General features: G+C 68.5%; 49 protein-coding genes and 1 pseudogene (2 of these 50 running past the window's edge). 26 read left to right on the plus strand and 24 right to left on the minus strand.

The annotated features are described in order from the left end of the window. On the plus strand, positions 1 to 3,990 hold the 3' portion of the coding sequence (locus IPK85_12980) for a diguanylate cyclase (protein ID MBK8248302.1). It extends 747 nt beyond the left edge of the window; the window shows 3,990 of its 4,737 coding nt (coding positions 748-4,737); the start codon falls outside the window, past its left edge; the stop codon is at positions 3,988 to 3,990. A gap of 71 nt (positions 3,991 to 4,061) precedes the next feature. Here IPK85_12980 and acnA read toward each other — a convergent pair whose 3' ends face one another. Next, positions 4,062 to 6,776: an aconitate hydratase AcnA gene (gene acnA / locus IPK85_12985; protein MBK8248303.1), complete on the minus strand. Its 2,715-nt coding sequence runs from the start codon at positions 6,774 to 6,776 to the stop codon at positions 4,062 to 4,064. Between the two features lie 33 nt (positions 6,777 to 6,809). Between acnA and IPK85_12990 the strand changes: the two are divergent. Continuing rightward, positions 6,810 to 7,631, plus strand: a pseudogene (locus tag IPK85_12990) (M20/M25/M40 family metallo-hydrolase). Between the two features lie 1,395 nt (positions 7,632 to 9,026). Here the strand turns inward: IPK85_12990 and IPK85_12995 are convergent. Together IPK85_12995 and IPK85_13000 are read right to left on the minus strand one after the other, a co-directional pair. After that, the gene (locus IPK85_12995; protein MBK8248304.1) at positions 9,027 to 9,431 is read right to left on the minus strand and encodes a hypothetical protein; all 405 of its coding nucleotides are present in this window, start codon (positions 9,429 to 9,431) and stop codon (positions 9,027 to 9,029) included. A 164-nt stretch (positions 9,432 to 9,595) separates the two neighbouring features. Next, positions 9,596 to 10,342: a helix-turn-helix transcriptional regulator gene (locus tag IPK85_13000; protein ID MBK8248305.1), complete on the minus strand. Its 747-nt coding sequence runs from the start codon at positions 10,340 to 10,342 to the stop codon at positions 9,596 to 9,598. Between the two features lie 159 nt (positions 10,343 to 10,501). Between IPK85_13000 and IPK85_13005 the strand changes: the two genes are divergently transcribed. From IPK85_13005 to IPK85_13030, 6 genes are all read left to right on the plus strand, one after another. Beyond that, entirely contained in the window at positions 10,502 to 11,689 is a 1,188-nt protein-coding gene (locus IPK85_13005; GenBank protein MBK8248306.1) for an aminotransferase class V-fold PLP-dependent enzyme, read from the plus strand. Positions 11,690 to 11,698: 9 nt separating this feature from the next. After that, positions 11,699 to 11,935: a hypothetical protein gene (locus IPK85_13010; protein MBK8248307.1), complete on the plus strand. Its 237-nt coding sequence runs from the start codon at positions 11,699 to 11,701 to the stop codon at positions 11,933 to 11,935. Then, positions 11,932 to 12,858 carry a pseudouridine-5'-phosphate glycosidase gene (locus tag IPK85_13015; GenBank protein ID MBK8248308.1) on the plus strand — a complete coding sequence of 309 codons (927 nt, stop codon included), beginning with the start codon at positions 11,932 to 11,934 and terminating at the stop codon, positions 12,856 to 12,858. Before IPK85_13010 ends, IPK85_13015 begins: the two co-directional genes overlap by 4 nt. A 97-nt stretch (positions 12,859 to 12,955) precedes the next feature. Next, positions 12,956 to 14,065, plus strand: coding sequence for a tetratricopeptide repeat protein (locus IPK85_13020; GenBank protein ID MBK8248309.1), 1,110 nt, complete (start codon positions 12,956 to 12,958; stop codon positions 14,063 to 14,065). A gap of 18 nt (positions 14,066 to 14,083) precedes the next feature. After that, positions 14,084 to 15,058 (plus strand): tetratricopeptide repeat protein, encoded by a 975-nt coding sequence (locus IPK85_13025; GenBank protein ID MBK8248310.1) that lies wholly within the window; start codon positions 14,084 to 14,086, stop codon positions 15,056 to 15,058. Positions 15,059 to 15,088: 30 nt separating this feature from the next. Then, positions 15,089 to 17,689: an insulinase family protein gene (locus IPK85_13030; GenBank protein ID MBK8248311.1), complete on the plus strand. Its 2,601-nt coding sequence runs from the start codon at positions 15,089 to 15,091 to the stop codon at positions 17,687 to 17,689. On the opposite strand, the gene IPK85_13035 is transcribed toward IPK85_13030, so the two are convergent. Beyond that, on the minus strand, positions 17,686 to 18,390 hold the full coding sequence (locus tag IPK85_13035; protein ID MBK8248312.1) for a DUF2461 domain-containing protein: 705 nt from the start codon (positions 18,388 to 18,390) through the stop codon (positions 17,686 to 17,688). The genes IPK85_13030 and IPK85_13035 overlap by 4 nt on opposite strands. Positions 18,391 to 18,455: 65 nt before the next feature. After that, positions 18,456 to 19,976, minus strand: coding sequence for a hypothetical protein (locus tag IPK85_13040; GenBank protein ID MBK8248313.1), 1,521 nt, complete (start codon positions 19,974 to 19,976; stop codon positions 18,456 to 18,458). A 107-nt stretch (positions 19,977 to 20,083) separates the two neighbouring features. Here IPK85_13040 and IPK85_13045 point away from each other — a divergent pair, with 107 nt between their 5' ends. Further along, positions 20,084 to 20,578 (plus strand): CDP-alcohol phosphatidyltransferase family protein, encoded by a 495-nt coding sequence (locus IPK85_13045; protein MBK8248314.1) that lies wholly within the window; start codon positions 20,084 to 20,086, stop codon positions 20,576 to 20,578. Beyond that, complete coding sequence (locus IPK85_13050; protein MBK8248315.1) at positions 20,575 to 21,057, plus strand: hypothetical protein; 483 nt, start codon at positions 20,575 to 20,577, stop codon at positions 21,055 to 21,057. Before IPK85_13045 ends, IPK85_13050 begins: the two co-directional genes overlap by 4 nt. 38 nt (positions 21,058 to 21,095) lie before the next feature. Here IPK85_13050 and IPK85_13055 read toward each other — a convergent pair whose 3' ends face one another. Continuing rightward, entirely contained in the window at positions 21,096 to 21,377 is a 282-nt protein-coding gene (locus IPK85_13055) for a hypothetical protein (protein MBK8248316.1), read from the minus strand. Between the two features lie 119 nt (positions 21,378 to 21,496). After that, the gene (locus tag IPK85_13060) at positions 21,497 to 22,510 is read right to left on the minus strand and encodes an alpha/beta hydrolase (protein MBK8248317.1); all 1,014 of its coding nucleotides are present in this window, start codon (positions 22,508 to 22,510) and stop codon (positions 21,497 to 21,499) included. Here IPK85_13060 and IPK85_13065 point away from each other — a divergent pair. Beyond that, positions 22,504 to 23,307: a DsbA family protein gene (locus IPK85_13065; GenBank protein MBK8248318.1), complete on the plus strand. Its 804-nt coding sequence runs from the start codon at positions 22,504 to 22,506 to the stop codon at positions 23,305 to 23,307. The two genes, IPK85_13060 and IPK85_13065, sit on opposite strands and share 7 nt — an antisense overlap. Positions 23,308 to 23,318: 11 nt before the next feature. Further along, positions 23,319 to 23,702 (plus strand): hypothetical protein, encoded by a 384-nt coding sequence (locus IPK85_13070; protein ID MBK8248319.1) that lies wholly within the window; start codon positions 23,319 to 23,321, stop codon positions 23,700 to 23,702. Between the two features lie 41 nt (positions 23,703 to 23,743). Here IPK85_13070 and acs read toward each other — a convergent pair whose 3' ends face one another. Next, complete coding sequence (gene acs / locus IPK85_13075; GenBank protein MBK8248320.1) at positions 23,744 to 25,705, minus strand: acetate--CoA ligase; 1,962 nt, start codon at positions 25,703 to 25,705, stop codon at positions 23,744 to 23,746. A gap of 219 nt (positions 25,706 to 25,924) precedes the next feature. On the opposite strand from acs, the gene IPK85_13080 reads away from it, so the two are divergent. From IPK85_13080 to IPK85_13090, 3 genes are all read left to right on the plus strand, one after another. Then, positions 25,925 to 26,257, plus strand: a complete 333-nt coding sequence (locus IPK85_13080; protein MBK8248321.1) for an STAS domain-containing protein — start codon at positions 25,925 to 25,927, stop codon at positions 26,255 to 26,257. 156 nt (positions 26,258 to 26,413) lie between these two features. Then, entirely contained in the window at positions 26,414 to 26,686 is a 273-nt protein-coding gene (locus IPK85_13085) for a hypothetical protein (GenBank protein MBK8248322.1), read from the plus strand. Positions 26,687 to 26,744: 58 nt separating this feature from the next. Next, positions 26,745 to 27,287, plus strand: a complete 543-nt coding sequence (locus tag IPK85_13090) for an inorganic diphosphatase (GenBank protein MBK8248323.1) — start codon at positions 26,745 to 26,747, stop codon at positions 27,285 to 27,287. Positions 27,288 to 27,369: 82 nt separating this feature from the next. Here the strand turns inward: IPK85_13090 and IPK85_13095 are convergent, their stop codons facing one another. The 8 genes from IPK85_13095 to IPK85_13130 form a co-directional block, all read right to left on the minus strand. Then, entirely contained in the window at positions 27,370 to 28,041 is a 672-nt protein-coding gene (locus IPK85_13095; GenBank protein MBK8248324.1) for an aquaporin, read from the minus strand. Between the two features lie 103 nt (positions 28,042 to 28,144). Next, positions 28,145 to 29,380, minus strand: coding sequence for a beta-ketoacyl-ACP synthase II (gene fabF / locus IPK85_13100; GenBank protein ID MBK8248325.1), 1,236 nt, complete (start codon positions 29,378 to 29,380; stop codon positions 28,145 to 28,147). Continuing rightward, positions 29,377 to 29,889, minus strand: coding sequence for an SRPBCC family protein (locus IPK85_13105; GenBank protein MBK8248326.1), 513 nt, complete (start codon positions 29,887 to 29,889; stop codon positions 29,377 to 29,379). Before IPK85_13105 ends, fabF begins: the two co-directional genes overlap by 4 nt. Positions 29,890 to 29,923: 34 nt before the next feature. Then, positions 29,924 to 30,643: a methyltransferase domain-containing protein gene (locus IPK85_13110; GenBank protein ID MBK8248327.1), complete on the minus strand. Its 720-nt coding sequence runs from the start codon at positions 30,641 to 30,643 to the stop codon at positions 29,924 to 29,926. Next, entirely contained in the window at positions 30,640 to 31,143 is a 504-nt protein-coding gene (locus IPK85_13115) for a flavin reductase family protein (GenBank protein MBK8248328.1), read from the minus strand. Before IPK85_13115 ends, IPK85_13110 begins: the two co-directional genes overlap by 4 nt. After that, complete coding sequence (locus IPK85_13120; GenBank protein MBK8248329.1) at positions 31,140 to 32,405, minus strand: NAD(P)/FAD-dependent oxidoreductase; 1,266 nt, start codon at positions 32,403 to 32,405, stop codon at positions 31,140 to 31,142. Before IPK85_13120 ends, IPK85_13115 begins: the two co-directional genes overlap by 4 nt. Further along, on the minus strand, positions 32,402 to 32,812 hold the full coding sequence (locus IPK85_13125) for a hypothetical protein (GenBank protein MBK8248330.1): 411 nt from the start codon (positions 32,810 to 32,812) through the stop codon (positions 32,402 to 32,404). Before IPK85_13125 ends, IPK85_13120 begins: the two co-directional genes overlap by 4 nt. Continuing rightward, a complete protein-coding gene (locus IPK85_13130) occupies positions 32,809 to 33,603 on the minus strand; it encodes a DUF92 domain-containing protein (protein MBK8248331.1) in 795 nt (264 codons plus the stop codon). Before IPK85_13130 ends, IPK85_13125 begins: the two co-directional genes overlap by 4 nt. Positions 33,604 to 33,705: 102 nt before the next feature. Between IPK85_13130 and IPK85_13135 the strand changes: the two genes are divergently transcribed. The 4 genes from IPK85_13135 to IPK85_13150 are packed head-to-tail and all read left to right on the plus strand — an operon-like array spanning position 33,706 to position 37,171. Further along, a complete protein-coding gene (locus tag IPK85_13135; protein MBK8248332.1) occupies positions 33,706 to 34,329 on the plus strand; it encodes a hypothetical protein in 624 nt (207 codons plus the stop codon). A 13-nt stretch (positions 34,330 to 34,342) separates the two neighbouring features. Further along, complete coding sequence (locus tag IPK85_13140; GenBank protein MBK8248333.1) at positions 34,343 to 35,527, plus strand: aminopeptidase P family protein; 1,185 nt, start codon at positions 34,343 to 34,345, stop codon at positions 35,525 to 35,527. A 44-nt stretch (positions 35,528 to 35,571) separates the two neighbouring features. After that, positions 35,572 to 36,912: an amino acid permease gene (locus IPK85_13145; protein MBK8248334.1), complete on the plus strand. Its 1,341-nt coding sequence runs from the start codon at positions 35,572 to 35,574 to the stop codon at positions 36,910 to 36,912. Between the two features lie 31 nt (positions 36,913 to 36,943). Next, a complete protein-coding gene (locus tag IPK85_13150) occupies positions 36,944 to 37,171 on the plus strand; it encodes a zinc ribbon domain-containing protein (protein MBK8248335.1) in 228 nt (75 codons plus the stop codon). On the opposite strand, the gene IPK85_13155 is transcribed toward IPK85_13150, so the two are convergent. From IPK85_13155 to IPK85_13170, 4 genes are all read right to left on the minus strand, one after another. Then, positions 37,168 to 37,791, minus strand: coding sequence for a hypothetical protein (locus tag IPK85_13155; protein MBK8248336.1), 624 nt, complete (start codon positions 37,789 to 37,791; stop codon positions 37,168 to 37,170). The genes IPK85_13150 and IPK85_13155 overlap by 4 nt on opposite strands. Positions 37,792 to 37,871: 80 nt before the next feature. After that, positions 37,872 to 38,141, minus strand: a complete 270-nt coding sequence (locus IPK85_13160; GenBank protein MBK8248337.1) for a hypothetical protein — start codon at positions 38,139 to 38,141, stop codon at positions 37,872 to 37,874. Positions 38,142 to 38,149: 8 nt separating this feature from the next. Then, entirely contained in the window at positions 38,150 to 39,049 is a 900-nt protein-coding gene (locus IPK85_13165) for a protoheme IX farnesyltransferase (GenBank protein ID MBK8248338.1), read from the minus strand. Then, positions 39,046 to 39,327 (minus strand): hypothetical protein, encoded by a 282-nt coding sequence (locus tag IPK85_13170; protein MBK8248339.1) that lies wholly within the window; start codon positions 39,325 to 39,327, stop codon positions 39,046 to 39,048. Before IPK85_13170 ends, IPK85_13165 begins: the two co-directional genes overlap by 4 nt. Positions 39,328 to 39,418: 91 nt before the next feature. Here IPK85_13170 and IPK85_13175 point away from each other — a divergent pair, with 91 nt between their 5' ends. The 6 genes from IPK85_13175 to IPK85_13200 all read left to right on the plus strand — a co-directional run bounded on the left by IPK85_13175 (position 39,419) and on the right by IPK85_13200 (position 47,749). Then, entirely contained in the window at positions 39,419 to 40,765 is a 1,347-nt protein-coding gene (locus IPK85_13175) for an amino acid permease (GenBank protein ID MBK8248340.1), read from the plus strand. A gap of 189 nt (positions 40,766 to 40,954) precedes the next feature. Next, positions 40,955 to 44,146 carry a TonB-dependent receptor gene (locus IPK85_13180; protein MBK8248341.1) on the plus strand — a complete coding sequence of 1,064 codons (3,192 nt, stop codon included), beginning with the start codon at positions 40,955 to 40,957 and terminating at the stop codon, positions 44,144 to 44,146. Between the two features lie 6 nt (positions 44,147 to 44,152). Next, positions 44,153 to 46,096 (plus strand): alkaline phosphatase family protein, encoded by a 1,944-nt coding sequence (locus IPK85_13185; GenBank protein MBK8248342.1) that lies wholly within the window; start codon positions 44,153 to 44,155, stop codon positions 46,094 to 46,096. 52 nt (positions 46,097 to 46,148) lie between these two features. Continuing rightward, positions 46,149 to 46,631, plus strand: a complete 483-nt coding sequence (locus tag IPK85_13190) for a hypothetical protein (protein MBK8248343.1) — start codon at positions 46,149 to 46,151, stop codon at positions 46,629 to 46,631. A 3-nt stretch (positions 46,632 to 46,634) separates the two neighbouring features. Continuing rightward, positions 46,635 to 46,892: a hypothetical protein gene (locus IPK85_13195; GenBank protein MBK8248344.1), complete on the plus strand. Its 258-nt coding sequence runs from the start codon at positions 46,635 to 46,637 to the stop codon at positions 46,890 to 46,892. A 29-nt stretch (positions 46,893 to 46,921) separates the two neighbouring features. Next, on the plus strand, positions 46,922 to 47,749 hold the full coding sequence (locus IPK85_13200; GenBank protein ID MBK8248345.1) for a creatininase family protein: 828 nt from the start codon (positions 46,922 to 46,924) through the stop codon (positions 47,747 to 47,749). A 143-nt stretch (positions 47,750 to 47,892) separates the two neighbouring features. Here the strand turns inward: IPK85_13200 and IPK85_13205 are convergent, their stop codons facing one another. The 4 genes from IPK85_13205 to IPK85_13220 are packed head-to-tail and all read right to left on the minus strand — an operon-like array spanning position 47,893 to position 52,485. Next, positions 47,893 to 48,774 (minus strand): MCE family protein, encoded by an 882-nt coding sequence (locus IPK85_13205; GenBank protein ID MBK8248346.1) that lies wholly within the window; start codon positions 48,772 to 48,774, stop codon positions 47,893 to 47,895. Next, positions 48,771 to 49,622 (minus strand): ABC transporter permease, encoded by an 852-nt coding sequence (locus tag IPK85_13210; protein MBK8248347.1) that lies wholly within the window; start codon positions 49,620 to 49,622, stop codon positions 48,771 to 48,773. Before IPK85_13210 ends, IPK85_13205 begins: the two co-directional genes overlap by 4 nt. Continuing rightward, positions 49,619 to 50,713 carry an LptF/LptG family permease gene (locus tag IPK85_13215; protein ID MBK8248348.1) on the minus strand — a complete coding sequence of 365 codons (1,095 nt, stop codon included), beginning with the start codon at positions 50,711 to 50,713 and terminating at the stop codon, positions 49,619 to 49,621. Before IPK85_13215 ends, IPK85_13210 begins: the two co-directional genes overlap by 4 nt. Further along, on the minus strand, positions 50,713 to 52,485 hold the full coding sequence (locus IPK85_13220; protein MBK8248349.1) for an LptF/LptG family permease: 1,773 nt from the start codon (positions 52,483 to 52,485) through the stop codon (positions 50,713 to 50,715). The genes IPK85_13215 and IPK85_13220 overlap by 1 nt, the downstream gene beginning before the upstream one ends. Positions 52,486 to 52,657: 172 nt before the next feature. Here IPK85_13220 and sprA point away from each other — a divergent pair, with 172 nt between their 5' ends. Next, positions 52,658 to 57,671: the 5' portion of a cell surface protein SprA gene (gene sprA, locus IPK85_13225; protein ID MBK8248350.1), read on the plus strand. It continues 986 nt past the right edge of the window; only the first 5,014 of its 6,000 coding nucleotides appear in the window; the start codon lies at positions 52,658 to 52,660; the stop codon falls past the right edge of the window.

Below are 57,671 nucleotides of genomic sequence, written 5' to 3' on the forward strand. Positions count from 1 at the left end.
AATGCCGTGGCCGAGGCGCTCAAGCTCGCGGGGATCGTGGCCCGGCAGCGGCGCAACCTCGAGGCGGCGGAAGTGCACTTCCGGGACGCGATGCGAATCGCGGAGTCGCGGCAGAACGTGCTCCTGCTGGCGGAACTGCATCGGGAGAGCGCCCTGCTGTACCGCGCGGCGGGGCGCAACCGAGAGTTGTTGCGGTCACTCAATGCGGCGCATCGACTGTTCTCCCAGCTCAAGGCGGGGCACGACCTGGCGGACATCGAGCGGACGACCCGCGACCTCGAGAGCGAGTTCATTGACGTGGCGCGGCGCTGGGGAGAGTCCACAGAGTCCAAGGACCGGTACACCCAGGGCCACTGCGAACGCGTGGCGGACGTGGCCTGTGCCCTCGCGAAGAAGGTGGGCTTCGACGAGCGTACCCTGTTCTGGTTCCGCATCGGGACCCTGCTCCATGACGTCGGGAAACTCGTGATCCCCGAGGAAGTCCTGAACAAACCCGGACGCCTCACGGCGGATGAGTGGGAGACCGTCAAGCAGCACCCGGTGGCCGGCGTTGAGCTGTTGTCCGACATCGAGTTCCCGTGGGATGTCACTCCCATCGTGCGCTCGCACCACGAGTATTGGGACGGCTCGGGGTACCCGGACGGATTGGTCGGCGAGGAGATTCCGATGGAGGCGCGGATCGTCTGCCTCGCCGACGTCTACGACGCGCTCACGACGGAGCGGAGCTACAAGAAGGCGCTTTCGCACGAGCAAGCCGTCACCTTGATGCGGAGGGACATTGGTCGGCAGTTCGACCCAGATTTGTTCCGTGCCTTTGAGGAGGTGATGGGTGGTCGCGGCGAGGTGGGCGAGGAGCCTGCCCTTGCGGAGACGGCGTTGGTGCCGCCGGCCAACCCGCAACGAGACGAACTGACGGGGCTCCTGATGCGGCGCGCCTTTGTGGAGGCGGCCACGACCCGGCTGGGCGGCGGGGAGACGGCGTTCGCGTTGGCGGTGATTGACGTCGACTCCTTCAAGTCGGTGAACGATACCTTCGGCCATTTGCAGGGCGACGCCGTCCTGCGCGCGGTCGCCAGCATTCTCGCGGAAGGCATTCGTGAGTTTGATGTCGCCGGGCGCTACGCCGGCGACGAGTTCGTGTTGCTGCTCCGGGCCGATGTGCGCGAGGCGATCCAGGTCTGCGAGCGCTTGCGTGAGACGGTGGCCCGGGCCCGCATCCCGCTCCTCGGGAGCGAGGAGGGCGAGGTTGGCGTCTCGCTCTCGATCGGGATCAGCGCCTTCCCCACGCACGGTACGTCGTTCGAGGAGTTGTTCGCCTCGGCGGATCGGGCGCTGTATGACTCGAAGCGTCGCGGGCGGAACATGGTCTCCAGCGCGGGCGGACACGAAGCGCGTGGGGGCAAGCCGCGGCTCGATGTCGACCGCTTTGTCGGCCGGACGGAGGAAGTGGCGCGCTTGGTGCAACACTTCGAGTCCGCAGTGCGCGGCGAGCCCCGCGTCGTCTCACTGGTCGGGGAAGCAGGTGTCGGCAAGACCACGCTGGTGCGCCGCATTGGCAGTGACGTGCGGCTGCGCACGGGTTTGATGGTCTTTGGGCGGTCCCAGGAACCGGATGTCCGCCCACCGTATGGCCCCTGGGTCGACGTGATCAGCGGGCTCCACGGGCTCGGCGTGTTGCCCGCGCGGCGCTGGCCCGAATTGGAGCGCCTGATCCCCAAGTTGCGGTCCGGTGGAGCGGCAGACGTGGGGCAGCAGGCGCCCGGATCCAAGTATGCGCTGCTCGATGAGATCGTCGATGCGGTGCGGAGCGTGGCGGCCGAACGACCCCTCGTGATCGTGCTGGACGACATGCAGTGGGGCGACACGGCGTCGTGGGATGCGGTGGAGCATCTGGCCGGCCAGTTGGGTCGAGAGCGCATCCTTGTGTGCCTGACGATTCGGCGGGAAGATGCCGATCGCATCGACCACAGTCGGCAGCGCCTGAGTCGCAGTGAGCACTATCATGAGCTCCACGTGGGCCGACTCCTGCCGTCGGAGGTGCGCGCGTGGATCATGGGGGCGCTCCGCCAGTCCGCCCTCGAGGATGAGCTGCCGGACGCCCTGTATCGGTACACGGAAGGCAATCCGCTCTTTGTCAAGCAAGTGCTGCAGTCACTGTTTGACGACGGCCTGCTCTGGCACAACGGGACGGGGTGGGAGTGGAAGGAGATAGACGTCATTGCCCTGCCGACCGCGGTGGATGACCTCATGGGCCGACGGCTCGCCCGGCTGTCACCGGCGTCGGGCCGGTTATTGTCGGTGGCTGCCGTCTTCGGGCGCGCCTTCGACTTCGATGAGGTGCAGCAGGCGGCCGACACCACCGAGGACGCCCTCCTCGATGCGTTGGACGAGGCGATCGCGGTCGGTGTGGTTGAGGCGGTCGGGCCATCCGATCCCAACCAGTACCATTTCGTGCACGGCCTGCTCGCGGACGCCCTCAAGCGCGAGTTGAATCCCCGGCGCCTGCAAGTGATCCAGCGCCGGGTGGCGGAGACCCTGGAGGAACGTCGCCCGTTGGCCGCGGCCGAAATCTCCAGCCTGTTCGACCAGGCGGGGGATGCCGGTCGGGCGTACCAACATGCCCTCCGGGCCGAAGAACGCGCGTTGGCCGTGTACGCGCTGGATGATGCGGCTCGCGCGCTGCGCATCGCCGTGCGCCGCGCCGCGGCGGGGCCCGAGACCTTCGAAGCCAAACGGCGACTGTTGCGCGTAGTCCAGCTGGCCGGGCACTACGGCGAAGCCGAACGCCTGGCCAACGAACTCGTGCAAGAGGCCGACGGCGCGGAGGGCGCTGAGCTGCGGCTCGCCGCGCGCCGCGCGGTGATCGAGGCGCGGGCACTCATGGGCGCCCCGGCCGCCACCACCCTTGCCGCGTACGAGGACCTGCTGGCCGAGGCGTCGGCGGCTGAGGCGCCGCGGGAACGCGTCCTGCTCCTCACACTCATTTCCGACCTCCACGCCCGCCATGCCGCCTGGGGCGATGCCCAACGACTGGCCCGGGAAGCTCGAGACGGCGCCGCGATCCTGGCGGACCGTGAACTCATGGCGGATGCGACCATCCGCCTCGGCACGGCCCTGCTTGATACCTCGCCGCAGGCGGCCCAGCAGCACTTTGTCGAAGCCGCCGACCTCTACGCCGCCATCGGCAATCGCTTCGGTCACGCCCGCTGCCTCGTCAACACGGGCATCGCCCATCAGCGCCTCGGCCAGGCGGTAGAGGCCGAACTGTCGTATCGCGAGGGTCTCGCCCTCGCAGAGGGAGCCAACAGCGTGGACCTGATGGGGCTCGCGGCGCTGAACCTGGGCGTGCTCCTGACCCGCTGCGGGCGGTACGACCCGGCCGAAGAGCAATTCCAGCGTGCCATGCGCAGCTTTGCCAAGGTGAAGAACGAGCCTCGTCGCGCCTACGCCCTCTACAACCTGGCGCACCTGGCGTACGAGCAGGGCGACGCGGCCAAGGCCCAGGGTCTGGCACAGGCGTCATCCGACCTGGCCACCGAGCTGGGCATCACGCCCTTGCGGATGGGGGCCCTCGCACGCGTCGGGCTGGCCGCACTCGCGTTAGGCGCGCGAGAGGAAGTGGCCCGCGTCGCCGGGATCCTCGATGCGGAACTTTCCGCGGGCGGCTGGTTCACTGGACGGGAGTGTGTCGAGGCCTTTCAGGCGCGGCGGGCTCTGCACGACGGGGACCACCGCGGCGCCCAGCGCGCGTTCGTCCGAGCGGCCGAAGCGGTGGGGAACGACCCGTACGACCTGGCGTGGTTGGTCGCGGAGTGCTCGGCGCTCTTCCGGACTACGGCGGCGACCCCTGAGTTGCGTCGCCTGGGCCAGCGGGCACGTCAGGATGCGGAGCGGTTCGGGTTTGGCCCGCTGGCCAAGCGGCTGACGCTGATCGCGCTGGACGACGTGGCGGACCAGCGGGAGTTCTCCCCGTTGCGGGCCGCGCGGTAACCCGCGGCCGGTCGTGGTAAGCGACGAAGGGCGACCCTGGAGGGTCGCCCTTCGTCGCTCGGAACCGGCGCCTAACGACTCGCCAGCTGGCGGAGCACGTACGGCAGGATCCCACCGTGGCGATAGTACTGCAGCTCCTCCGGCGTGTCGATGCGGCACAGCGCCGAGAACTTCTTCTCGCTTCCATCAGCGGCGCGCGCGATCACGGTAAGCCGTGACCGCGGTGCCATGGTGTCACTCATTCCCTCGACGGTGTACCGCTCGAAGCCGCTGAGCCCGAGCGACTGCCGCGTCTGGCCGTCCGTGAACTCCAGGGGGAGTACCCCCATCCCGACCAGGTTCGAGCGATGAATGCGCTCGAAGGACTCGGCGATCACCGTCCGCACGCCCAGGAGCATCGTGCCCTTGGCCGCCCAGTCGCGCGACGACCCGGTGCCATACTCCTTGCCGGCGATGATCACGAGCGGCGTTCCACACGCGCGATAGTCCTCGCTGGCGGCGAAAAACGACGTTGGCTCTGCGTCGGGAGCCGTGCGGGTCCACCATCCTTCCATTCCCGGCGTCAGCTCGTTCTTCAGCCGGATGTTGGCAAAGGTGCCCCGCATCATGACCTCGTGATTCCCGCGACGGGCGCCGTAGGAATTGAAGTCCTTCTTCGCCACGCCTAACGACAGAAGCCACTGGCCCGCCGGCGACTTCTCGGCGATCGAACCGGCCGGCGAGATGTGGTCGGTGGTGATCGAGTCGGCGAACATGCCGAGCACCCGCGCGTTGGCAATGGGCTGCACCCCCGGCGGGGTCATCGTCATCCCCTCGAAGTACGGCGGATGCTTCACGTAGGTGGACTGGCCATCCCAGGCGTAGCGATCCCCGGTGGGGATGGCGATCGCCTTCCACTGGTCGTCGCCACCGAAGGCGTCCCCATACTCTTTCTGGAATTGCTCGCGCTTGACCGACCCGAGCACCACGTCCTCGACCTCCTGTGGCGTTGGCCAGATCTCGCGCAGGAACACCGGGCCCTGCGGTCCCTCACCGATCGGTTCCTTGTCGAAGTCGATGTCCATCCGCCCAGCGAGGGCATAGGCGACGACCAGCGGCGGCGAGGCGAGGTAGTTGAAGCGGGTCTGCGGGTTGACGCGTCCCTCAAAGTTGCGGTTGCCGGACAACACCGCGGCCACCGTCAGCTTGCCGTCGTCGATCGCCTTGCTCACCGGCTCGGGCAGCGGGCCCGAGTTTCCGATGCAGGTCGTGCAGCCGTAGCCGACGATCTGGAAGCCGAGGGCGTCGAGCGCCGGTTGCACACCGGCCTTGTTGAAGTACTCGCGAACCACCTTGGAGCCCGGGGCCAGGGAGGTCTTCACCCATGGCTTGCTGGTGAGGCCCTTCGCCACGGCCTTCTGGGCGAGCAGTCCGGCGGCGAGCATCACGCTCGGGTTGGACGTGTTCGTGCAGCTGGTGATGGCCGCGATCACGACGTGGCCATCGGTCAACGAGAACGACTTGCCACGCCACTCGGTCGGGATCGGGGTGCTCTGCGGAGCCGCGACCCCCTTGGCGGCGGCGGCCGCCGCTTGCTGTTCCTGATGCTGCTTGAGCGAGGCGCCGTAGTTGGCCTTCACGTCGGTCAGGGCGATGCGGTCCTGCGGGCGCTTGGGGCCGGCGAGCGACGGCACGACCGTGGAGAGGTCGAGTTCCAGTGTGTCGGTGAAGACGGGGTCCGGGGTGCCATCCTCGCGGAAGAGCCCCTGCGCCTTGCAGTAGGCCTCGACGAGGGCCACGTGTTCCTCCGAGCGACCCGACAGCAGCAGGTACTTGAGCGTTTCGGCGTCGACGGGGAAGAACCCCATCGTGGCCCCGTACTCAGGGGCCATGTTGGCGATCGTTGCGCGATCCGCCAGGGACAGCGACGACAGGCCGGAGCCATAATACTCCACGAACTTGCCCACGACCTTCTTCTTGCGCAGCAGCTCCGTGCACGTGAGGACCAGGTCGGTCGCGGTCGCGCCTAACGGGAGCTTCCCCGTCAGCTTGAAGCCGATCACCTCAGGAATGAGCATCGACACCGGCTGCCCGAGCATCGCCGCCTCGGCCTCGATACCGCCAACGCCCCAGCCGAGCACCCCGAGCCCGTTGATCATCGTGGTGTGCGAGTCCGTGCCGACCAGGGAGTCGCAGTACGCCACCGTCTCGTTTCCGTCCTGCCGCGTGAACACCACGCGGCCGAGGTACTCGAGGTTCACCTGGTGGCAGATGCCGGTGCCCGGGGGCACGACCCGGAAGTTGTTGAAGGCGGTCTGGCCCCAGCGCAGGAACTGGTAGCGCTCCAGGTTGCGCTCGTACTCCAGGTCCACGTTGAGCATGAAGGCCGCGTCGGTGCCGTATTCGTCCACCTGGACGGAGTGGTCGATCACCAGGTCCACCGGCTGGAGTGGGTTGATCTGCCCCGGTCGCCCGCCGAGCGTGGCGATGGCGTCACGCATCGCCGCGAGGTCGACGACACATGGCACCCCGGTGAAATCCTGCAGCAGGACGCGGGCGGTCCGGAAGGCGATCTCCTTGTCGACCGGCTTCTTGACGTCCCACGCGGCCAGGGTCTCGATGTCCCCCTTCTTGACGAAGGCGCCGTCTTCCCCGCGCAGCAGGTTCTCCAGCAGGACCTTGAGCGAGAACGGGAGGCGATCGACGTTGCCGCCGGACGCGGCGCGGAGGGCGTCCAGCCGGAAGATCGTGTAAGGCGCGCCACCGACGGTCAGGACCTGCCGGCTGCCGAAGGAATTCGGGTGCATGCGAACGGGGGAGTGTGGTGAGGTGCGGCGTCGATGGGTGAATCTAAGCCGCCTGCGGACTACAGTATCGGCCCCGCGGCGGGTGGCCCGACCGCGGACGGCTCACGGGCTAGATTCCGCCGCATGACCTCGCCCCTCGACCTCGCCGTCCGTCTCATGTCCCGCGACTCGACCTCCGGCCAGGAGGGTGCGGCGCTACGCGAAATGGAGGCCATCCTGGGGGAGCTGGGGTGGCAGGTCACCCGGATACCGGTGGCGGGTGCCGACCGGTACAGCATCTTCGCGTGCGCCACCGACGACGTGGACGTGACCCTCTCCACCCACCTGGACACGGTCCCGCCCTACCTGCCGCCACGGGTGGACGGCGAGATCCTCTGGGGGCGCGGGGCGTGTGATGCCAAGGGGATCGCCGCGTCGATGGTGGCCGCCGCGGGCCGCCTGCGGGACGCCGGGGTGCGCGTGGGATTGCTGTTCGTGGTTGGGGAGGAGACGACACACGACGGGGCGCACGCCGCCAACGCGTGGATCGCGGCGCACCTGCCCGCGCGACCGCGGGTGTTGATCAACGGCGAGCCGACCGAGTCCACGCTGGGTCTGGGGACAAAGGGCGCCCAGCGGGTGATCGTGCGCACCAGCGGCAAGGCCGCGCACTCCGCCTACCCCACCATGGGGCACTCCGCCACGCGTGACCTCGTCCTGCTGTTGGCCGAACTCGAGGGCATCGCCTGGCCGAGCGACGCGCTGCTGGGCGACACCACGGTGAACATCGGGTCCCTCGCCGGCGGCGTGGCCGACAATGTCTTCGCGCCGTCGGCGGAAGCACGGCTCATGTTCCGGCTCGTGACGCCGGCCTCCGTGGTCCAGGAACGGGTGGAGCGATGGGCCGCGGGGCGTGCAACCCTCGAGTGGGGGGTAATGGTGCCGCCGGTGCGGCTCGGTGTGGTGGACGGATTCCCGACTTCGGTCGCCGCCTTCGCCACCGACATCCCGGCCCTGACGAACTGGGGCACGCCGTACCTGTTCGGACCGGGGTCGATCCACGTGGCCCACACGGACGACGAGCATGTAGCGGTGGCCGAGCTGGACGCCGCCGCCAGCTGCCGCTTCACGGGCGCTTGCCCGAACAGCACCAGGGGCGGGCCGGGGGGGGGGGGCCCCGCCGGGGGCCCCGAGGGGGGGGGGGGGGGGGGGGGGGGGGGGGGGGGGGGGGGGGGGGGGGGGGGGGGGGGGGGGGGGGGGGGGCGGGGGGCGGGGGGGCGGGGGGGGGGGGGTGGGGGCGGGGGGGGGGGGGGGGGGGGGGGGGGGGGGGGGGCGGGGGGGGGGGGGGGGGGGGGGGCGGGCGCGGGGGGTCGCGGGGGGGCGGGGGGGGGGGGGAAGAGGGCCCGGGGGGACCCCCCGGGGGAGGCCGGCGGCCCGGGGGGGGCCGGCGGGGGGGGGCGGGCCCGCCGGGGGGCGCGGGCCGGCCCCCCCGCCGGCCCGCGGGGCCGGGCGGGGGGGGGCGGCCGCGCGCCGGGCGCCGGGGCGCCGGGCGGCGGGGGGGGGGGGGGGGGGGGGGGGGGGGGGGGGGGGGCCCGGGGCCCCCGCCCGGGCGGGCGGCCCGCCCGCCGGGCGGGCGGGGGGGGGGGGGGGGGGGGGGAGGGGGGGGGGGGGCCCGGGGGGGGGGGAGCCGCGCGGCGGGGGGGGCGGGGGGCCCGGGGGGGGGGGGGGGGGGGGGGGGGGGGGGGGGGCCGGGGGGGGCCGGGGGGGCCGCCCCGGGGGCGGCGGCCGCCGGCCGGGGCCGGGGCGGGGGCCGGGGCGGCGCGGGGGGGGGGGGGGGGGGGGGGGGGGGGGGGCGGGGGGGGGGGGCACCGCCCGGGGGGGGGGGGGGGGGGGGGGGGGGGGGGGGGGGGGGGGCGCCCCCCCCCCCCCCGGGCCCCCCCCCGGGGCGGCGGGCTCCGGCCCCCGGGGGGGGGGGGGGGGGGGGGGGGGGGGGGGGGGGGGGGGGGGGGGGGGGGGGAGGGGGTTGTTTTTTGTTTTTTGTGTTACCAGCCCCCCCGGGCGGGCCGGCACCGCCCCCGCCCGCGGGCGGGGGGGGGGGGGGGGGTGGGGCAAAAAAAAAAAAAAAAAAAAAAAAAAAAAAAAAAAAAAAAAAAAAAAAAGGAAGGGGGGGGGGGGGGGGGGGGGGGGGTGGGGTGGGGGGTTTTTGGCGGGGGGGGGGGGGGGGGGGGGGGGGGGGGGGGGGGGGGGGGGGGGGGGGGGGAGCGCGGTGCCTCAGCCACCCGCCGCTTTTTGCGCGAAGGTCACCATGTGCCCGCCCGGCTCCCGGACGCCGACCTCATGCATCCCGTAGAAGGTCGTCCGGCGCGGCATCGCGATCGGCCAATCGCCTAACGCGGCTTCGACCGCCGCCAGGTCGCTCACCTCAATGAACAGCGCCGCGCTACGACCGGGCAGCCCGCCCTCGCGCGCGCTGGCCGGCAGGTCGTCGCCCACGGACGCCTCGCTCTGCAGCATCACCTCGACCCCCTCCTTCACCAGCATCGCAAAGCCGAGGGCATCGCCATGGGGCACCTCGGCCACCTTGGTGAAGCCGAGCCGACCCTCCCAGAAGGCGAGGGAGGGTTCGACCGACGGGACAACGAGGACGGTGGTGATTCGAACGACTGTGAACGACATGGATCGACAGGTGGGGATGACGGAGGAGGGTGCGGCCGCCGGGTGGGCCCAGGCGAGCCTATCGCATGGTGCAATATCGGTCGTCGCTGCGTGCGGCGATTGAAGAAATGGAAACCGCCGCAACGGCCGATGCACCGGATTTGGCGCGGAAGATGCCTGCGCCGCTAGACCTCGCCGCGGGGAACGGCGCTTCCTCTGTCGAGGGCACTCGGCACCGCCCCGGTCAAGGCGCGCATTTCGCGCACCAGGTGCGATTGGTCCGCGAAGCCGACGTCGGCCGCGAGCCGCGCCCAATCCCCACGCCGTGAAGTGAGCGACCGGCGCACGCGCTCGAGGCGAGCGACGCGAGCGACGAACTTCGGCCCCGTTCCGACGGCGTGGCTGAATGCCCGCGCGAGGTACTGGCGCGACACACCGGACGAACGACACAACGCGCCCACGGGATGGTCCTGTTCGCCGGTCATGAGCTCGTGGAGGACACGTTGCACGAGTGGGGCAGGTCCGCGGTGCGCCGCCAAAGCGAGCGCAACGGCAGAAACCAGGTCGCGCAGGGGCGCGCTGCCGCCGTACGCCACGCGAGCCCAGGCAGGCGCGACCTGTTCCAGCGGGACGCGGGCGTTTCGAAGTTCTCGCGCATCGACGTCCAGTAGTGGCGCGAGCCAGCCCGGGCGAAACCGCAGGCCGACCAGGTGCCCAGGGCGAGACGGCACCCGCCGCGGTTCGGTCATCACGCCGACCACGGAGGCGGTCAACACGCGGCCGTCAGGGGCGAGGTCCAGCAGGATGTCGGCACAATTGTCCGGAATCACCAGGTGCCCTGACTCGTTCGCGCTTCCGCGATGTTCCCAGATGCACTCCAGTGCGTCGGCGGCCAGTCCGACGGCCGGTCGCTCTCGATATGAGGTCATCATGATGGGCAATCTCCCACGTCGTCGGTCGCGGTGTCCGTGGAGGCGGCGGGTCGCAGCCGAATGATGTAGCTTCCCCGACACGAAAGGCACCCGGCCCCAGGCCCGTGCGCCGCCACCAGATCTGATTCGTCGCCCGCCCTGGCGTGGGCCGTGAGCATCATGACCGATACTCTGCTTTCCTTCCGGGGTGAGTTTCCTATCCTGGAACGCACGACCTATCTCGCGTCCAACACGCTTGGGGCGATGCCCGGCACGGTGCCCGACCGGCTGGCCGAGTACGTCGATTCATGGGCCGAACGGGGAGTGCGCGCCTGGCGAGACGCCTGGTGGGAGCTGCCAGAGCGTGTGGGCAACGAGATCGCACCGCTCCTCGGCGCCGGGCCGGGGGAAATCGTCATGCAGCCTAACGTGACGATTGCCCAGGCCACCGTCTTGTCGGCGTTCCAGTACACGGCGCCGCGGAATCGGATCGTCATGACCGAGCTGGACTTTCCCTCCGTGCGCTACGTGTATGACACGCTGGCGACGCGGCTCGGCGCGGAGATCGTGGTGGTCCCGAGCGAGGATGGGATCAGCATCGACGAGGAGCGGATCATCGCGGCGATCGATGAGCGGACGGCCCTCGTCTGCCTGTCGCACGTCCTGTTTCGCTCGGCGTACATCGTGGACCTCGGCCGGATCGTCGCCCACGCCCATCGCATGGGCGCGCGCGTCTCGGCGGATGCGTTTCACTCCGTCGGGGTCATCCCCGTGGACGTGAAGGCCAGCGGGGTGGATTTCATGACTGGCGGCGTCCTCAAGTGGTTGTGTGGGGGCCCGGGCGGCTGCTTCCTGTACGTCTCCGAGGCCGTTCGCACGCAGCTGGAGCCCTCGCTCACGGGATGGAACGCGCATGCGCACCCGTTCGAGTTTGCGCCCGAGATGGAGTGGGCCGACCACATTTATAGATGGCAGAGCGGGACGCCGGTGATCCCCGCGCTGTATGCGGCGATCGAGGGGCCGCGGATCGTGCGGCGGGCGGGCATCGAAGCCATCCGCGCGAAGAGCATGCGGCAGACGGCGCGACTGGAGGCCTTGGCCAACGAGCGGGGATACCCGCTGACCGCGCCGCGGGATCCAGCCCGTCGTGGTGGGACGATCGCCTTTGCCGTCCCGCATGCCTATGAGGTGTCACAGTACCTGCTGGCGCGCGACATCATCATCGACTACCGACCGCAAGCCGGGATCCGGGTGGCCCCGCATTTCTATAATCGCGATGATGAGCTGGACGCCGTCGTGACAGCGATCGACGAATGTCTGGCCACCGGCGCCTGGCAGCAGTACGCGCCCGCCGACGCCATCACTTGACCAGAGCCGATGCCGCGGACCCCATCCAAGCTGCGCAAGCAGTACGTGAACTCCGAGTTTCCCGAAGTCGTCCTGCGTTTTGAGGACGGCCATGAGATCGGCATCCCCAAGGGGACGCGGAAGGGATTTGATGCCTGGGAGGGCGAGCGGGTGAAGATCCTGGCGATCTGGGACCATACCTCGGGGGAACGCGAGAAGGTGGACACCTGGCGCGCGGAGCAATTCGAGGACGAATCCGCGTCGTGACGCGCCGGCCCCCCGCCGGCCCGATCCGTCTGACGGACGAGGTCGCTGACGCCCTGCGCGCGGGGCAACCTGTCGTGGCCCTGGAGACGTCCGTCTTGGCCCAAGGACTGCCTGTGCCGGCCAACCGCGACGCCTCCACGCGCATGTGCGCTGCCGTCCGCGCGGGTGGGGCGACCCCGGCCCTCTCGGCAATTGTGGACGGTCAGCCGACGATGGGGCTGACCGACGCGGAACTCGAGCGATTCCTCGCGCGCGATGGGATTCGCAAGGTCACAGCCCGCGACATTGCCGTCTGCGTGGTGCGCGGCGAATGCGGGGCAACCACCGTCGCCGCCACGCTCGCGCTCCTGCCACAGTCGGGGATCTCCGTCTTCGCCACCGGGGGAATCGGCGGGGTGCATCGCGAACCCCAGTATGACGAGTCCGCGGACCTCGTGGAGCTGGCGCGTACGAGCGCCATCGTCACCTGTGCCGGCGCGAAGAGCATTCTGGACCTTCCCGCCACCCTTGAGCGACTCGAGTCGCTCTCCGTGCCCGTGATCGGGTATCAAACGGACGAGTTCCCGGCGTTTTTCTGCCGGTCGAGTGGGTTGCGCGTCAGCGCGCGAGCAGATGATCCGCGCGAGATCGCGCGCGTCTTCCGGGCCCACCGCTCGTTAGGGCGGCGCGAGGCCCTGCTGGTCGTCCAGCCGGTGCCCGAGCACGCCGCGCTCCCGGTTGCCCTGGTGGACGATGCCGTGCAGGGCGCCCTCGCGGCCGCCCGCGCCGATGGCGTCCGCGGTCCCTCGACCACGCCGTACCTGCTGGCGGCCGTTGAGCGCGCCACCGGGGGACGAACCCTCGCGGCGAACCTCGCCCTGCTCGAGGCCAACGCGCGACTGGCCGCCGAGATTGCCGTTGCGCTCTCCCTGCCTGACGAGTGAACGCCGTGTGGAAAACACTCGTCAGGCAGCCCATTGATCCGGTGTGCGTGCGGGGTATACTCTACGCGCAGTTGACTGGACGGAGATGCGGCGGGCCATGACCACTCCATTCCTGAGCTCCGAGGAATACGACGAACGCGCCCACGTGTTGTACAACGAGGGCCGGTACGAGGACGCGCTCGCGGTGCTCCGCGAGGGTCTGTCCACCTATCCTGCTGCGATCGGTTTGCATGTGGGGCTCGGGTACGCCCGCCTCGCGCGCGAGGAGATCGCGTGGGCCCGTCTCGCCTTTGAGCATGCTGTGGCCCTCGATGATGAACATGAGGATGCCCTGGCCGGCCTTGGCGAAGTCTGCCTCAAGCTGGGCCGCGTCGAGGAGGCGCGGCGCCTGTTCCGCCGCACGCTGGAGTTGGGCTATGATGACGACCTGGAGCTGATGCTGCAGATCGGACGCGCCCTCTTTCGCGACGGATTGGCCGAGGATGCGCGGCCGTACTTCGATGCCGCCGTGCGCGCGGCGCCGGACAGTGCAGAAGCCCTGTCCCTCGTCGGGTATGCCCAGCACCGGCAGGGTGATGAAGACGGGGGGATCAAGACCCTGCGTCGGGCCCTCGTCCTGGATCCCGAGTTCACTGAGGCGCGGATATACCTCGCCAACGTCATGTACGATCGCGGCGATCGCGAGGCCGCGCTTTACCACCTGTCCAAGACGACCCCCGAAGATCACTGGGACGAGCTCGGGATCTACCGGTTCGTCGAGCTGAAGAAAACGATCCACCAGGTCCCCGACGATGACCCGCTGCTGGTGGCGTGGGATGCGCGCCTGGTCGAGCTGACCGGCGAAGCCGACGATATCGACGACCTGCTCGCCGAGGTGGAAGCCACCTTCCATGCCAGCGAAGAGCAGGTCGCGCGCCACCAGCTGGAACTCTTCGGGGCGATGCTGGTAGAGCTGCAGGAGCGCCAGGGGCCGCAGGTGCATCACGTGATGACGCGCGATGGCCGCAGCTTCTCGGGGACCTGGGAGGACATCGTGCGCCAGATGAAGGATGGCACACGCGTGGGGGGCGTCCGTACCGTCAATGACTTCATGGCCAACGAGGCCCGACTCGGCTTCTCGCTGACCGGGGTCGTGATTCCGACCGCAGATGCCGAAAGCTTCATCCGGGGAAGTGCCGACGCAGGGCTGCTGCGAATCATTGGCTAAGCCACAGCGGGCGGGCGCGTGACCGGGAGTTCGCGCCTCTCGCTGGACATGCTTCGGGCCGCCATCGCGCGGTTTGATCGTGCCACCGACCCCCCCGACGTGGCAACCGCCCTCGCGGAGGCGTGGGAAGGCGCTGAGTCGGCCCTGCAACACCTCGCGGGCACCGGCACCCTGCGTGGCCAGGATCTGCTCCGCGAGCTGCGCGGCCGCAACCTCCTGACGTTACGCGAGGCACACGCCGTCGTGGACCTCGGCGGACTGGCGGAACGCGTGGGGGCCGGGCACCAGCCCACACGCGAGGAGCGCGACGCCGCCCGTGAGATGTGTGCCACCATCGTGGCGGTGCTGGAGCGCCGCGGGCCGCCCGCGCAGGCCGCAACGGCACATCCAGCGGCCGAACCCCTGCCGCCGCTGCCTCTCCCCCAGCCGGACGGGCCTCCGCGGCGCAACCTGATCGGGCGCGCCATGATCGCCGGGGTCTTGCTGGTGCTCGTTGGAGGCGGCGGGTGGGTCGTCTGGGACCTGCAGCGCGAACCGACCGAGTTGCGGCGCGGCCGCGCCGCGTACGCCGCAGGAGACCGGCTTGGCGCACGGAACGCGTTTTCGGCGGCGAGTGGCCGATTCCCGAAACTCGCGGAGCCATTGATCTACCTCGGGCGTATTTCACGCGAGGAAGGCGACTTGGCTTCGGCGCGGGAATACCTGCGCCGGGCAATCGTGCTGGAGCCGACCAATTCCCTCGGGCACCGCGAACTCGGCAGTGTCCTCCTCGCCTCCGGGCGTCCCGACCTGGCGCGGTCGTTCTACGAGCGGGCGATCCGGCTCGATCCGCAGGACAAGACCGCGCTCGGATACATGGGATGTGCCCTCATGCGCCTGGGCCAGGTGCCTGTGGCGCAGCGCTTCCTCTCCCGTGCGGGAGCCGGGCCGTGGTCAGCGTGCGCCACCCTGCTGCCGCCCGTGTCGCCACCGCCGGCTCCTCCCGGCAGTTAGGCGTCGCCGTCACCTCCCCATCGCCCGTCCATGTTTCCGCCTGACGAGGTCGTCCGTCACGTCCTGCCGAACGGCCTGACCCTGTTGGTGCGCCACGACCGCACGGCGCCCGTGGTCGCGATCGTCACCTACGTCAAGGCAGGGTACTTCGATGAGCCCGACGAGGTCTCCGGGATTGCCCACGTGCTGGAGCACATGTTCTTCAAGGGAACGCCGACACGCGGGGTGGGGGAGATCGCTCGCCAGACCAAAGCGTGTGGTGGATACCTGAATGCCTCGACGATCTACGACCACACGCGGTACTACGCGGTGGTGCCGAGCGGCAGCTTTGCCGAGGCCCTGGAGATCCAAGCGGACGCTTGGGCGAACGCCACGTTGGACGGCGATGAACTCGCGCGCGAGCTCGAGGTCATCATCGAGGAGGCGCGCCGCAAGGCAGACACGCCCGAGGCGGTGACCACCGAGACGTTGTTCGAACTGATGTACGACGCCCACCGCATGCGGCGGTGGCGCATCGGGCACCCGGAGGTGCTACGCGCGCTGCGACATGAGCACCTGCGGTCGTTCTACCGGCAGTACTACCAGCCCTCGAACACGGTGCTGTGCGTGGTGGGCGACGTCCCGGTGGCCACGGTGATCCGTGAGGTTGAGCGGCGGTACGGCGCGGTCGCCGACGTTCCCGTGGTCCGCGATCGGGGGCCTGGGGACGCGGTGCGGGCTGAGCAACGATTCCGCGCGCTGCGCGGCGATATCACCCAGGCGCACGGAGCCTTTGGGTGGCGGGCCCCAGCTGTGCACGAACCCGCGAGTGTGCACCTGGACATCGCCGCGACGGTGCTCGCCAGCGGTCGGTCCGCGCACCTGTACCGGGCGGTTCGGGAGCGGCGGTTGGCGTCGAGTGTGAGCGCTTGGAACTACACCCCCGGGGATCTCGGTGTATTCGTGGTCCAGTGGTCGGGCCCAGTTGGCACAACCGACGACGCAGCGCGGGCTGCCTGGGCGACGGTGCACCAGCTGCCGGACCGTCTGCGCCCGCGCGAACTCGAGCGCGCACGCCGGCTGCACGCGTCGCGCACATTGCGGCGACTGGAGTCGATGGACGGCCAGGCCAACTACCTGGTCGACTGGGAAGCGTTAGGCAGTTGGACCCTTGGGGCCGCGTACGAGGCCGCCCTGGTGGAGGCAACGGTGGCCGATGTCGGCACGGCGGTGGCGGCGCACCTCGCCGCCGGGTCGGCGTCCTGGCTCCGCTACGACCCCGTGTCCGCCCCGACGGCACCGGCGACGGCTGCCGCAGCCTTTGGATCGTTAAGCAGTGCAGCATTCGACCTGCCGGACCCCGCACCCGTGACGGATCCGGCGCCGCAGCCGCGGGTCGTCGTGAGGGAGGGGTCGGTGGTGGCGGACGTTCACCTGTTTCGGACACCAGGTGGAGTCCCGATCCTGGTCCGGCGTGTGCCCGGCGCCCCGATGGTCCACATGGGGCTGCACGCACGTGGTGGGGCTTCGGCGGATCCCGAGGGAGGGGAGGGGATGGCGCTCCTCATGGCCCGCACGGCGCTCAAGGGAACCAACCGCCGCGATGCCCAGGCGGTCGCCTCCGACGGCGAAATGGCAGGGGGGAGCATCAATGCGTCGATCACGGCGGACGGACTGGGGTGGGGAATCTCCGTTCCGGCCGCCCAGTGGGCGGACGCGCTGGATCTGCTTGCCGATGTGGTCACGCAGCCCCGATTTGACGGAGACGCCCTCGAGACCGAGCGGGCCATCGCGGTGCAGCAGCTGGCCCAGGCGCGGGACGACATGTACCGCCATCCCACGCGTCTTGCCCTCGCGGCGGCGTTCGCCGGGCACCCGTATGGTCGGAGCGCCATGGGAAGCGAGGCCGGTCTGACGGCCGCGACGGTCGCACAGGTCCGGGAGATGCATCGCGTGCTGGTGCTGGAGGGAGACGTCGTGCTCGGCGTCATCGGGGATGTGGATCCAATTGACGTGGCCTCGCGCGCATCCGGGTGGTTGTCCTCCCTGGCGTGGTCCGCGCGTCCCCCGATTGAGGCGCCGACCTGGTACGGGGTGGGCCAACAGGTCGTGGAGCCGCGGGACAAGTCGCAGACCGCCATCATGCTCGCCTTTCCCGGTCCATCACGACGCGACGCGACGCGCTTCACCGCGCAGGTCCTCTCAGCGGTCACGAGCGGATTGGGGGGGAGGTTCTTCGACGCGTTGCGCGAAAAGCGCTCCCTGGCCTACACGGTGCATGCCGGCCCGGCGCTGCGCGCGCGAGCAGGATTGTTCACCGCCTACATCGCCACCAGCCCGTCACGGGAAGACGAGGCGCGACAGGGGCTGCTCGCAGAATTCGCGCGTCTCCGGCAGGAGCCCGTGGCCGAGGACGAACTGGCGCGCGCGCGCCGCTATACCGTGGGAACCCATGCCATCAGCCGACAGAGCCCGTCGGCCGTGCTGGACGACATGCTGGACGCCTGGGTGCATGGGACGGGCCTCGAGGAGATGGCCGACGTGCCCGCCCAGCTGGCCCGCGTCACTTCCGCCGACATCCTTGAGCTGGCGCGCGCCTGCTTCGACCCGGACCGACGGGTGGAAGGCATTGTGCGCGGTCGGCAGGCCTAACGACGCACCCGCTCGCGGAAGCCGAGCGCACCGTTCAGCCACCGTACCAGCGGGCGAACTAATACGAAATCCTTCGCCACCTGGTCCACGAGCCGCGGTCCGGTGACCTGCGCATCGGTGAGGGGAGCCGAGACGGTATAGGAGGCAAACCGCAACCAGTTCGCCGCCGGGTGGTCCACCGTCCAGGGGCGTGGCACTCGCTTGAGGACGTGCTCCTCGCTCAGTGGGCCGAACCGTCGCCGAAAGGCGGGCGCGCCGAGGGCGCGCTCGAGGCCGCGATGGTCCGTGGCGATCCGTTCGCGGATCGCGTTGAGCGACGGGCGCGGCGGCATCCAGAGCCCACCGGCCACCATCGACGCGCCGGGTTCCAGGTGGAAATAGAATCCCGCGCCGGCACCATGGGTCTCCGATCCGACGCCGGGGGCGCCGTCGAGGTGCGCGAACCAGCAGGCCACGTGGGTCTTGTACGGCGACTTGTCCTTGGAGAACCGCACATCCCGGTACAGCCGGAAGATCGCCTTCTTCGGTGATCCGCCGATTTCCGGGACCGTGGTGGCGAGCCGGACGTCAAGCTCCTCGACCAGCTCACGCAACGGCGCAAGGAGGAGTGAGTCAAACGTTGTCTTGCGCTCAACGAACCACTCGCGGCGGTTGTTGCGCTTCAGCTGGCGCAGGAAGGTCAAGGCAGCGGGGGTGAACATCGGCGGGGAATGGTGGGTGACCGGCACCGGGCCACGTCCGGCTGGGCGTGGCAAGGGGCCGAAGGCTATCGCAGGACCACGGCCCCTTCGCGCAGCGCGCGGTGGATCGCCGCCAGGGCGAGGACGGCAGGACGCAGCTTACCGTCCGAGCGGCGAAGGCCGGAGAGCACGTCGTAGTCGCCGGCGCCATCCACAATCACCGCCTGGACCCGGGGCTGGGCGCTGGCCCACGCCAGGGTACCGGTGAGGGCGTGCTGCTGCGCGCGTTCGCCGTATACGTACGGCCAGGTGCGCACCGACGTGACCCAATGCGGGCGTGTGTTGGTCGACATCCACCGCGCGGCCACGCGCCACTGGGCCTGCAGTTCCCCGCCGCCGCGAAACCCGGGAGCAAACGAGAAGGCGAGCAGGTCAATATCGGGCGAGGCCGCGGCCCAGTGGTACAGGGCGGAGTCTGTCGCGGACCAGGTGGAGGCGGCGACGGCCACCTGGGTCCGGGGGCGCAGGGTGTGTGCCAGGCGCCCTGCACGGGTGAGGTAGTCCGTCCACCAGCGCAGCGGGACGGCGCCGATGACCCCTGTGCCCTGTCCCATCGGGTCCACGGCGGGGACCACCACGTCGGGGCGCACGCGGCGCACGATCTGCTCGAGGGCGCGCAATCGGGACTCGCCCAAGGCCACCGGGTCGCGTTGGCGCTGCTCTCGCTCGCTGCGATCCCAGCCTAACGAAACCACCAGGAGCACCGAGTCCGCCCGCACGTCGGCGAGTACACCGGCCAGGGAGTCCAGGGCGGCGCCGGACGCGCCGGCGGGGGTCACGGTGACCGCCAGCACCTCAACCGCCATCGAGTCCACGAGGGACAGGTCATGCCGGATCGCGAGGCCGGCAGGTGCGCGATCCAACGAGGGAAAGAGTCGCAGTCCGAGGGCCAGATCGCCCCGCGGGCGGTCGCGCATCGGCGTGTCGGCCAGGCGGCGGAACGAGGCGTTGGCCCGTACTGCCGTGGGATACTCCAGGGCACAGAGGAGCACGACGCCGAGGGTGCCAGCGGCCAGCAGCGCGCGAAAGGGCCGGGCCCCTGGCCAACGGGCGGGACCGGCCGGCGTCAGTACCGGCAGGATGAGCGCGAGAGGAGTTGCGAGCGCGTCCGGACCCCAGGCGAGCCCGGCCACGCTGGTCAGCACGGTTGCCGCGCCGAGGACCTCCGGGCGAAGGTCAGGCCATATCGTCGCCGCGTAGCGAGCCAGCCCGCCAACGGCCAGGACGACGTTGAACAACAGGAATGGGATGCTGACGAAGGAGCTGACGCGCCGCTCACGCAGCACCGCGACGCCTTGTGCCACAAACAGGAGCAGGGTCACCGGCCAGATCCAGGTCAGGAGCCCCACGGTTCGCCCAAGGGCGATCCACTGCCCGACGACAGCGATGATCGCCCCGGGGACGAACAGGAGGCCGCAGAGCCCGCTCAGCTCGCGGATCGCTCGCCCGCCTGGTGCCGTCGCGATGCGGGCAGCGAGCAGCAGGTTCCAGGCGAGGACGACCCCTGCCACGCCGTAGATCCATCCGAGACGCGCATCAAGCCACATGGAGCGCAATCTCGATGGAATAGTCCCCGGGACACCAGTGCCATCGCCCGCCCGCGACGTGGTAGCTTGCCCCCGTGACCGACTCGGTGTGGACGTCCGTACCCAACCTGCTCTCGTTGTCTCGCCTCGTCTTGGCGGCAGCGTTCGTGGCGCGCGCGGACCCGTCTTTTCGGGTGGCCGTGATCCTCGTGGCTGCCCTCACCGATTGGTTGGACGGGTTCCTCGCTCGCCGGTCGAAACGCATGACACGGTGGGGGGCGCTGCTGGACCCGATCACCGACCGCATCTTTGTGTTCGCCGCGGTCTGTGTGTACCTCGCGGAGCGGCAGCTGACCGGTGCCCAGTACCTGGTCCTCATCTTCCGTGACCTCATGACGGCGATCGGGTTCGTCGTTGCGCGCAACGTGTCGTGGCTTCGCCCGATCACCTTTCGCGCGCGCCTGGCCGGCAAGCTGGTGACGGCGCTGCAACTCGTGGTGCTCGTCGCGGTACTGGTCCGGCCCGCGTTGGTCCCCGTGCTGATTCCCCTCATCGCCGTGCTCGCCGTCATCGCCGTGGTGGACTACACGTTGCTCCTGTGGCGCGAACGCGCGCGGACATGACCAGCGCCCTCGCGCGAGGGGTCGTGCTCGCCTGCCTGGTGGCACCGGTCCTGCAGGCACAGGCGCCACGGGCCCAGCGCCCATGGCGCCTGCTGGCTCGCGTGGATGCCGTGGCGGCGACGCATGGGGCCCTGCAGGCGGGCGTTGGGGTGAGCCTTCCGTCGGGCACGTACCTCCGCACCGAACTCACGGCAGCCGCCGGTGGAACGTGGTGGGACGACGGCGTTCGCCTCGGGGGACGGGTTGACGCGGTCGCACGATTCGTCATTGACCCGTTCGCCGAGTCACTGCGGGCGGTCCACGCCGTTGGTGGGGTCAGCGCGATGCACGACGGTCGCGAGTGGCAACCGCGCCTGATGGTGGGCCTCGGCGTCGAGGGACGCCGAAGGGGGCCGGTGCGGTGGTCGACCGAAGTGGTGGTCGGGGGTGGCGTTCGAGTTGGCGTCGTCGCGCGACGCACCCGTCCCAGCCGGCGCTGACAAACGAGCGGCCCCCTCAAGGAGGGGGCCGGATCACCTCAGGCGGCGGTCACCGCTTCATCGACCTGGCGCGACTTGGGAGGCTGTACGAACCGGTCGCCAAGAACCCGAAGCTGCTTGAGGTCGGTCGGCGAGAGCTCGTGGTAGCGGTCCGACAGGTATTTCATCGTGTCGTCGAACCACTCGCCCTGGTGCGCTGGGTCAGCGCCAATGACGCCGCACGTCATGATGTGCTGGAACAACTCATCGCGAGCTTGATCAAACGGGGTTGGGCCCGAAGACGGAGCCTGCGTCGGTCGCCGAACTGGTTTTTTCGCCATGTAGGCAGGGTAGGGAGTGGGAGGGCCGCCCGAAAAGTAATCGGGAATGAGGGGGACCCCAAGCCTCACGAGTACCACGTGCAGATCATGGGACGAAACGTCTCTGTCCGCGACCACGCTCAGCGTGTTTCCGCCTCGTCTGGGGTACGCACAAAGGCCAGAATCAGTTGAGCCAGGGTCGTGGGGTCCTCCTCCGGGACAAGGTGCCCGACGGCGTCGATGGCCTGGTAGTGTCCCTTCGGGATGGCGCCGGCGTACGCTTCCGCCACCTGCCGGGTGCACCAGCGATCCCGAGTGCCCCTCGTGACGAGTGTGCGCTGGCGCACCCGCGAAAGGTCAATGTCGGCCACGTCCTCCTCCCGCAGGGAACCGGCCAGGGCCAGCAGGTGATTGGTGCCTTCCCGCCCGAGGAATGGGACGGTGTATCGGCCAATCAGTTGCCACGGCATCGCATCGGGGGATTCCACGCTCTCGCGCAGGAACGGCTGAAGCAGGGCGAGAGATCCGAAGAGCCCCTGGGTCAGCCGAAAGGCGTGGCGTGCCGTGTCCCGCTGCAGTTCGCGGATTTCGTTCCCGGCAATGTCGTTGAGGGCTGGCGCCCCGACCATCACCAGCCGCCAGACCCGTTCGGGACGGTCTACGGCGAGGCGCAGCGCCACGACCGCCCCAAGGTCAAGCCCGACGATCGTCGCGCGGCGCAACTCGAGCGCGGTGAGGGCGGCGTCGAGATATCCGGATTGCGCATCGATCCCGAAATCCGCCTCGTACGGTCGATCCGACTCGCCATACCCGAGCAGGTCGATCGAAAAGACGCGAAGGCCGTGGACCGCCAGAAGGGGGCCCACGTGGCGCCACAGAAAACTGGCCGTCCCGAAGCCGTGCAGCAGGACGACGGGCTCGTCCCCGTATCCGTACCGTTCGACGTGCAGGTGCGCCCCTGTGGCCAGGGGAATGCTGAAGAGGTCGGCGTCGGGGGGAAGCGCGGTCAGATGGGCGGAAGCTGAGGCGTTGAGGGTAAGCCGGTAACGGGTCGGCCCGAAAGGGGAGGGGCGCGGTTGCCTCCCCGCCGCCGCGTCCTTTACTTGCTGGTCCGCTTCACGCGGTTCACCACCCCCCAACACGACCCATGGCAAAGCAGAATCAGGGGCAATCTTCCGGAAGCCAGAGGCGGGCCAAGGCGCCCGCCCGCAACCAGAAGGGAATGTTCACCGTGCTCGGACTGATCGCGGCGGCGTTCGCGGTGTTCATCGTCTACCAGATGAACAAGCCGACCGGGCAAGAGGCGGTGACGATCGACCCCGGGACTCCCTTGCCCACCGCCGCCGGATATACGATGGGCAGTCCCGACGCCCCGGTGAAGGTGATCGAGTTCGCGGACTTCGAGTGCCCCGCGTGTGCCCAGTTCTTCACGCTCACCGAGCCCGACGTGCGCGCGCGCCTCGTCGAGACAGGGCAGGTCAGCTACACGTTCATGGACTTTCCGCTCCCGATGCACCCCAACACGTGGCCGGCGTCCAACGCGGCGGCCTGCGCGAATGAGCAGGGGAAGTTCTGGGAATACCACGACATCCTCTTCCAGATGCAGGACCAGTGGAGCGGCTTTGCCACTCGGCGCCCCGGCGGGAAGTTCAAGGAGTTCGCGCAGCAGGTGGGGCTCGATGTCGGCAAGTGGGAGTCCTGCTTCGACGCGCAGAAGTACAACCTGAACATCAAGGCCCACGAGCAGGAAGCGGTGAAGCGCGGGGCGGGGCAGACCCCCACGTTCATTATCGGGAATCGCCGGGTGCCCGGCAGCATCTCGTTTGACAAGTTCAAGGCCTATGTCGACACGGCCTTGGCCGAGGCCGGGCCGCAGGCCCTCCCCTCACAGGGTGACACGGCGCAACGCCCGTCGGTCAACGTCGTCCCGGAGAAGAAGGGCACGCCGTAAGGCAGCGACGCATGGCTTCCTTCTGGCGCAAGGTCTTTCCCGAGTCGCTCTTCCCCCGCGGGCTGGATGAAGGGGCGGAGCGTCGGATGCGCCTCGCCCAAGCCCGTGCCGAAGAGGCGTTGGTCGAGGCGCATGTGCGAAACGCGCTGATGTTCATCGACACCCTCGCCGAAGACATGGCGTTTGATCGCGCCATCGACACCTATGTGCGCGTCCTCGGCGTGCCCGAGCCCTTGGCGAGCGTCGTCGCCACGCGGGTGCTGGTGGAGTTGGGTGAGGAATTGGTTCCCCAACGCGTGATCCGCCCGCGTCCACCGGCAGGACGCGAGACGTTTTCCGACGACCTGCCGGCGGACCCGGAAGACCTCACGCTGCGCGTTCGCCGGGGCGAGTAGCCTCGGCGAACGCGCGCAACGCCCGCGTACAGCGGATCAGTTCACTCCTGCCCCTCGTATTGCTCCTTTAGGTTCGCGACCACACCGGGGTCGGCGAGGGTGGTGGTGTCACCCAGGGCACGTCCTTCAGCGATGTCACGCAGCAGTCGGCGCATGATCTTTCCGGAACGGGTCTTGGGCAGGTCCGCCGAAAAGAGGATGTCGTCCGGGCGCGCAATCGCGCCGATCTTGTCCGCCACGAACGCCTTCAGTTCGTCCCGCAATTCCGACGAGCTGTGGAAGCCGGTGCGGAGCGTGACAAAGGCAGCCAGGGCCTGACCCTTCAGCTCGTGCGCCTTCCCGACCACTGCCGCTTCGGCCACCGCCGGATGCTCGACCAGGGCGCTCTCCACTTCCATGGTCCCGATGCGATGGCCGGCGACATTCAACACGTCATCGACCCGGCCAAGGATCCAGAAGTAGCCGTCCTCGTCGCGCTTGGCGCCGTCGCCGGCAAAATACAGGTCCGGCCGCCCGGGCCACTTGGAGAAGTAGGTGTCCACGTACCGCTGGTCATCGCCCCAAATGGTGCGAAGCATCGAGGGCCACGGGTGCGTGAGGGCCAGCAGGCCGCCCCCCGTGGGGATTACCCTCGCCTCGGCGTCCAATAACTCGGCCCTGAAGCCAGGTAACGCCGTGGTCGCCGAACCCGGCTTGGTGGTGGTGAGACCTGGGAGCGGGGAGATCGCGATGGCGCCTGTTTCGGTCTGCCACCAGGTGTCCACGATCGGGCAACGGTTGCCCCCGATGTGCTGTTGGTACCACATCCACGCTTCGGGATTGATCGGCTCGCCGACACTGCCGAGGAGCCGGAGGCGGGACAGGTCGTGTCGAGCGGGCCATTCGTCGCCCCACTTCATGAAGGCCCGGATCGCGGTCGGTGCGGTGTAGAAGATCGTGACGCCGTGGCGGGCGCACATCTCCCAGAAGCGGTCTTTCTCCGGCCAATCCGGCGCGCCTTCATACATCACACAGGTGGCCCCGTTGGCGAGGGGGCCGTACACGAGGTAGGAGTGCCCGGTGATCCAGCCGACGTCGGCCGTGCACCAAAACACATCCTCGTCGCGCAGGTCAAAGACGGTCCGGGTGGTAGCGGCGACCGCGGTGAGGTAGCCGCCCGTGGTATGCACGATCCCCTTGGGTTTGCCTGTTGTTCCGGATGTGTAGAGGATGAAGAGGACGTCCTCGGCCTCCATCGGTTCTGCCGGGCACTCGGCGCTCGCGTGGGCCATGAGGCGGTGCCACCAGTGATCGCGGCCCTCGCGCATGTCGGCGAAGGACTCGTCGCCCAATCCCCCGGGCCGTCGCTGCACCACCACCACATGCTCCACCGAGGGACAGCCTTCCAGGGCCCGGTCGGTGTTGCGCTTGAGGGGCACGACCTGGCCCCGCCGGTACCCGCCGTCCGCCGTGATGACGACCCGGGCGGCGGCGTCGTTCATCCGGTCGCGCAGCGACTCCGGCGAAAAGCCCCCAAACACGACGGAGTGGATGGCGCCGATGCGGGCGCATGCCAGCATGGCAATGGCGGCCTCGGGGATCAACGGGAGGTAGATTCCGACGCGGTCGCCGCGCCGCACGCCTAACGACTTGAGGACATTGGCGAACTTCTTGACCTCGACGAACAGCTCCCAGTAGGTCAGCGTGCGTCGGTCCCCTGGTTCGCCCTCGAAGACAATGGCAGCCTTGTTGCGCCGTGCGGTGGCCACGTGACGGTCGAGGCAGTTGGTCGCGACATTCAGCGTCCCTCCCGTGAACCAGCGCGCCCGCGGCGGCTGCCAGTCCAGCACGCGGGTCCACGGGGTGAACCACTCCAATGATGCGGCTTGTTCCGCCCACCAGGCCTCGGGGTCGGCCGCGGCGGCCTCGTGTGCCTCCGGGGTCCGGATGTGGGCGCGCGTTGCGAAATCCGCGGGCGGGGGAAAGCGGCGATGCTCCTGAAGCAGGACGTCGATGTCAGACATGTCGTCGAAAAACGGGGATGGGTATCACCTTCCCGAACCTGTCCATGCGGGCGCGCCACGGCAATCCGTCCCGACACCGGTCGCACGTTGCGGATGAGTCAGGCACTTCGCGGCGCTCCGTCCAACACTCCCGAGCTCGGTGCGCCATGCAACCTGTTGCCGGACATGGTGTTAGCGCATGCGGCACCCCACTGGCACGGCATTCGCCACTGCGTTCTGGTGTACTCGACCCACGGAGAACGTCTCGTCATGGGAGCAATAGCGGAACTCGCACTCGTGGAAGCACCTGCGCGTCTCGTCGCCGAGACGCGGGTCGACTTTCGGTCAGCGGCGATGGACGGCCTCGAGCGGGCGGTGGGGTCTGGCGAGACCGTGCTCCGCATCGAGATGGGCGAGACGGCCGACGTGGACGCAAGTGGACTGGGCACGCTCGTCGTCGTACAGAAGCGCGCCCGCGAGCGCGGGCTGCAGACCATCCTGATGCGGACGCAGGGACCGGTGCGTTCCTTGCTGGCCGCGACGCGGCTGGAGGGGTTGTTCGAGTTCCAATAGGGGCGGTGGTGGGTTGGGGACGATCCCCTGCGTGGCACGTTCGGTTGGGGGCCGAGCGTGACGCGTGGGGGATCCGTCGTTTAGACTGCGGGGAGGACCGAAGGCGAAACCCCGGTCGGTCCCGGACGCGTAGGCCCGCTCACACTCCCATTGCCCATGGACCGATACGAAGCGGTCATCGCGCTGGTCTCGATCATCTTTGGAACCGGCGCCGCCGTCGCCATCACCGCGGTCATTGCCAACACCGTGCTCAAGATGCGCAAGACCCCGCAAATCGACTTTGTGGGATTGCAGCAGGTCGAAGCCCGGCTCGAGCGGATGGAACAGGCGATCGACGCGATGGCCGTGGAAATGGAGCGCGTATCCGAGGGGCAGCGATTCACCACACGGCTGCTGAGCGAGAAGGCGGAGGCGCGGTCGGCGTCGTGACACGCCTTGCGTCCGCTCGGGGCGTCGCTATCGTTAGGCGACCCGGACCCTGGCGACGATGATTCACCCCTGGCGTGACCTGGCCCCCGGCCCCCATCCCCCGGATGAGGTGACCGCGATCATCGAGATCCCGCGTGGGAGCCGCAACAAGTACGAGCTCGACAAGGACTCCGGTCTGTTCAAGCTCGACCGCGTCCTGTATTCCGCCGTGCACTATCCGGGCGACTACGGCTTCATCCCCCGGACCTTGCACGAGGACGGCGACCCGCTCGATATCATCGTGCGTATCGACGAGCCCACCTTCACCGGGTGCCAGATCCGGGCGCGTCCGATCGGGGTGCTCAAAATGCTCGATCGCGGTGAACCCGACGACAAGGTGCTGGCGGTCCCCGCGGCGGATCCGCTGCACGGTGAATGGTTCGACATCGCCGACCTGCCGCAGCACTACCTCAATGAAATCGAGCACTTCTTCCAGATCTATAAGGATCTCGAGGGGAAGCGCATGACCATCGTCGGCTGGGAAAAAAGCGACGTCGCCATGCAGGTCGTGGTGGAATGCATCGAGCGGTACCGCCACCACTACCTGGAAGCGGGGCCGTAGGGCGCGGCTCCTTGGTTGCCGGGGAGCACGACGCGTCGGGCCCTTGATGCGTCGGTCCAGAGGTCCGACCGTTTCTGGACGGCTATGATCGGTCCTTCAGTGCGACATCCCAGAGGACCGTGCCGGCGACTGCCCCCGTAATCGGGCCGATCCAATAGACCAGCTGGGCCTCCCAGATTCCGGAGATGAAGGCTGGTCCAAAGGAACGCGCGGGATTGAATGAGGCTCCGGTCAGTGGCCCGATGGCCATGATCAGCGCGCCCACCACGAAGCCGACGATGATCCCTGCGGCGGGAGGACGCGCCTCGATCGACGTGACGCCGCAGACCGTCAGGGCGAGGAGCGCGGTCGTGATCGCCTCGAGGATAACCCCGTGGGTGAACGTGACGTCGGACGCGAGGATGGTGCCGCCAATACGCGTCGCCTGCAGCACATCAGGCGGATACGTCGACGAGAGCACCCACGCGCCCACCGTCGCCCCGATAAGCTGCGCGGCGATCTTGAGGAGGCCGTCCACCGGAGCCGTGCGGCGCGTGACTACGTGCGCCACGGTGATCGCCGGGTTGAAATGACCGGAGATACGAGAGAAGGCTCCCACGAGCGCGGCAATCGTGAGCGCGTAGGCCACCGCGTTGGCGAGGAGCGCGGCCTGGCTGTTGGTGCGCGCGGTCATCATGATCGCGGCACTGCCCATGAACACGATGGCGAAGGCGCCGATGAACTCGGCGAACAGCGGACGAAGCGATTTGGGCATGGGCGGTGGGAAGGGAGCGGCGCCGAAGCTGGGGCTCGATCGCCCCTCCCGCAAGCTTGGCCCCAGGTGAACCGCGCGGGTCGCCGTCCGTGCCGTCGGCCGTCTAGCCCTTGCCCATGACCAGGGCGGCGTTGATCCCCCCGAACCCGAACGAATTGGAGATGATGCGCTGCGCGTCGAGGGCACGGCCTGTGGGCGCGACGTGCTGCAGGTCGCACGCGGCATCGGGCGTGTCGAGGTTGACGGTCGGTGGGACCCACCCGCGCTCGAGGGCGAGGGCGCAGACGGCCGCCTCGAACGCCCCTGAGGCGCCTAACGCGTGGCCGTGGTACCCCTTGGTGCCGGAGACCGGAAGTGCCGACGTGCGCTCCCCGAAGACCTGACGAATGGCCAGCGCCTCGGTGGGGTCGTTCAGCGGCGTGGCGGAGCCGTGGGCGTTCACGTAGTCGATCTCGTCGGGAGCCACGCCGCCGTCCGCGAGCGCCAGCCGCATGGCGCGGGCCGCCTGCGCCCCATCCGGACGAGGGGCAGTCATGTGGTGCGCATCGTTGGTCATGCCAAAGCCGAGGATCTCCGCGTAGATGCGTGCCCCACGCGCGACGGCCCGGTCCCGCTCCTCGAGCACCAGGATCGCCGCCCCTTCGCCCATCACGAAGCCATCGCGGTCCCGGTCAAAGGGTCGTGAGGCGCGCGCGGGGTCGTCGTTGCGTGTCGACATGGCGCGAATGAGGGCAAACGCGCCGAAGCACAGCGGGGCCAGGGGGGCTTCGGCACCGCCACACACCATCAGGTCGGCATACCCGTCGCGCACCTGCCGAAATCCCTCCCCAATCGCGATGCTGCCCGAGGCACAGGACATCGCGTTGGTGGAGTTGGGGCCGTGTGCCCCCAGCTCAATGGCAATGTTGCAGCTCGCCGCACCCCCAAAGACGGCGAGCGCCAGGGTGGCGTCAACAGCGCGCAGGCCGCCGCGGAGGTAGTTCCCGAGCTGTTCCTCGGCGTACCCGACACCGCCTAACGCCGTGCCCATCATCGTCCCGACGCGATCCCGGTCCTCACTCTCCATGCGTACGGCGGCATCGTGCAGGGCCATCCGGGCCGCCACGACGGCAAACTGGCCATATCGGTCCAGGCGTCGGGCGCGCTTCTGCTCCAGGTGGTCCAGAACGCTGAAGTCACGCACCTCGGCCGCGAGATGCGACCGAAACGGCGACGGATCGAACCTCGTCACCGCCGTCACCGCGCTCCGGCGGGCGTGCAGCCCCTCCCACAGCCCTTCCACTGACAGGCCGATGGGCGTCAGTGCGCCGATGCCCGTCACGACCACGCGTCGCTTCATCGGGCTTCGGCCGCGCGGGCGAGACCGGCGAGCGTGCGACTCGCGATCCCGTGGATGAACACTGGGCCGATCACCCACGTCGCCGCGACACCACCGATCAGCGGCCAGCGCGGGCCGTCCCACACATGCCAGAGCGTCACCTGCGTCCCGCCCTCGTGCGGTGCAAACGCCCACTCAACGTCCATCCCCGTTGTGATCCCGCCGATGTGGCGAAATCGGACCGCGGGTCTCATTCCGTCGACCTGCATTTCAGACAGCCACCACGTCGGCCAGTTGAGCACGCCGAAGGGACGGTTCGCACTCATCTCCACGATCCCACCGCCGTCGCTCGCGCGCTCTCGCATGCGCACGAACCGGTAGTGCGCGAGGTGCGCCGGCCAGGCTTCCACGTCGCGCGCGAGGGTGAAGATGGTCTCGACCGGGGCGCGGACCCACATCACGTCGCGCGTCACCATCCGGCGCCCCTGGGGCAGCGGACCTAACGAGTACGGCGGACGGTGGGTGGCCACAGCCACAGGTGCGACATCCATGAGATCTGGCAAGCTATGCAGGGAGGGAGGCGGAAGGAACGCGCGGTGCGCGGCAGGTCCCCACGAGCCGGAACCCGGCACGTTTCGTTACATGTACGTCGCAGCCGCCTGCACGGTCGAGCAGCGCGGCCAGTTCGGGGACGGTAAACGCGCGCCGCACGCTCAACATCCCGTCGTGGCGGCTCACTGGGTGGAAGCCAAGCGGGAACGACGCGAGCCAGAGTCCGATCTCGGCGAGCCGTGTCCGTTGCAGGTCGGCCACGACCACACCGATGCGCGACACACGCACGGCTTCCCGCAGGAGCTGGCGCGCGGCGTCCTCGTCGAAGTGGTGGAGCAGGAGGGCACAGATCGTCACGTCCACCGCGCGGTCATGCAGCGGAAGCGCCAGGGCGTTCGCGCAGATCGCCATGCCCTCACGTCGGGCGGCGACGCGGGCGAGGCGTTCGTGCACGTCGAGTCCGATGCAGTGGGCCTGGAGTCGGGCACGGGTTGCCACACGCCGTACGACGTGTCCCGCACCTCCGAGGCCGGCGCCGAGGTCGAGGACAGTCACCGACTGGGTGGCGTCGCGAACCAGCGCGTCGATGCCAACGGCGAGGGCGCGGTCGCCGCCCAACCAGCGGTTGCTGCATGCGATATCGCGGTGCGAGCGCTCCCGAAGCGTCCACGGCGTGCGGGGATCGTCCAGGATCTCGGCGCGCTGTTGCCGCGGGGGGACGATCCAGCTCAACGCACGTGCACGTAGGTGCCGCGGTGGTACACCAGCGGCTCCGTGGCGTCGGCATGGCGTGCGGCGACGACGTGGCCGACCAGGATCTCATGGTCGCCGGCCGTCAGGCGTTGCGATACCTGGCAGGTGAGGTTGGCGTGCGCGTCGGTCAACCAGGGCGCCGAGTGCGGGCCCGGTTCCCAGGCGACGCCATCAAACCGGAGTTCCATCGCCTCGTCGGCGAAACGCCGCGACAAGTCCGCCTGACCGGACGCGAGCAGGTTCACGCCGAACACCGTGCTTGCCGCAAACAACGGCAGCATGGTCGCCGCGCGATCGATGCACACGAGCACCAGGGGCGGGGCGATGGAGACGGAGGTGAAGGCACTGACCGTCATCCCGTGCGGACGTCCGGTGACATCCTGCAGGGTGACCACGGTAACCCCGCTGGCGAACCGTCCGAGCACGGCGCGAAAGGTGTCGGGGGTGACGCCCGGGGGTGAGCCGGTGGGTGCGCTCATGCAAGGGACTCCGGAACGGGTTCCCCGCGGAGGGGCGACGCGCCCGCTCCTGCGAGGAGGGAGAGGAGGAAGGCGGGCCGCAGGACCCGGGACGGGGGAACGAAGTCGCCGGCCACGCCGACGAGGAGATCGGCGAGGTCGCGTCGGGCCTTCAGGCGACGGCCGAGCAGGTTGAAGAGCGGCGGCACGGTGAGCGCGGCCCCGATGAGCCGTTCGACCCGCCACTTGCCGGCGAAGGTGTCGCGTCGCGCCCGTTCCCACGCCGCGAGCGCGTGCCCCTGCCGCGCGGCCGAGCTGGCCCGGGATGCTTCAAATGCGTAGGGCAGCAGGCGCTGCGCCCCGCGAAGGGCGGCGTAGATCCCCTCACCGGTGAACGGGTCGTAGAAGTCCGCCGCATCACCGACGAGCGCTGCACCAGGGGCCCACGCGCGCGTCACACGATGATTGAACGGGCCGGTGACGACAGGCGCGCCGAGCCGCTCGCTGCCTGCGAGGCGGGCCTGGACGCCAGGGACCCGGGAGAGCCACGTGTCCATGAAGGCGCCCGCATTCCCGGCCGCCGCCTGCATCAGCGGCGCGGGCACCACCACCGCCACGTTGGTGATCCCACCGCCGACATCGGCAAGCCCGACATAGCCGTGTGGGGTCACGAACATTTCCCCCCGGGGCCCCATCCCTGCGACGTGGCGATGGTGCGCGACCACGGCGTACCGCCGGGGCCAGCGTCCCGCGCGGGCCACGCCCAGGCGTCGCGCCACGATGCTGCGTAACCCATCGGCCCCGATCACGAGCGGGGCGCGCCGCGTACCGCCGCCCTGCAGCTCAACGCCCACCACCTGGTCCCCCGCGCGCACGAGGTCGCGCACGCTCACGCCGAGTTCCACCCGGGCCCCTTGCCGCTGGGCATGGTCGAGGAGAATCGCGTCCAGCACGGTGCGGCGCAGGGCGATCCCGGCGTCGCGAAACCCGCGGAACCCGTGTCGGGCAAGAAAGTCGCCGCGAAACTCCGTCCCGTCCGGGGTAGTGATCGACATGCCAGTGAGTGCCGCTCCCCCCGCCGCCTCCACACGGTCGAGGACCCCCAGGTCATCCAGCGGCAGTGCCGCCTGCGGGCTGAGGTATTCGGCGCACGGCTTGTCGCGCGGGAAGATCGCCCGGTCCAGCACGAGGACGTCGGCGCCGGCACGGGCGAGGAACGCCGCGATCGCCGAGCCCGCGGGCCCGGCGCCGACCACGATGACCTCAGCGTCGCGTCGGGTCACTCCTCAACGCGCAGGAACAGCTGCCCTCCCAGTTCGAGCTGGTCGCCGACGAGCCGCATGTCCAGGGCGACCTGGAAGGGCGAGGGCGAGACGAAGTCGATGACGAGCCGCGCACCCTCGAGCCGCCAGCGCCCGGCGCTCACCAGGATGTCGGCGAGGCCGAGGGTGTGGTTGCGCGCCACCTGCACGCGCACCGCCGTACCGTCTGCTGCAAACTGGTAGGTTGTCTCGCTGGACCGACTGTAGTTGAAGTCGTCGAGGAAGAAGATGGCGCGGCGCCACGCCCCAAGAAGCGCGGCGGACGTGTTGCTCCCCCCCACGCGCCCGATGCGTGCGGTGGTGGGTCCCGCAATCCCCGGGCCGTCGCAGGCCAGGCAGAGGGGCAGGAGCAGCAGGTACCGCGTCACTGGATGATCGCGTGTAGGGGGACGGCGATGGCCGCGCCGACGACGGTGCTCAGCAGGTTCACCATGTCATTGTCCATCACGCGCCATCCGCTGTGTCCGACCGTTGGGGTGTGGCAATCATGCATGACACGCTCCGTGAGCCTGGCGCAGCGCGGACACCATCGGCGATGCTGCACGGTGGCGCCAAGGAGAGTGTCACATAAGGCCCCGCCGACGCCACCCATGGCACCGGAGAAGGCTGCTGCAGGGTCGAACCCCGCGCAGGCCGCGACCGTTCCCATCCACGCGGCACCCGCGCACATCGCCAGCGTCCCGGGCAAGGTGACCGCCCCCGAGGTGCCTGGGGGAACCGGACCACGGCTGCGCCACGACCACGGCGTGGCCCCGCTGCCGATCCCGATCTCCGTGGCCCAAGTGTCGGCGGCGGCCGCGGTCAGGGCGGCGATGCCGATGATCTCCGGCCAGCCCGAGGTGACCGCCAGGGTCGCGAGGGCCGCGGCGGCAAAGACGCCACCATTGGCGACTACCTGGACGGCGGTGCGCACCGCGTCGGGCGACAGGACACCACCGGCAAGGCGCACCTTCGCCTGGCGACGCCACCTCGACAGGGCGATCGCGGGGACAAAAAAGGCGAGCAAGAGGACGGCCCAGCGATTCCCGGCGAGCACCGCGGCGGCACCAAGGAGCGCGGCGACCGTGGAGCCAACGATCGAAAGCAGCCTGAGACGCCAGGTGGCAACCCCCGCGAGGCTCGCGAGCGCCAGGCTGGCCAGGAGCCGTGCTTCCGTCATGTGGGGTGGCCAGGTTGCATGTCGGAAGGTTCGCCCGTTGGACCGGGATTGCCAATCTGCTTGAAGCCCCTGTGAGGGGCCGTTACCTTCGGTCCCATCCTTATGCCAGACACGGTCGACGCCCTGCTCCCGCTCTCGTTCCTCGAAGCCGTGCGAAATGTCGACACGCCCGTCGAGGACTTCGAGGCGGAACTGGTGGGGGAGCTGCGCAACAAGCGCCTCGGGCTGAGCGACACCGTATACAACCAGATCAAGCGGTTCACGGAAGCCGTGCGGCGAGGGCAGCGGACGTCGTTCGACGAGGCCGTCGGGTTGGCCCGACTGCTGGGCCGCCGCCCGGACGCGGAGGCGGTGTTTCGCGCCGCGGGGCGACAGCTGGCGGCGGAATCGTACCGGACGTTGGGCGGGGTCTCGCGCCGGCTCATGCTCATCCTGCCGTCGCTGGTGGCGCGGCCGATCGCCCTGCGCAAGGTGCGTCGCCTCGCCGCTCGGCACCTGGACGGGCGCATTTCACGTGTAGGTTCGAACGTGCTGTTGGACGTCCCGGGGTCGGTCACCGCCGATGCGGCCCCCCGGTCGATTGGGTGCACTTACTACGAGGCGTCGTTGAAGGAGCTGTTGCGCCTCACCGTCAACGCCGGTGGGGCGGTGGATCACGTCCGGTGTGCGTCCCGCGGCGAGGGGACGTGCCAGTGGCGCATGGAGTGGAAGGGAACCTCCAACTGAACCGGATGGCCTGATGCCGATCCTGACGACGACGTCCCTCCCGGAGATCCAGGCGGCCCTGCGGGCCGCGGGGCTCGATGGGTGGCTGCTGTATGATTTTCGCGCCCTGAATCCGATCGCCCAGCAGGTGATTGGCCTTCCCGGCCCGCTCTCGCGACGCATCTTCGTCCTGGTGCCTGCCGTGGGGGTCCCCGTGGCCCTGACCCACAACATTGAGCAGGGTGCGTGGCGCGACTGGCCCACGGCCTGGGACCGGGAACGCTACAGCGCGTGGGTCGACCTCGAGGGGTGGCTGGCGCGCCACCTGGCCGGGCGGACCGTGGCGATGGAGTATTCGAGCGGGGACGCCGTACCGTACCTGGACCGCGTGCCGGCCGGTGTGCTCGAGATGGTCCGGGCCTCCGGGGCCACGGTGGTCTCCTCCGGCGAGTTGGTCTCCCGCTTTTACGCCGTGTGGACGCCCGCCCAGTTGGCTGCGCACCAGCGGGCCGCGGTGCATGTGGCGGCGATTGGCCAGTCTGCCCTCCGGGCCGCAGGGGAGGCCGTCCGTCGCGGTGAGGTCATCCACGAACACGACGTGCAAGCCTCGATCCTCGCGGCCTTCGCCCGGGCGGGACTGGAGACCTACGCGCCGCCTAACGTGTCCGTGGGCGCCCACGCGGCCGATCCGCACTACGAACCATCGGCCGAGCGTCCCGCGCGGATCACGAGTGGCAACGTCCTGTTGATTGACCTGTGGGCCAAGGAGCCGGACGGGATCTATGCGGACCAGACCTGGATGGCCGTCCTCGGCGCCCCCACCGATCGGGCGCTCGCTGTGTGGGCGGCGATCCGCGATGCCCGCGATGCGGCGATTGCCCTCATTCGGGAGCGCGTGAGCCGGGGCGAGGTGGTGCGCGGCGCGGATGCCGACGACGCCGCGCGCGCGGTGATCGTCGCGCGTGGATACGGGGAGTATTTCATCCATCGCACCGGCCACTCGATCGACGCCGGAGCCATCCATGGGTCAGGCCCCAACCTCGACAACCTGGAATCGCGCGACGTGCGCACCCTGCAGGATGGCGTTGGGTTCTCCATTGAGCCGGGGATCTATTTCCCCGGGGACCTGGGCATGCGCACTGAGGTCAACGGCTATATCAACGGTCGTGAGCTGTTGATCACGCCTGGGGAGATCCAGCACGACCTCATGGTCGTCTGACCCGGCATCTTCCACCGGCGCGCCGGGGGCCACATGTTAGGGTGATGACGCCGAGCCGTGATCCCGCGACCACCCTCCGACGCGAGATCGGTGTCGGGACCGGTGCGCTCATGGTCGTGGGGGGGATCATCGGGAGCGGGATCTTCTTCACGCCGGCCGAAGTGGCCCGGGCGTTGCCCAACGCGCAGTGGATCTTTGGGGTGTGGGTGCTGGGCGGCGTTCTGGCCTTTGCCGGTGCCCTCACCTACGCCGAGTTGGGTGCCATGCTTCCAGACGCGGGCGGCGCCTATGTCTACACGCGCGAGGCGTTCGGCCGCCTGCCGGCCTTCCTCAATGGCTGGATGACGGTCCTGCTCGTCGCGTCAGGGGCCATAGCGGCCGTGGCGATGGGATTTGCGGGGTATCTGGAGCGGTTCGTGTCACTCGACCCTCTCGGGGGGCGTCTCGGGGTGGCGGCCATCACGATCCTCGTGCTCAGCGCCACGAACTATGTGGGGCTGCGACCGGGGGTCACGCTGCTCAACGTCCTGACCGCGGCGAAGATCGTGGCCCTCGCGGTGTTGATCGCCGGGGGCCTCGTGGCGTGGGTGGCGCTCCGTGATCCGGGGAGTGTGCCCACCGCACCGCCGCCACCGGCCTCGCGGTTGTCCGGGTTTGCGACGGCCTTCGTCGCGGTCTTGTTCACCATCGGTGGGTGGCAGCAGCTGAATATGGTGGCCGGGGAGATCAAGGAACCGCAACGCGTCATCCCGCGCGCGCTCCTGGCGGGGATCACGATCGTCGTCGCGATCTACCTGGGGGCGAACGCCGTCTACCTGCGCACCCTGGGCCGCGATGGACTCGCCGCGTCGACGGCGGTCGCCGCCGACGCGATGCAGCGCATGGTTGGCGGGTTCGGGGCGACCTTCATCGCCGTCTCCGCCATGCTCTCGATCCTCGGGTTCCTCAACGTGGCGATCATCGCCAATTCGCGGATACCCTACGCGCTGGCAGCCGACGGGGCACTGTTTCGGGCCGCGGCGCAGGTGCACCCACGATTCGGCACCCCACACGTCGCCATCGCCCTCCTGGGGGCTTGGAGCCTGGTGCTCCTCTTTGCGAGCGGGGGACGCATCGGTGACTTGCTCAGCGGGGTCGTGTTCGCCGACTGGATCTTCTTTGGGTTGGGCGCGGCCAGCGTCTTCGTGCTCCGGCGGCGATACCCGGACATGCCGCGCCCGTACCGGGTCCCGGGGTACCCCCTGCTCCCGGCGTTGTTTGTCGCTGCGTCCGCCGTTGGGGTCGCGAGTGCCTATCTGGCCGCGCCCCGCACCTCGGCCTTTGGCACGCTGCTCCTCCTGGTCGGCGTCGTGGTCTTTCGGGTACTTGAACGCCGTCCCCGCTGAGATTTGCTTGCGGGCAACTCCGGAGGACGCGATGCCCACCTACGTGTACGAGACGGTTCCGACCGACGCCACGGCCCCCGAACGCTTTGAAATCCGGCAGGGGATGAACGACGCCCCGCTGGACGAACATCCCGAGCACCGCATCCCGATCCGACGGGTCATCTCGGGCGGAATGGGAATAGTGGCGAGTTCGGACCGTGCCATGCCGGTGGCGGGGCCCGGGTGCGGACCGGGGAATTGCGGCTGCGGCCGCTTCTAGTTGCTGGCCGGACGCCGCCGCGGAGCGGGTGCAAGTCGCCGCGTCACGTCATAGTTGGTGACATGCAGGTTGATGCCAGCGCCCGCTCGTATCCCGAAAGTACCATCGAGGACCAGGTCCCCTCGGGCGACCGCCGCCACGCGGCTCCCATTGGCATCAATGCGCACCGAGTCAGGATCCACCCGCACGGACAGGATGTTCAGCGCGGTGTCGTCGGTACCCGGGTGGGGCTTGATCGCCGTGGTGGGGGTCCAGTCCAGGATCGGCTGGTGCCGGGAGCCGGCGACCCGAACGACCTGCAGCGCGCCGTCGCTTCGCATGAGCACCGCGACATAGGAGGCACCAGCGGTGCTCACGTCGCGCCCGCCTAGAAAGATCCCATACCCCTCGCGGCTTGGCTCGGGGAAGAGGTGCACCTCCAACGACAACGCATAGCGGCCGTCCGCCGTGTTGCCGGTGTCGTATACGAGGGCGCCGGGCCCGGTAGTGATGTGCCATCCCGGCGGCATCGTGACGTGAGAGACGGTATCGCGGCTACCAGGATCGACCTTCACGGTCCACGGGGTCGATTGTGCCCGGAGTGCGAGGGGCAGGGCGGCGAGGAGTAGAACGCGGCGCATGTACGATGCTCCAAACAGGAGGGCGAAGAGAAGGTTGCGGGGTGCCTGCTCCACGTACTACAACGGCTTCGCGCGTGTCTCTAGCCCAGCAGCCACTGACGAATGCCGTAGATCTCCTCGCTCACCGGTTCGCGGGCGTCGTACACTCGCTGGATATCGGTCATGAGCACCGGAGCTGCTACCTCCATGACTTCGCCCTCCGTGTTCCAGGAGTTCGATGTCCATTGGCGCACGCGGACCATCCCATTCCGCGGTTTCCCGATCAGCATCAGACGTTCAACCGAGGTGGGACTGCCGCCGACGCGGAGGGTCAGGAACTCGGGCTCGTCAAACGCCAGTTGACCGGACATGTGGCGACTCAGGCGAGGGAACGATCCACCACCATCGCCGCGAACAGGAGCGCGAGGTAGAGGAGGGAGTACTTGTACACCCACCAGGCAGGCTTCGCCCAGACGGTTTCTCGGCGGATGCGGATCACCCCGTAGAGCAGGATCAGTCCAAGGACGAGCGCGCTGACGAGGTAGACCACCCCAAAGGCGCCGAAGGTGGCGGGGAGCAGGGTGAGGCCGAGGAGGATGAACGTGTACCAGAGCATCTGGTCCATGGTCTCACGTTCGCCCCAAACCAGCGGTGCCATGGGGATCCCGGCGCGTCCGTAGTCCACCTGCTTGAGGAGCGCCAGGGCCCAGAAGTGCGGCGGTGTCCAGAAGAAGATGATGAGGAACAGGTAGACGGCCGTGAGGTCGATGCGCCCCGTCACGGCGGCCCACCCAACGAGCGGGGGAAACGCCCCCGCGGCTCCACCGATCACGATGTTTTGCGGCGTGGTGCGCTTGAGCCAGCGGGTGTAGACGATGATGTAGAAATAGAAGCCGCCGAGCGCGAGGGCGGCCGTGAGCGGGTTCACGAATCGCCCGAGCAGCCAGGTTGCCGCCGTGGCGATCGCGATCCCGAAGGCGAGGACAGCGCGGGCGCCCATGCGGCCGCTCGGGATGGGTCGGGTGCGGGTCCGGGCCATCGAATCATCGATGTCACGGTCGACATACATGTTCACCGCGTTGGCGCCACCGGCCATGAGGTACCCACCGAGCGTCACCAGCAGGACCTGCTGCCAGGTGGGGTCTCCCGCGACGAACATGGGGGCCACCGTGGTCACCAGAAGCAGGGAGATGATGCGTGGCTTGGTGAGGGAGATGAAATCCTTGAGTGCCGTGCGCGACTCACTGGCGGGGGCGGTGGACAGCGAGGAGGGATTCATTGTTGTCCCCGCGACACCGGGAGGGCGGCGACCGGTCCGGCCGTCGCGGCCGAGCGGCTGGCGGTCTGTTTCGGCAGGGCGCGCCAGGTGGCCCAGAGGGTCAGGGCGAGGGCGATCGCCGGGATCGTGATCCAGAGGGCCTCACGTAGCCGGGCGGCGGCACCTGGGCCTGCGGCAGGGGTGCGACCGGCCAGGCCGTCACGAAGCACGAGGAGCTGTCCCACGGCGGCCAGCGCGGCCGCGAGGACGAAGACGACGAAGGAGAGTGTGGGCGACATCGGAGCGGAAAGCTAAGGGCCCGGGCGGTCCGGTGCGTCCTGCGGGAGGGCTGCCTTACGGCCGGATTCTTCACGGGCTACCATTGCCCGAATGTCTACCTCCTCTTCGTCGCCCACCGAGCTGCCCCGCCGCCTCGGCCTCTGGAGTGCCATCGCCGTCGTGGTCGGTTCGGCCATTGGGTCGGGGATCTTCCGGAGTCCGGCGGGGATCGCCGACCGCATCCCCGGCCCGGCGCCACTGCTGACCCTCTGGGTGGTGGGTGGATTGATCTCGCTGTGCGGTGCGTTGACCCTCGCCGAGGTGGCGAGTGAGGTGCCCAAGACGGGCGGGATCTACGCCTTCCTCAAGGAGGGCTGGGGGCGTCTCCCCGCGTTCCTGTTCGGCTGGGCGCAGCTGACGGTCGTGCGCGCCGCCGCGTTAGGCGCGATCTCGATCACCTTCGCCGAGTACTTCCTCCGGTTCCTCGGGTACGACCCCACGGTGGCGCCGTACAGCGACTATTCGCACTACATCGCGGCGGTGGCCATCGCGATCACCGCGACGTTCAATGTGGTTGGGGTAAAGATGGGGTCCGCGGTCGTCAACGTGACGACGATCATGAAGACCGGCGGCCTCGGGGTGATCATCCTGTTGGCGCTCACGTTGGGACTGGGCAAGACGGGGGGGAACTTCACCCCGTGGATGCCCCAGGAGGTGGTGCCGTTGACCGCCTACGGCGCGGCCCTGGTCTCGCTACTGTGGGCCTACGACGGTTGGATGGACCTGTCGTATGTCGCCGGGGAGGTGAAGGATCCCGAGCGCAACATGCCGCGGGCGTTGATCTACGGGACGCTGGCGATCATCACGGTGTTCTGCCTCGCGAACGTGGCGTACCTCTCGGTGCTGACCATCGACGAGATGCGGTCCTCCAAGCTGGTCGCGGCGGATGTGGCACAACGCTTGATGGGGGACGGCGGGGTGAAGTTCGTGGCGTTCACGGTGATGGCGTCGACGTTCGGGACGTTGAACGCCGTGTTGTTGACGAGCCCACGCATCCTGTTCGCGGCCGCCGACGATGGCATGTTGCCGAAGTTCATCTCGCGGGTGCACCCGACGTTCCAGACCCCGTACGGCGCGATCTCGCTGGTCGCGGTGCTGGGGATGGTATTCGTCCTGTTCCTGAACTTCGAGAAGCTGGCGGACGCGTTTGTCTACGCGATGCTCCCGTTTTACGCGCTCGGCGTGGCGGTGGTGTATGTGCTGCGGCGTCGGCCGGGGTACGCCACGAAGTTCAGGACGCCCGGCTATCCGGTCGTCCCGGCGGTGTTCATCGCGGCCGTGTTGTACCTGCTCGTGAACGGGCTCCTGGACCCCGGGACGCGGGTCTGGACGGTCGGGATTTTCGGGGTGCTCCTGCTGGGGATCCCCGTCTATAAGATGTTCGTGGAGAAGCGCTAGGCTGTTGTGACGACCCCTTTACGCGGTCCCACCTCACCGTGCGCCCGCGCCGGATAGTTTAGGCGGGTGGCGTGGGGTGTTACACAGCTTGACCCCCCTGTCACGGAGCGGCAGCTTTCCCGTCGCCCCAGCTCGCCCGAGCTCCTCGAGCACGCGGGGCGCCAAAACACACTCCAGATGCGAACTCTCATGAACCAACTTCGTCGATTCCTCGCGATCGCCGGGGCGAGCCTCGCGGCTACCGTATTCGGTAGCGTCAGGGCCGACGCCCAGGTGACGACCGGCGCGATTTCCGGCACGGTACGCGATTCGTCTGCCGGTCCGATCGAATCTGCCCAGATTCAGGTCACCAATCGCGCCACCGGCCTCGTCCGAGGGGTCACGACCAATTCCTCCGGCTTCTACGCGGTTCCGGGGCTCGAGGTCGGGTCGACATACAGCGTGACCGTGCGGCGCATCGGGTACGCGCCTCAGACGCGCGACAACGTGACGGTGACACTCGGCCAGTCCACGCGTATCGACTTCGCTTTGGCGAGGCAGGTCACCCAGATTGAGGCGGTTCGCATTGTCGCCGAGACAAACTCGCTGATTTCGCCGACAAGGACCGGGGCCTCCACCATCGTGAGCGATTCATCGCTCCGACGCCTGCCTTCGCTTAACCGCAACTTCACGGACTTCGTCGCCCTCACGCCGCAAGTGTCCAACAGCGGGCCTGGACTATCCGGGGGTGGGACGAACAACCGCTTCAACAACATCACGATCGACGGCTCGATTTCGTCCGACCTGTTCGGACTGGGATCAACCGGGCAGCCGGGCGGCCAGGCGAACGGCAAGTCGATCGGCATCGAGTCGGTGAAGGAGTACCAGGTCCTCCTGTCCCCCTACGATGTGCGACAGGGCAACTTCTCGGGGGCGGCAATCAACGCGGTCACGAAGAGCGGTACGAACACCATGACCGGCTCCGCCTACGCGGTCACCCGGAATCGGGACCTGGTTCGCGAACAACCGTACATCCGCGAGTTTGACCAGACCCAGTACGGGATCACGGCGGGCGGTCCCCTCGTGAAGGACCGGGTGTTCTTCTTCATCAATCCGGAGTGGCAACAGCGCACGGTGCCGGCGGCCGGGCCGTATGTGGGCGACGGGACTTCGTCCGTCTCGCAGGCGGTCATCGACCAGTTCAACAACCTGGTCGGCTCGCGTGGCATCCCACAGGGTTCGGGACGCTCCGTCGACAACGAGAATCCGTTGACCAACGTGTTCGGTCGTCTGGACTTCATGTTGCCGTGGAACTCGTCACTGATGTTGCGCCACAACTACGCCAAGGCGCAGGATGACAACTTCAGTCGCTCCACCGGCACCTTCAACCTGGACAACAACGGTTACGCCTTCACCTCGAACCACAACTCGACGGTGGCGCAGTTGCGCACGAACTTCACGAACGGCAACTACAACGAGATGCTCGTGTCGTTCAACAAGACAGAGGATCGTCGGCGCCCGAACGTGTACGCCCCGATGGTGACCGTCGCGACCCCGGTCGGGTCGCTGGTTGCCGGCGGCGAACGCTTCTCGCAGGCTAACGAGCTGGATCAGCAGGTGGTGGAAGTCACCAATAACTTCACGATGCCGATCCTCGACGGGTCGCATCGGCTGACGCTGGGCACACAGAACCAGTTCTTCAAGTACCGGAACCTGTTCGCGCAGTCGCGGCTTGGGGTGTGGGACTTCGTCAACATCGACTCGCTCACCTCCGGCCAGCCGCGCCAGTACATCGTTGGCGTCCCGGTCAGCGGCGACGGCGCGGTCCGCTTGAGTGCGCGCCAGCATGCATTCTACCTGCAGGACGACTGGGCCGTCTCACCTCGCCTGAACATGACGCTCGGTGTTCGTGCGGACGCGCCGTTCTTCAATGACGCGCCGCCGACCAACCCGGATATCCTGGAGCCGTTGTGCGCCGCGGCCGCGCAGCCGGCCTCGGCAAACTGCGGATTTGCGCGCAACACCGCTGAGGTCCCCAGCGGCAACTGGCAGTTCTCTCCGCGCATCGGGTTCAACTGGGATGTGACCGGAGACCAGCGCAACCAGCTCCGTGGCGGCGTCGGGTTGTTTACCGGCCGTCCGGCGTACGTGTGGTTGTCCAACGCCTTCCAGAACTCCGGCCGCTCGGGTGTCGCGCTGTTGACCTGCAATACCTCCGCCGCGCCGAAGTTCACCGCGGCGACGGCGGCGACCGCCCCGACCACCTGTGTCAACGGGACTTCGGCTGCGGCCGGCGCCGAGATCAACCTGCTCAGCAAGGATCTCAAGTTCCCGCAGAACCTCCGGGCCACTATCGGCTTTGACCGCGACATCGGCTGGGGAATCGTGGCGACGTCCGAGGTCATGTACACCCTCGGTGTCAACAATCCTTTCTATACGAACCTGGCGCTCTTCGGCGCGCAGGGCACCGATCGGTTCGGGCGCACGATCTACGGCACGGCGCCAAATGCGCCGGTCGTGCGGGTGACCGGCCGTACGACGGTGCTCGACGTACAGAATCAGTCGAAGGACTACGCGGTGCAGCTGACCGGCGGCCTCCAGAAGCGCTTCAGCGACGGCTGGGAGGGCTCGCTCATGTACACGTGGTCGCAGGCCCGCGACGTCCAGAGCCTGACCTCCAGCACGGCGTTCTCGCAGTATCGCTTCGGACGCACCACCTCCGGGTTGCAGGAGGACCTCTCGCTGGGGCGCTCGTTCTTCGAGCAGCAACATCGCATCATTGGGCAGGCGACCTACAGCTTCAGCAAGACGCTCACCGACCTCACGGTGCTGTACATCGGTGAGTCCGGGGCACCGTTTGGCTACGTGTCCTCGGGTGACCTGAACGGTGACGGATTCACGCTGAACGACGCCATCTACATTCCACGTCGCGCGACCGATCCGAGCGAGATGCTCTTCCGCGACTTCACCCGCCCCGGGACGAGCACCGTGGTGACGGCGGCGGAGCAGGCGGTGGCGTTCGACAAGTTCATTGATGGTGCCGAGTGTCTCCGCAGTCAGCGCGGCCAGATCATGGAGCGGAACTCCTGCTTCAACCCGTGGACGAACACCGTCAACCTGTCGCTGCGCCAGTCCCTCAAGACCCTCGGGGTTGGCCGTCTCGCGCTCCAGCTCGACGTCTTCAACTTCCTCAACCTCGTCAACAAGAATTGGGGCGAGCGCCCGACGGCGGGCTTTGGCTCGCAGACGTTGATCAGCTATGTCACGCGCGCGGCCGGTTCCATGACCGGCGCAAGCAGCATCGTTCCCGTGCACACGTTTGACCCGAACTACCAGCGCTTCCTCCAGAACAACCTTGGGTCGAACTACCAGATGCAGCTACAAGTGAAGTACAGCTACTAGCTAGAGATGCGAACAGGACGTCGTGCGGGCCCGGTGCAGTCGCCGGGCCCGCGTGTTTCCTACCCCATCGCCCTGGCGTGTACCTGGAGCCTGGCGGTCGGGTGCGGGGCGCCACCACGCGAGGAGCGGTCGGCCATCGTCATCTCGGTCGATGCCCTCAATGAGCAGCGTGTGTTGGGGAGCGTCGCAAAGGCCCGGATTCCTTCCCTCCATCGGTTCTTCCGTGAGTCGGCGTGCGCGGACGGTGCACGACCGCATTTTCCGGCCGTGACCGCGCCAAGCCACGCCGCGATCTGGACCGGGACCTGGGGTACGACACACGGGATAACCGGGTCCCTCGTCCCTCCAGCTGGGACGCGCCTGGATTCGCTCGTGGATGGGTTCTCCTACCACCAGCTCAACGCAGAGCCGCTATGGATCGCGGCGGCCCGCCAGGGCCGTACCGTTGTTGCGCACCATGTGACGCACGCGCCTGGCGTGCCTGGCTACCCCGGACGCACCGAGGTCGAACGTCGCCGCCTGCAGGAGGCGGCGCGGCAGGTGCTCGAACAGGAGGGAATGGCAGCGCTCAACGGATACAACCGTCGCATTGCCGGCGCGGCCATCGTGTCCTCTCGCACCCACCGTTTCCGGCCGGGGCCGGCGTGGGCAGGGGACAGTGGGGCGGAACCATTCCTTGAACTGTCTGTGCCGGTGGGCACGGATTCGCTCTTTCTTCGAGTGCCGCCGCGCGGCGCGGTTCGCTTGCTGGTGGCGCCGACGCGTGATCTCGCGCGTGCTGTCGAGGTCCCGGTTGTGCCTGAAGACACGACCTCGCCTCGTGTTCGGACCCTGGCCCGCCACTTCTCGGCGCCGGTGTCCTGGCGACTCTCGGATTCCGCACTGGTGTCCGTCCGCGTCCGCGCTTTTGCGATGTCGAGTGGGGCACGAGAATTCCTGATCGCCATTCCCGAGGTACGTGTTGTTGAGGCCAACACCGCGGCCGTGGCGGCATCCTATGAGGCAGGCGCCCCAGCGTGGGTCGGCAACGTCCCGTTCCACCTGTGGCGTGATGGCCTTCTGGGAGATACGCTCTCGGATTCGCGTGCCGAATGGCGGCTCCTTGAGCTCGCTGAGTTGGTGACGGACGGCTTCATGCGTGGCACGTCGTGGGCCTTGAAACGCAAACCGCACCTTCTCCTGGACTACTTCTCCCTCGGGGACGACATCGATCACGCGTTGCTTGGTTACGGTAGTCCGCGTGCGATGAGCCTTCGAGACCGCCTGTGGGAACTCGTGGACATCAGGATCGGTGCGCTGATGGCGGCGGCCCAAGGGACACCTGGGAGCATGCTCCTGCTCACCGGCGACCATGGCATGCGAGTGGCCAACCGCACCTGGCACGTCAACGCCACCTTGCAGCGGGCGGGCTTCCTGTTCGTTGATGCAGATGGGCGAATACAACTCGACCGCACCACGGCCTACTCGCCGACGGGATACTGGATCACCGTCAACGATGCTCGGCGTCCGGCGGGCATCGTCGCTGCTGCGGATCGCCCACGGCTCCTCGATTCGCTCGAACGCACGCTGGGCGCCGTGCGCGACGAGCAGGGGCGTCTCGTGGTGACCCGTACCTTCCTGGCGGGCACTGCCGAAGCGGATTCTCTTGGGATTGGGGGCGACAATGGTGGCGACGTCTACTACGATGTGGCCGATGGGATCATGTGGAGCGGTCGTCTCGGCGGAGCTGAACTCGTCGCGCGCAGTACTGGCGGGGAGCACGGCTATCCCTCCCTGGGCCCGGAGATGCGAACGGTGCTGTGCGCGTTCGGCCCGGCGATACCGCCCACGAGGACGTCGACCGCACGGCTCATCGACGTGGCGCCGACTGTGAGTGAGTGGCTTGGTATTGACCCACCTTGGCAGAATCGGGGGATGTCCCTGGTGCGGACGTGGGGATTGCAACGGTGAGCCCCGGGCGGCTTCACCATTCGCCAACACGCGCGAGGAGCGTTGACTGCTGATGGCCGAACTCGACGAACTCCCGCTCAAGGCGCGACTCTTCCTCAAGATGTATCCCTGGCGCCGCATCGATCCCACGCCGTGGGCTCCCCTCCGACGGCCGGTCAGGGAATGCCGCGTCGCCATCGTCTCCAGCGCCGGCTTCGCCCCAGAAGGACAGCCCCCGTTCGATCAGGACGTACGAGGAGGCGACCCATCGTTCCGCGTGGTGGACGCAAGTACCCCAGTCTCGAGCCTCGGCGAGAGCCATCGCTCTTGGGCGTTCGACCACTCAGGCATCCAGTCCGACCCCAACCTCGGATTTCCGATCGATCGTCTTCGCGAGTTGGCAGACGACGGTACCATCGGCGCGGTCGCTCCCCGACACCTCTCCTGCATGGGCAGCCAGACGTCCACGGGACGCCTCGTAACGAGCACGGCCCCAGATGCGGTCCACACCCTCGTCCAGGATGAGGTGGACGTCGCCCTCCTCGTTCCAGTTTGACCCATGTGCTCCCAGACCGTGGGTCTGGTTGCCGCCGAATGTGAACGCCAGGGAATCACGACCGTCGCGATCCAGCTGTTGAAGCTGGTTGCCGCGTCCGTGCGCCCGCCGAGGGCGCTCTGGGTGCCCTACCCCCACGGATATCCGCTGGGTCGTCCCCACGACACGCCGGGGCAACGTGCGGTGCTGCAGGCCGCGCTCGCCCTTGCGGAGGAGCGGGGGCCGGGGCCAATCCTGAGGGAGTTCGTCCCATTGCCCTGATCCACGCGCCGCCCACCTCTCCAGCTCTCATGCGCTTCCCCCCTGTTGCCCTGCTCGTCCTCGCGTGCGCGCCGCTGATCGCCTCGTCGCAGGGCCTCACGCGGAGTGTGCGCATCGCCGACCTCCCGTGGACCGAGGCGCGGGCCATCCTCGACACGTCGGTTGTGGTGGTGATCCCGATCGGCGCCGAGGCCAAGGAACACGGCCCGCACCTGCCGCTCAACAACGACTTCCTCCTCGCGGAGTACTTTACGCGCCGCGTGTTCGAGGCGACACCGGTGGTGCTCTACCCGACGCTGAACTACCACTTCTATCCTTCGTTTGTCGACTATCCGGGCTCCACGACGTTGCGCCTGGAGACCGCGCGTGACATGGTCGTGGACATCGTGCGCACGATCGCGCGCCACGGCCCCCGCCGCTTCTACCTCCTGAACACTGGTGTCTCCACGCTTCGCGCGCTGGGCCCGTCGAAGGACACCCTGACGGCGGATGGCCTCGTGGTTCGCTACACGGACATCCTGGCGGTCGGAAAGGAGGCCGAGGACAAGGTCCGCCAGCAGAAGGGAGGCACCCACGCCGACGAGATGGAGACCTCCCTCGCGCTCTACATGTATCCGGAAAAGGTGCGCATGGAGCTGGCGCGAGACGACTTCCATCCCGGGGTCAGCGGACGGGGGCTCACACCAGACTCCGCCATCGCCGCGCGTGACGGCAAGACCTGGTCGGTGACCGGTACCTTCGGCAACGCCACGTTGGCCACGCGCGAAAAGGGCCGGGTGGTCGCCGAGGCGATGGTCCAGGGCATGTTGCGCGAGATCGCCGAGTTGCGGCGCACGCCGCTTCCGGCGCGCCGGTGAGCGCGGTCAATCGTCGGGGATCCCCACGGCTGAAGGTGTGACCTCCTGACGACACCGCGCCCGAAAGTCGTTGTCACTCCCATCTCCGTGGAACCTCTGCGCCGCGTGCGAGTCCGAGGCAACCCTCGGATTGCCGTCTGGCGCTAGAAAATCGAGAGGTTGATGAACTTCTTCGGGTTCGTCTTGAACTCGGCGGTCAGCGAATCCACCCGGATCAATACGCGGCGCAAGTCTTCGTAGAGGCCGGGGTCATTCAGGAGCTTCGCAGCAGTCCCATCCCCACTCTGCACTTTCGCAAGGAGCGAGTTCACCCGATCGGTCGTCGTTTTCAGCTCCGTCGTCGCGTTCGACAGGTTCGTCGCCGTGGCGCGGAGGGCGCGCACGGTGGAGTCCACTTGCTGCGAGTCGATCGCTGCCGTCTTCTGACGTACCGCCACCATCGTCGCCTGCAATTCGCGGGACTGCAGGGCCGCGATCTGGCTCATTTGGGCGACGAGCCCGTTGAGGGCGAGGATGGTGCGTCGCATCTCGCGCATGCCGCCGGAGTCGACAAACTGCTCGCTGGCGCCGCGTAGCAACTTGTTCACGCCCTGCGTGATCGTATCCGCGCTCGCCGTCAACTTGGCGATGCCGGCTTGTGGGGTTCCGACGGGAATCGTGTCGCCCGGGGCGAAGTATTCGGTGTTGGGCTGGTCCGGTACCAGCCCGATGGCGACGTCGCCAAAGAAGCCGTTAGGCAGGATGGTGGCCGTGGTGCCCTTCGGCACCCGGTACTGCTCTTCCAGGCGATAGGTCACCAGGAGGGTGCCGTCGGGCTCGAATTCGATCTCGTCGACAAACCCAACGGTCGCGCCACTGAGCCACACCGGTTGTCCTTGCTTCAAGCCCTGGCCCCACGTGAAGCGCGTGTACAGGGGATAGCCTTGCGCCAGCCCGCCGCGGGCCAGCCACAGCGCGCCCAGCACCGCGACCACCAGGGCCGCCGTGGTGAACATGCCCACGAGAACTTCGTCGCGTCGTTTCATCCCTGGAGTTGCGGAGCGAGGAGTGTAGCCGTGATGGCGTCGAGCACGAGGATGGCGACGGAGGTGACGACCACCGCCTTGGCGGTCGACCGCCCGACCCCTTCCGCGCCGACGTCCGTGACGTAGCCTTCGTACGAACAGAGGACGGCAATGGCGCCACCAAACATGGTGGCCTTGAGCAGCGAGTACACGAGCTGGAACGGGGCGTAGGCGAGGCGCAGCCCCTCGGAGAACTGGGCCAGCGTCACGTCCGTGGCGTAGACCGACGTGAGGAACGCGGTCCCGATGCCCACGGCATTCGCGAAGATGACGAGCAGCGGTAGCATCAGGATGCCCGCGAGCACGCGCGGGACCACCAGGTAGGCGATCGGGTTGTAGGCCAGCGTCTCCAGCGCATCAATCTGCTCCGTCACCCGCATCGTCCCGATCTCGGCGGTCATCCGCGCGCCCACGCGTCCCGTGAGGACGAGCCCGGTTAGCAGGGGGCCGAGCTCCAGTACGATCATCTGCCGCGAGATGAGGCCAACGACGGAAAGCACCACACCCGGGAATAACTGGTAGCGGGTCTGCAGCGCAATCACCGACCCGATGAATGCGGCGACGATCGCCGTGAGGGGGAGGGACCCCACGCCGATGGCGTACATCTGGCGAGCGGTGAGCGGCAGGTACGTGCGCCAATCCAGCACGAGGGCCCGCAGGGTTTCGCCCAGGAAGTACATGCGCGCCCCGATCCCTCCAAAGACCCCGGAGCCGAGGATGGCCATGCGGCGCATCAGCAGGAAGCTGCCACGCGCCACCGCCGGGAGCTCCTCGGTGTGTCGGTGCGAGCCGTAGATGGGGGCGTTCATGTCCGCACGCGAACGAACATGACGAGGCCAAGCACGCCAAAGACAATGTTCGGAACCCACGCGGCCATCTCGGGGCTGAGGCCCCCCTGCCCGCCGACCGCGCGTGTGAGCTGGATCATGATCAGGAATACAATAGTGGTCCCGAGCGAAATGCCGATGCCATACGCGGCCCCGCCTCGCTGGTTGGACGTGGCGAGGGGCATGCCGAAGAAGGCGATGATGAAACAGGCGATCGGGACGGCAATCTTCAGGGCACGGTCTACGCGCAACTTGTTGACGTCGCTCCCGGACCGCTCGAGGGCGGTGATGAACCGGCCGAGGTCATCATACCCCATGTCCGCCGGCGCCTTGGGCGACGCCATCAGGTCGCGGGGGGACTCCTCCATCGCGCGGTCACGGAGGGAGTCGAAGACGAAGGCGACATTGCGCCCACGCTCCGGGACGACGTGGAGTGACCCCTCACGAATGGTCCACCCGGTGTCCTTGCCGAACCTCGCGTTGCGCGCGGACACGATCCAGGTCGGGTAGGTCGCATCGCCCTCGCGACCCTTGCGCTCGACCTCGACCCCCTCGAGGTACCCCCGCTCCACGTTCAGCAGGGTGGCGCGGTAGACTCGCCCGCGTTCGGCGGCAAAGGCGAAATTGTAGCGCTCGTTCCCCGTCGTGAAACGCGACTCCTGGAGCAGCTCGGACTTGCGCTTGTTGGCCGGCGGGACAAACTCGGAAAGGAGGAGGGCGCCGCCGGAGGCGAGGGCCGCGCCGATCACGATCGGAAAGACGAACCGGTGAAACGCGAGGCCGCTGGCCTTCGCCGCCGTGATCTCGGCGTGCCGCGTGAAGCCCCCGATCGAGAAGACCGTGGCGAACAAGACGGCGGCCGGCATCACGAGCAACATCGACTCCGGAAACCAGTAGATGTAGCTCAATGCAATGTCCCGCGGCGGCAAGCTGCGCTGCAGGTACTTGTCCAGGTTGTCGGTGAGGTCGAAGATCGTGACGATCAGCGGGAAGCCGAAGGCCGTCCCGAAGAAGATCTTGCTCCACTCCCGAAGGACGTAGCGGTCGAGGGGGCGCAGGAGCCACCGAAACATCAGGCGCGACCCCGGCGGAAGGGCCACAGGGCCCGCAGCCGCTCGGCCCAGAGGCCGGTGTCGCCACCGCGAGCCGCCCCACCCTCGCGCTCCATCCGGGCGAGCAGGTACAGCCCGACGAGCGTGAAGATGATGTTGGCGGCCCACATCGAAACGGACGGGGGCAACTTGTCGCGGTCGGCCAGTGATTCGCCGGCGATGAGGCCTACGTAGTACAGGGCAAACACCACGAGGCTGACCCCGATCACCAGGCCGACACCCCCGCGAGGGAATCGCAGGGCCAGCGGAGCGCCGAGCAATACGAAGACAATACAGGCGAAAGAGATCGCGAACTTCTTGTGGATCTCCACCGCAAACTGGTTGATGCTGGATCGCTGGCGGATCATCTCGCTGCGGGCCGCCTCCATCTCCACAGCGACCGGTACGGTGCTGGCAAAACCGGCAGACGGGGGGAGGACCTGTGGGGCCAGCGGATCCGGCACCACCGGGGGCGGGGGGACCGATGCGGTGGTGCTCTCCGGGACCACCGCGCCAGCAACGGCTGCCGGCGGCTGTGGAGCGCCCGGGGTGGTTGTCGCGGCGGCCGCCGCCTGCTGAGCGGAATCGGTCGCGACGCGGACGAGCGAGTCGGCGCGTCGTGCACTGTCCAGGCGGGCCTTGGTGGTATCACGCTTGAGCGTGTCTTGCCTGCCCATGGTCGCCGCCAGGGCCGGCGCCGGGAGGAAGAGCCGCGCGACCTGGCTGACACGCTGGCGGATCCAGGGCAGCGCGAGGGTGTCGACGAGCCCCACCCCATCGCAGTAGGTCCGGCCCAGCGACCCCACACGAGCCCGACCGATGCGCCCGGTGTCCGGGAGGATCGGGGTGACTGGCACGGTCACATCGACCGAGGTGCTCTTGCTCGCCTTCGCCACGCGCGCCGCGCGATCGTAGCGCTCCCGTGCGCGAAAGAAATCGCGCTCCGCGCGGGCGACCTCGCCCTGCAGTTCGCACACCGTCATTTCACGGTCGCTCTTGTAGCCGTCGGAGCTGTCCCGCTCGAACGCGTTCGCCACTCCCTTCACGCGGATCAGGTCTTCCCCGAAGTAGAGGCGCTGGAACTTCGCGGGTTCCTCTTTGGGGACTTCCTGCATGAACCCGTTCCAGAGCGTGAGCTTGAGGTCCGAGCCATTGTCGGCAAACGCCATCACCCCACTGTCGGCGTAAATGGTGCGGCGACGCAGCTGGTCGCTGAGGTCGTAGATCGTGACCTCCTGCATCATGTTGGTGGACTGGTTCAGGTGCGTCGTTCGCAGGAAAAAGAGGCCAGGGGAGACCTCGTTGATGATCTGTTCCTTGATGGCGAACGACGGCTTCTTTCGGGCGATGTCCCCCTGAAGTGCCCTGAGCCGATGATTGGTGGCCGGCAGGAGTCGGTCATTGAAGGCGATCATGGCCATGGTGAAGAACACCCCCCAGGCCAGCACCGGCATCAGGATGCGGCGCATGGAGATCCCGTTGGCCTTCATGGCGGTGATCTCGTTTTCGGCCGCGAGCCTGGAAAAGGCGTACAGGACCGCCACCAGGACCGCCATGGGCAGCGTCATCGCCACCGTGAAGGGCAGCGACAGCACGAAGAACTCGAGAATGACCTGCCAGGACAGACCCTTCCCGACCAGGTTCCCAAGCTGCTTGGCGATGTAGTTGAGTAGCATGAGGGAGGTGAGCGCCGACAGGGCGAACACCAGGGGGCCGACATGCTCTCGAAGGACGTACTTGTGGATTATCTTCACGCGCCTTTTTCGTGCCCTGCGGTCGGTGGGGGCTCACCTGGGAAGTGTCCTGGCCTCACAGGCTCCAGCCAGTCGCCCACAATATAGAGTCCTGCCCCGGAGCCTCCCACGACGGACCGCCGCTCCTACACCGGAACCCTGCGATGGGTGCGAGCCCCCCGACTCTGCGTGGTTGGGGGCGCTCCTGCTGTGGGGCGCGCGCCGGGCGGAAGGGCAGTCTCCCCGCCGGGATTCCGCCCGCGTCGCCTCGCCGGGGGATACCGTCCGGCCGCGCAGCGGGGTCGACTCACTCGCCCAGCTCCTGCGCGATCGACTGGCCGGGACCGACCTGAACATCGAGTTCCGCACCCGGCTGGAGGCCAAGGCTCAGCAGACGCGCAATGAGCGCTGTGCGACGAGCGTGCTATTTCGGGCCGGTTTCACCTGCCGTGCGCCATTTACTCCCGGAATAGACGCCCAGTTCAGCCTCAAGACGACCGGTGGTCTGTCGGACCGCGCACGCCTGGACGTTGACTACGACTCCCAGCGGGAATTCGACGGCTCCAACCAGATCCTCCTGGCCTGGCAGGGTCGGCCGAACGCGATGCTGCGTCGCGTCGAAGTCGGGAACGTCACCTTCACCCCGCCCCCGTCGCGATTCCTGACCTCCGGGATCCCGAGCGGCAACTTCGGCATCCAGACGGAGGCGCGCTTCGGGCCGGTCTCGCTAACGGCCATTGCGGCGCAACAAAAGGGGAACGTGACCCGCGACCAGGTCTTCAGCGTCGGGGCAGGGACGGTGCGCACGGAACAGCGCGAGATCGAGGACTACCAGGTCGAGCCCCGGCGCTTCTTTCTCACCGTCGACCCGGAGGTGCTGGGGTCCGCGTACCCCAACCTCGACATCATCGACGGCCCGGCGATGCTGCGCCTCGCCGCGTCGCTCCCGGACACCCTGCGCCCATCTCGGGTGGCCGTCTACCGGCTGATCCTTGGGGGCCAGCCGCCCAACCCGAATGGTCCCCGCTTTCGCTTGCTAGGTGACCCCCTCTCGCGGGCCGGCCAGGTATATGAGCTGTTGCGGGAGAACATCGACTACTACCTGGACCCGTCGCAGCTCTGGTTGGCGTTGGTGCGCCCGCTGGCCCTGAACAACGAGCGCTTGGTGGTGGCATACTCGTTTCGCGTCGCCGGACGCGACACCGTCCTGGCCCACCTGGGCGGGACCCCGGACCTCGAGTTCGTCCCCGGGCAAGACCAGACGGCGCACCTATTGTGGGATCCCCAGGTCACCCCGGCGTCTCCCGCCTTCTCGCGGGAGATCCGCTCGGTGTACCGACTCGGCGGCGATGACCTGCGACGCCAGACGGTTCAACTGCGTATCGTGGCCGGGACCAGCGCCGAGCAGGAGAAGCCCGCGGGTGGTACCGCGTCCACCTACCTGCAGTTCTTTGGGCTGGCACAGGTAAACAATCCGTCCACCTTCGACGCCGAGAATCGGCTGTGGCCGCGCCCGAACGACCCGAATTTCGTCGTGGCCGCGACCCCGGGCGCGCGGCTCTTTCGCGACCAGTTCGTGGTCTTCCCGTCGTTGCAGCCCTTCGGCCGGCGCGGGCTCGCCCGGCCGGCCGAGGTCGTGCCTAACGATACGATCTACCGGACCCCGAGCGAATACCTCTACTCGGCGCAGCACCCGCAGTCGTTCTATCGCCTCATCGCCCAGTACGACGTGAGCGGCGGATCCTCGGGCACGATTGCCCTGAACGCCGTGCAGATTCGCCCGGGGAGCGAGCGGGTCAGCATGGAAGGGCGTCCGCTCGTCCGCGGGATCGACTACGAGATCGACTACGACCTGGGACGCGTGTCCCTCCTGCGACCGGATACCCTCTCGCGCCAGATGCGCCGGGTGGTCGTGCGCTACGAGGAGAATCCGCTCTTTGCGACCGTGCCGACCTCCATCCTCGGCGTCTCGTCGAGTTGGAACTTCGCTGCGGGCCAGCTGTCGTTCACGACGATCTCGCAATCGCAGCGCACGACGTTCAACCGGCCGCCCCTTGGCTTCGAGCCGCAGTCGAATGTCGTCTCGGGATTGTCGGGACGCGCCGGCTGGTCCCTGCCGTGGCTTGCGCGCTGGTTCGCTCGCCGCGACGACGACTCCAGTGCCACGCCAACGCCGGTGCGCCTCGATGTCACCGCCGAGGTGGCCATGTCGTGCCCGCGGCAATGGGGATCACAGCAGGCGTACATCGAGAGTTTCGAGGGCGAGGGCGGGGCGTCGGTCAACCTGTCGGACGCGCAGTGGCAACTCTCGTCGCAGCCATCGTTAGGCCGCGCGCTCCGCGCCCGGCTTGGGGCGACGACCCTCGACACGGCCCGCGCGACGACGATGGCCTGGCAGAATGCGGGGGTCGGCGCGGATGGACGGCCGATCCAGTTCACGATCCGGGATATCGATCCGCAAGCCGCGCTCGCCGGCACCGGGGTGACCGGCAATGAGGCGCTCCTCTGGCTGTCGCTGTACCCGATCGCGGTGGGCGGTCGGTTCGATCGCGGACGTGGAACCTACCAGTGGCAAACCGGGGTCCGTCGGCCGGGACGGCGTTGGCGCTCCATACGCACGACCTTCGGGATTGCCGGGAGCGGGATCGACCTCTCGCGCGCGGAACAGGTCGAGTTCTGGACCCTGGTGGACACGAGCGCGGCGCGCCGCGCCCGGAACCCGACCCTTGTCCTCGACTTTGGGGACATTTCGGAGAATGCGGTTGCCTTCACGCCCGACACGCTCATCGTCCGGGGGGCGGACTCGAGTTATGTCGGTCGACACATCGAAGGATGGGACGTGCTCGACAGCGAGCGCGATCCCTTCTCGCGCGCCTTCAATGCCGACGTGAACGACCTGGGCGTTGCCGGCGACGTAGCGAGCCTGCTGCACGTGGTCGGTGGTGTCGCGCCGCTGGCCACGCGCGTCCCGCTCTGCGCGCTGCGGCAGGTGCGCGAGCGGGTGCTCGGTGACGCGCAGGCCAACTGCACGGTGCGCAACGGGCGACTGGATGAGGAGGATATCGACCAGGACAACGCGCTCAACTTCACGAGTGCGGACCGCGAACAGGAGCGCGTGCGCCGCTTCGTGGTGGACCTGGCGGACCGTCGCACCTACAGCCGGGTGGGTAGCTGCGGGGTGGTGGTGCGCGACGTGAACGCGGCGGTGCCGCCCGATGCGCGCCTGTGCTGGGTGCAAGTGCGGCTGCCGTTCGGCGCGCCAGATGACTCGACCGCGGGTGGGCCCTCCCTGCGTCGCGTGCGCGCGCTGCGCGTGACGATGGTGTCGGGGACGGCCCTCGGCGATGCCCAGTTCTCCCTGTTGCCGTTAGGCAGGCTCCGGGTGGTGGGCGCGCCCTGGCAGAAGCGGGCCGAGCGCGCCATTCGTGGCGCCGCTGGCACCGAGCCTGTTCTGGTCGGCGACGTCGTGGCGACGACGATCGGCACCCAGGATCGCGATTCCACTCGGGGGCTGTTCTACGAGTCACCGCCGGGCGTGACCGACCTGCCAGAGGACGCCTCGGGTGTGTTCGGGGGGCAGCAGCTCCAGGTAAATGAACGGTCCCTGCGCCTGCTCGCGCTCGGGCTCGAGGTCGGGGACCGTGCCGAGGCCTTTTTCCGCTTTCCGGAGGGGCAGCGCAGTTTCATGGGATACCGCGAGCTGCGCTTCTGGGCCCGCGGCCGTGGACGCGGGTGGGGAGGAGGGCCAACGGGGCGGTCGGACCTGCAGGTCTTCATCAAGCTGGGGCGCGACGCGGACAACTTCTACATGTTCCGCACCGGTGCGGAGGCGGGAACCACGCGCGCCTCATGGGAGCCGGAAGTACGCGTCAACTTCAATGTCTTCTATACGCTTCGGGCGCGGGTCACGACCAACTTCCTCAGGGGCGACACCACCTGGGTGGGATGCCACGGGGTCGACTCGCTGCTGATCGCCCGCAGCACGCTGCCCACCGGGTTCCGGGCGCGTCGGTATGCGGCGTGCGATGGCGGTCACATGGTGTACACGGTAGACCCCGTCGTGACGCCGCCGAACCTGGCGGCGATCCAGGAGGTGGCGGTGGGGGTGTTGCGCGTGGGCGAGGGGCAGGGGAGTGGCGCGCTGCTCCCGGGGGATACGGCCGAGGTGTGGGTGGATGACATCCGGTTGGCGTCGCTGGTGGACGACCCCGGGTACGCCGGGGAGCTGGCCGCCACGCTGACGGCGGGCGACCATGGCTCGCTCCGCGTGGCGGCGCGTCGTCGGGACCCAAACTTCCGACAACTTGGCGACGCTCCCTCCTTCCTGACAAACGATGACGTGGAGGTGGCCGCCACGTGGCGGCTCGACCGCCTCCTGCCCCGATCCGCCGGGCTCGCGATCCCGCTCACGCTCCTGCATCGGGCGTCGGGGAGTGACCCCACCTTCCTGACACGGTCCGACGTTCGCGGGGGATCGGTGGACGGGTTGCGGACGCCGCGGGCGCGGCAGACCACGGTTGGCCTGAACGTGCGGCGTACGGCGGACACCGGCCCGTGGTATGTCGCCCTGCTCGACCATGCGGTCCTCGACGGCACGGCCAGCCTCCTGGGGAGCCGGTCGGAGTTCCAGGATGCGAGTGTCCGGGACCTGAATGTGGGCATCGATGTGTCGAGCGCAGGGTTCCTGTCCGGGGCCGCTCCCCTAACCCCGGCGACGTGGTGGCGACCGAGCACGGTGCGGGTTTCCACGGCCATGGTGACGTCGGATGACCGGCGCGCCTCGTTTCTCAAGCCGGCCGGCGCCACGGATGACCCGCGGACGGAGGCGCGTGGGGAGCAGCGCCTGCTGCGCTCGACCACCGGCGTGGAATGGCGGTTCCTCCCCGGGGTGGCGGCGCGGTGGGACGCCTCCACGGTGAATGACCTGCGGAGTTATGGCGGCGGTTCACCCAGTGCCGTCGCCGCGCGGCGGGAGCGTGGGGGACTCCTCGGCCTGGACCTTGGACTCGAACGGGAGCGTTCGATGACCACGAGCCTCACGGTGGCACCGGTCTGGCGCGCCTGGGTCCGTCCCCGTGCATCGTTAGGCTCGACATACGCCATGGTCCGCGACCCGAACAACCGCTCGGTGATCCTCGATTCCACGATTGCCGAGCGCCCCGTCCCCTCGCTGGCGCGGCGCACAGGCAACACGCAGTTTGTCACGG

The organism is Gemmatimonadota bacterium (assembly GCA_016712265.1).
Taxonomy (GTDB): Bacteria; Gemmatimonadota; Gemmatimonadetes; order Gemmatimonadales; family Gemmatimonadaceae; genus RBC101.

Bases quoted from the DNA above. Each gene is read 5' to 3' on its own strand.
- acnA (MBK8248303.1), bottom strand. From the start codon at position 6,776: ATGCACCCGAATTCCTTCGGCAGCCGGCAGGTCCTGACCGTCGGTGGC.
- IPK85_13205 (MBK8248346.1), bottom strand. From the start codon at position 48,774: ATGAAACGACGCGACGAAGTTCTCGTGGGCATGTTCACCACGGCGGCC.
- IPK85_13215 (MBK8248348.1), bottom strand. From the start codon at position 50,713: ATGTTTCGGTGGCTCCTGCGCCCCCTCGACCGCTACGTCCTTCGGGAG.
- IPK85_13055 (MBK8248316.1), bottom strand. From the start codon at position 21,377: ATGGCGAAAAAACCAGTTCGGCGACCGACGCAGGCTCCGTCTTCGGGC.
- IPK85_13090 (MBK8248323.1), top strand. From the start codon at position 26,745: ATGATTCACCCCTGGCGTGACCTGGCCCCCGGCCCCCATCCCCCGGAT.
- IPK85_13150 (MBK8248335.1), top strand. From the start codon at position 36,944: ATGCCCACCTACGTGTACGAGACGGTTCCGACCGACGCCACGGCCCCC.
- IPK85_13140 (MBK8248333.1), top strand. From the start codon at position 34,343: ATGCCGATCCTGACGACGACGTCCCTCCCGGAGATCCAGGCGGCCCTG.
- IPK85_13005 (MBK8248306.1), top strand. From the start codon at position 10,502: ATGACCGATACTCTGCTTTCCTTCCGGGGTGAGTTTCCTATCCTGGAA.
- IPK85_13165 (MBK8248338.1), bottom strand. From the start codon at position 39,049: ATGAATCCCTCCTCGCTGTCCACCGCCCCCGCCAGTGAGTCGCGCACG.
- IPK85_12995 (MBK8248304.1), bottom strand. From the start codon at position 9,431: ATGTCGTTCACAGTCGTTCGAATCACCACCGTCCTCGTTGTCCCGTCG.
- acs (MBK8248320.1), bottom strand. From the start codon at position 25,705: ATGTCTGACATCGACGTCCTGCTTCAGGAGCATCGCCGCTTTCCCCCG.
- IPK85_13035 (MBK8248312.1), bottom strand. From the start codon at position 18,390: ATGTTCACCCCCGCTGCCTTGACCTTCCTGCGCCAGCTGAAGCGCAAC.
- IPK85_13155 (MBK8248336.1), bottom strand. From the start codon at position 37,791: ATGCGCCGCGTTCTACTCCTCGCCGCCCTGCCCCTCGCACTCCGGGCA.
- IPK85_13050 (MBK8248315.1), top strand. From the start codon at position 20,575: ATGACCAGCGCCCTCGCGCGAGGGGTCGTGCTCGCCTGCCTGGTGGCA.
- IPK85_13030 (MBK8248311.1), top strand. From the start codon at position 15,089: ATGTTTCCGCCTGACGAGGTCGTCCGTCACGTCCTGCCGAACGGCCTG.
- IPK85_13210 (MBK8248347.1), bottom strand. From the start codon at position 49,622: ATGAACGCCCCCATCTACGGCTCGCACCGACACACCGAGGAGCTCCCG.
- IPK85_13175 (MBK8248340.1), top strand. From the start codon at position 39,419: ATGTCTACCTCCTCTTCGTCGCCCACCGAGCTGCCCCGCCGCCTCGGC.
- IPK85_13115 (MBK8248328.1), bottom strand. From the start codon at position 31,143: ATGAGCGCACCCACCGGCTCACCCCCGGGCGTCACCCCCGACACCTTT.
- IPK85_13010 (MBK8248307.1), top strand. From the start codon at position 11,699: ATGCCGCGGACCCCATCCAAGCTGCGCAAGCAGTACGTGAACTCCGAG.
- IPK85_13000 (MBK8248305.1), bottom strand. From the start codon at position 10,342: ATGATGACCTCATATCGAGAGCGACCGGCCGTCGGACTGGCCGCCGAC.
- IPK85_13185 (MBK8248342.1), top strand. From the start codon at position 44,153: ATGCGAACAGGACGTCGTGCGGGCCCGGTGCAGTCGCCGGGCCCGCGT.
- IPK85_13130 (MBK8248331.1), bottom strand. From the start codon at position 33,603: ATGACGGAAGCACGGCTCCTGGCCAGCCTGGCGCTCGCGAGCCTCGCG.
- IPK85_13085 (MBK8248322.1), top strand. From the start codon at position 26,414: ATGGACCGATACGAAGCGGTCATCGCGCTGGTCTCGATCATCTTTGGA.
- fabF (MBK8248325.1), bottom strand. From the start codon at position 29,380: ATGAAGCGACGCGTGGTCGTGACGGGCATCGGCGCACTGACGCCCATC.
- IPK85_13190 (MBK8248343.1), top strand. From the start codon at position 46,149: ATGGCCGAACTCGACGAACTCCCGCTCAAGGCGCGACTCTTCCTCAAG.
- IPK85_13170 (MBK8248339.1), bottom strand. From the start codon at position 39,327: ATGTCGCCCACACTCTCCTTCGTCGTCTTCGTCCTCGCGGCCGCGCTG.
- IPK85_13070 (MBK8248319.1), top strand. From the start codon at position 23,319: ATGGCTTCCTTCTGGCGCAAGGTCTTTCCCGAGTCGCTCTTCCCCCGC.
- IPK85_13135 (MBK8248332.1), top strand. From the start codon at position 33,706: ATGCCAGACACGGTCGACGCCCTGCTCCCGCTCTCGTTCCTCGAAGCC.
- IPK85_13065 (MBK8248318.1), top strand. From the start codon at position 22,504: ATGGCAAAGCAGAATCAGGGGCAATCTTCCGGAAGCCAGAGGCGGGCC.
- IPK85_13095 (MBK8248324.1), bottom strand. From the start codon at position 28,041: ATGCCCAAATCGCTTCGTCCGCTGTTCGCCGAGTTCATCGGCGCCTTC.
- IPK85_13160 (MBK8248337.1), bottom strand. From the start codon at position 38,141: ATGTCCGGTCAACTGGCGTTTGACGAGCCCGAGTTCCTGACCCTCCGC.
- IPK85_13040 (MBK8248313.1), bottom strand. From the start codon at position 19,976: ATGTGGCTTGATGCGCGTCTCGGATGGATCTACGGCGTGGCAGGGGTC.
- IPK85_13180 (MBK8248341.1), top strand. From the start codon at position 40,955: ATGAACCAACTTCGTCGATTCCTCGCGATCGCCGGGGCGAGCCTCGCG.
- IPK85_13020 (MBK8248309.1), top strand. From the start codon at position 12,956: ATGACCACTCCATTCCTGAGCTCCGAGGAATACGACGAACGCGCCCAC.
- IPK85_13195 (MBK8248344.1), top strand. From the start codon at position 46,635: ATGTGCTCCCAGACCGTGGGTCTGGTTGCCGCCGAATGTGAACGCCAG.
- IPK85_13200 (MBK8248345.1), top strand. From the start codon at position 46,922: ATGCGCTTCCCCCCTGTTGCCCTGCTCGTCCTCGCGTGCGCGCCGCTG.
- IPK85_13145 (MBK8248334.1), top strand. From the start codon at position 35,572: ATGACGCCGAGCCGTGATCCCGCGACCACCCTCCGACGCGAGATCGGT.